General features: G+C 62.7%; 46 protein-coding genes, 1 tRNA gene and 1 pseudogene (1 of these 48 only partly in view). 25 read left to right on the top strand and 23 right to left on the bottom strand.

What is annotated here, in order from left to right; genetic code table 11:
- The 6 genes in view from ATF69_RS16775 to ATF69_RS16750 are tightly spaced (at most 59 nt apart) and all read right to left on the bottom strand, a layout consistent with a single transcriptional unit that may run on beyond the window.
- Positions 1-4,142, bottom strand: the 5' portion of a protein-coding gene (locus tag ATF69_RS16775) for an Hpt domain-containing protein (RefSeq protein ID WP_146871683.1). The gene continues 2,095 nt to the left of window position 1, outside the view; the window shows 4,142 of its 6,237 coding nt (coding positions 1-4,142); it begins with the start codon at positions 4,140-4,142; its stop codon lies beyond the left edge, outside the window.
- 51 nt (positions 4,143-4,193) lie between these two features.
- Positions 4,194-6,482 carry a methyl-accepting chemotaxis protein gene (locus ATF69_RS16770; protein WP_056746880.1) on the bottom strand — a complete coding sequence of 763 codons (2,289 nt, stop codon included), beginning with the start codon at positions 6,480-6,482 and terminating at the stop codon, positions 4,194-4,196.
- Positions 6,483-6,503: 21 nt separating this feature from the next.
- Positions 6,504-7,031 carry a chemotaxis protein CheW gene (locus ATF69_RS16765; protein ID WP_056066233.1) on the bottom strand — a complete coding sequence of 176 codons (528 nt, stop codon included), beginning with the start codon at positions 7,029-7,031 and terminating at the stop codon, positions 6,504-6,506.
- Between the two features lie 15 nt (positions 7,032-7,046).
- The gene (locus tag ATF69_RS16760) at positions 7,047-7,412 is read right to left on the bottom strand and encodes a response regulator (RefSeq protein ID WP_005796104.1); all 366 of its coding nucleotides are present in this window, start codon (positions 7,410-7,412) and stop codon (positions 7,047-7,049) included.
- Positions 7,412-7,810 carry a response regulator gene (locus tag ATF69_RS16755; RefSeq protein WP_005796099.1) on the bottom strand — a complete coding sequence of 133 codons (399 nt, stop codon included), beginning with the start codon at positions 7,808-7,810 and terminating at the stop codon, positions 7,412-7,414. Before ATF69_RS16755 ends, ATF69_RS16760 begins: the two co-directional genes overlap by 1 nt.
- 59 nt (positions 7,811-7,869) lie before the next feature.
- A complete protein-coding gene (locus ATF69_RS16750; protein WP_165836572.1) occupies positions 7,870-8,022 on the bottom strand; it encodes a rubredoxin in 153 nt (50 codons plus the stop codon).
- 115 nt (positions 8,023-8,137) lie between these two features.
- Between ATF69_RS16750 and thiD the strand changes: the two genes are divergently transcribed.
- Both thiD and hemL read left to right on the top strand, forming a co-directional pair.
- Complete coding sequence (thiD, locus tag ATF69_RS16745; protein ID WP_056746881.1) at positions 8,138-9,097, top strand: bifunctional hydroxymethylpyrimidine kinase/phosphomethylpyrimidine kinase; 960 nt, start codon at positions 8,138-8,140, stop codon at positions 9,095-9,097.
- A complete protein-coding gene (gene hemL, locus ATF69_RS16740; RefSeq protein WP_146871682.1) occupies positions 9,081-10,391 on the top strand; it encodes a glutamate-1-semialdehyde 2,1-aminomutase in 1,311 nt (436 codons plus the stop codon). Before thiD ends, hemL begins: the two co-directional genes overlap by 17 nt.
- Positions 10,392-10,490: 99 nt before the next feature.
- Here hemL and ATF69_RS16735 read toward each other — a convergent pair whose 3' ends face one another.
- Positions 10,491-11,270 carry an IclR family transcriptional regulator domain-containing protein gene (locus tag ATF69_RS16735; RefSeq protein ID WP_056066242.1) on the bottom strand — a complete coding sequence of 260 codons (780 nt, stop codon included), beginning with the start codon at positions 11,268-11,270 and terminating at the stop codon, positions 10,491-10,493.
- Positions 11,271-11,530: 260 nt separating this feature from the next.
- Here ATF69_RS16735 and pobA point away from each other — a divergent pair, with 260 nt between their 5' ends.
- Positions 11,531-12,715, top strand: coding sequence for a 4-hydroxybenzoate 3-monooxygenase (pobA, locus tag ATF69_RS16730; RefSeq protein WP_121942078.1), 1,185 nt, complete (start codon positions 11,531-11,533; stop codon positions 12,713-12,715).
- A 37-nt stretch (positions 12,716-12,752) separates the two neighbouring features.
- On the opposite strand, the gene ATF69_RS16725 is transcribed toward pobA, so the two are convergent.
- From ATF69_RS16725 to ATF69_RS16705, 5 genes are all read right to left on the bottom strand, one after another.
- Positions 12,753-13,262 (bottom strand): c-type cytochrome, encoded by a 510-nt coding sequence (locus tag ATF69_RS16725; protein ID WP_146871681.1) that lies wholly within the window; start codon positions 13,260-13,262, stop codon positions 12,753-12,755.
- A 41-nt stretch (positions 13,263-13,303) separates the two neighbouring features.
- On the bottom strand, positions 13,304-14,905 hold the full coding sequence (gene purH, locus ATF69_RS16720) for a bifunctional phosphoribosylaminoimidazolecarboxamide formyltransferase/IMP cyclohydrolase (protein WP_108497556.1): 1,602 nt from the start codon (positions 14,903-14,905) through the stop codon (positions 13,304-13,306).
- 95 nt (positions 14,906-15,000) lie between these two features.
- On the bottom strand, positions 15,001-15,234 hold the full coding sequence (locus tag ATF69_RS16715; RefSeq protein WP_015015597.1) for a Fis family transcriptional regulator: 234 nt from the start codon (positions 15,232-15,234) through the stop codon (positions 15,001-15,003).
- A complete protein-coding gene (dusB, locus tag ATF69_RS16710; protein ID WP_146871680.1) occupies positions 15,231-16,277 on the bottom strand; it encodes a tRNA dihydrouridine synthase DusB in 1,047 nt (348 codons plus the stop codon). The genes ATF69_RS16715 and dusB overlap by 4 nt, the downstream gene beginning before the upstream one ends.
- Before the next feature lie 211 nt (positions 16,278-16,488).
- Positions 16,489-17,073, bottom strand: a complete 585-nt coding sequence (locus ATF69_RS16705; RefSeq protein WP_146871679.1) for a M15 family metallopeptidase — start codon at positions 17,071-17,073, stop codon at positions 16,489-16,491.
- 151 nt (positions 17,074-17,224) lie between these two features.
- On the opposite strand from ATF69_RS16705, the gene ATF69_RS16700 reads away from it, so the two are divergent.
- On the top strand, positions 17,225-17,707 hold the full coding sequence (locus ATF69_RS16700; RefSeq protein ID WP_108499043.1) for a YqaA family protein: 483 nt from the start codon (positions 17,225-17,227) through the stop codon (positions 17,705-17,707).
- Between the two features lie 22 nt (positions 17,708-17,729).
- Here ATF69_RS16700 and ATF69_RS16695 read toward each other — a convergent pair whose 3' ends face one another.
- The 3 genes from ATF69_RS16695 to rarD all read right to left on the bottom strand — a co-directional run bounded on the left by ATF69_RS16695 (position 17,730) and on the right by rarD (position 21,833).
- A complete protein-coding gene (locus ATF69_RS16695; protein WP_146871678.1) occupies positions 17,730-19,370 on the bottom strand; it encodes a bifunctional aminoglycoside phosphotransferase/ATP-binding protein in 1,641 nt (546 codons plus the stop codon).
- A 189-nt stretch (positions 19,371-19,559) separates the two neighbouring features.
- Positions 19,560-20,801, bottom strand: coding sequence for a GGDEF domain-containing protein (locus ATF69_RS16690; RefSeq protein WP_146871677.1), 1,242 nt, complete (start codon positions 20,799-20,801; stop codon positions 19,560-19,562).
- Positions 20,802-20,954: 153 nt separating this feature from the next.
- Entirely contained in the window at positions 20,955-21,833 is an 879-nt protein-coding gene (gene rarD / locus ATF69_RS16685; protein WP_146871676.1) for an EamA family transporter RarD, read from the bottom strand.
- A 569-nt stretch (positions 21,834-22,402) separates the two neighbouring features.
- Between rarD and ATF69_RS16680 the strand changes: the two genes are divergently transcribed.
- Positions 22,403-23,959 carry an SIR2 family protein gene (locus ATF69_RS16680; RefSeq protein ID WP_146871675.1) on the top strand — a complete coding sequence of 519 codons (1,557 nt, stop codon included), beginning with the start codon at positions 22,403-22,405 and terminating at the stop codon, positions 23,957-23,959.
- 82 nt (positions 23,960-24,041) lie between these two features.
- On the opposite strand, the gene ATF69_RS16675 is transcribed toward ATF69_RS16680, so the two are convergent.
- Positions 24,042-24,953, bottom strand: coding sequence for a PGN_0703 family putative restriction endonuclease (locus ATF69_RS16675; protein WP_342212252.1), 912 nt, complete (start codon positions 24,951-24,953; stop codon positions 24,042-24,044).
- 221 nt (positions 24,954-25,174) lie between these two features.
- Here ATF69_RS16675 and ATF69_RS16670 point away from each other — a divergent pair, with 221 nt between their 5' ends.
- Positions 25,175-26,347 (top strand): hypothetical protein, encoded by a 1,173-nt coding sequence (locus tag ATF69_RS16670; RefSeq protein WP_146871673.1) that lies wholly within the window; start codon positions 25,175-25,177, stop codon positions 26,345-26,347.
- A gap of 508 nt (positions 26,348-26,855) precedes the next feature.
- Here ATF69_RS16670 and ATF69_RS23500 read toward each other — a convergent pair.
- The 6 genes from ATF69_RS23500 to ATF69_RS16640 form a co-directional block, all read right to left on the bottom strand.
- On the bottom strand, positions 26,856-27,029 hold the full coding sequence (locus tag ATF69_RS23500) for a helix-turn-helix domain-containing protein (RefSeq protein ID WP_425291789.1): 174 nt from the start codon (positions 27,027-27,029) through the stop codon (positions 26,856-26,858).
- Between the two features lie 123 nt (positions 27,030-27,152).
- Positions 27,153-27,980 carry a hypothetical protein gene (locus ATF69_RS16660; RefSeq protein WP_146871671.1) on the bottom strand — a complete coding sequence of 276 codons (828 nt, stop codon included), beginning with the start codon at positions 27,978-27,980 and terminating at the stop codon, positions 27,153-27,155.
- A 48-nt stretch (positions 27,981-28,028) separates the two neighbouring features.
- Complete coding sequence (locus ATF69_RS16655) at positions 28,029-28,301, bottom strand: helix-turn-helix domain-containing protein (RefSeq protein ID WP_146871670.1); 273 nt, start codon at positions 28,299-28,301, stop codon at positions 28,029-28,031.
- Positions 28,302-28,340: 39 nt separating this feature from the next.
- On the bottom strand, positions 28,341-29,621 hold the full coding sequence (locus ATF69_RS16650; RefSeq protein ID WP_244303751.1) for a tyrosine-type recombinase/integrase: 1,281 nt from the start codon (positions 29,619-29,621) through the stop codon (positions 28,341-28,343).
- A 171-nt stretch (positions 29,622-29,792) separates the two neighbouring features.
- The gene (ychF, locus tag ATF69_RS16645) at positions 29,793-30,887 is read right to left on the bottom strand and encodes a redox-regulated ATPase YchF (protein ID WP_116747898.1); all 1,095 of its coding nucleotides are present in this window, start codon (positions 30,885-30,887) and stop codon (positions 29,793-29,795) included.
- An 85-nt stretch (positions 30,888-30,972) separates the two neighbouring features.
- The gene (locus ATF69_RS16640; RefSeq protein WP_108499683.1) at positions 30,973-31,845 is read right to left on the bottom strand and encodes an MOSC domain-containing protein; all 873 of its coding nucleotides are present in this window, start codon (positions 31,843-31,845) and stop codon (positions 30,973-30,975) included.
- Between the two features lie 92 nt (positions 31,846-31,937).
- On the opposite strand from ATF69_RS16640, the gene ATF69_RS16635 reads away from it, so the two are divergent.
- From ATF69_RS16635 to mdoH, 12 genes are all read left to right on the top strand, one after another.
- Positions 31,938-33,080 (top strand): FAD-dependent monooxygenase, encoded by a 1,143-nt coding sequence (locus tag ATF69_RS16635; protein WP_208758741.1) that lies wholly within the window; start codon positions 31,938-31,940, stop codon positions 33,078-33,080.
- A gap of 28 nt (positions 33,081-33,108) precedes the next feature.
- The gene (locus ATF69_RS16630) at positions 33,109-33,837 is read left to right on the top strand and encodes a DsbC family protein (RefSeq protein ID WP_146871668.1); all 729 of its coding nucleotides are present in this window, start codon (positions 33,109-33,111) and stop codon (positions 33,835-33,837) included.
- A 56-nt stretch (positions 33,838-33,893) separates the two neighbouring features.
- Positions 33,894-35,705, top strand: a complete 1,812-nt coding sequence (locus tag ATF69_RS16625; protein ID WP_146871667.1) for a M61 family metallopeptidase — start codon at positions 33,894-33,896, stop codon at positions 35,703-35,705.
- A 73-nt stretch (positions 35,706-35,778) separates the two neighbouring features.
- The gene (locus tag ATF69_RS16620; protein ID WP_056066293.1) at positions 35,779-36,558 is read left to right on the top strand and encodes an enoyl-CoA hydratase; all 780 of its coding nucleotides are present in this window, start codon (positions 35,779-35,781) and stop codon (positions 36,556-36,558) included.
- Positions 36,559-36,583: 25 nt separating this feature from the next.
- Positions 36,584-36,660, top strand: a tRNA-Met gene (locus tag ATF69_RS16615).
- Positions 36,661-36,828: 168 nt separating this feature from the next.
- Positions 36,829-37,284, top strand: a complete 456-nt coding sequence (locus ATF69_RS16610) for a hypothetical protein (protein ID WP_167514363.1) — start codon at positions 36,829-36,831, stop codon at positions 37,282-37,284.
- A 101-nt stretch (positions 37,285-37,385) separates the two neighbouring features.
- Positions 37,386-38,732 (top strand): tRNA (N6-isopentenyl adenosine(37)-C2)-methylthiotransferase MiaB, encoded by a 1,347-nt coding sequence (miaB, locus tag ATF69_RS16605; RefSeq protein WP_146871666.1) that lies wholly within the window; start codon positions 37,386-37,388, stop codon positions 38,730-38,732.
- A 43-nt stretch (positions 38,733-38,775) separates the two neighbouring features.
- The gene (locus ATF69_RS16600) at positions 38,776-40,239 is read left to right on the top strand and encodes a sensor histidine kinase (protein ID WP_146871665.1); all 1,464 of its coding nucleotides are present in this window, start codon (positions 38,776-38,778) and stop codon (positions 40,237-40,239) included.
- Positions 40,229-40,900 carry a hypothetical protein gene (locus tag ATF69_RS16595; protein WP_244303750.1) on the top strand — a complete coding sequence of 224 codons (672 nt, stop codon included), beginning with the start codon at positions 40,229-40,231 and terminating at the stop codon, positions 40,898-40,900. The genes ATF69_RS16600 and ATF69_RS16595 overlap by 11 nt, the downstream gene beginning before the upstream one ends.
- A gap of 14 nt (positions 40,901-40,914) precedes the next feature.
- The gene (locus ATF69_RS16590) at positions 40,915-42,327 is read left to right on the top strand and encodes a sigma 54-interacting transcriptional regulator (protein WP_146871664.1); all 1,413 of its coding nucleotides are present in this window, start codon (positions 40,915-40,917) and stop codon (positions 42,325-42,327) included.
- 239 nt (positions 42,328-42,566) lie between these two features.
- Positions 42,567-44,081, top strand: coding sequence for a glucan biosynthesis protein G (locus ATF69_RS16585; protein WP_146871663.1), 1,515 nt, complete (start codon positions 42,567-42,569; stop codon positions 44,079-44,081).
- Positions 44,054-46,141, top strand: a complete 2,088-nt coding sequence (gene mdoH / locus ATF69_RS16580) for a glucans biosynthesis glucosyltransferase MdoH (protein WP_244303749.1) — start codon at positions 44,054-44,056, stop codon at positions 46,139-46,141. Before ATF69_RS16585 ends, mdoH begins: the two co-directional genes overlap by 28 nt.
- A 134-nt stretch (positions 46,142-46,275) precedes the next feature.
- On the opposite strand, the gene ffh is transcribed toward mdoH, so the two are convergent.
- Positions 46,276-47,655, bottom strand: coding sequence for a signal recognition particle protein (gene ffh / locus ATF69_RS16575; RefSeq protein WP_108500153.1), 1,380 nt, complete (start codon positions 47,653-47,655; stop codon positions 46,276-46,278).
- Positions 47,656-47,753: 98 nt separating this feature from the next.
- Between ffh and ATF69_RS16570 the strand changes: the two genes are divergently transcribed.
- The 7 genes and pseudogenes from ATF69_RS16570 to ATF69_RS16540 all read left to right on the top strand — a co-directional run bounded on the left by ATF69_RS16570 (position 47,754) and on the right by ATF69_RS16540 (position 57,341).
- The gene (locus ATF69_RS16570) at positions 47,754-48,551 is read left to right on the top strand and encodes a cytochrome C assembly family protein (RefSeq protein ID WP_146871662.1); all 798 of its coding nucleotides are present in this window, start codon (positions 47,754-47,756) and stop codon (positions 48,549-48,551) included.
- Entirely contained in the window at positions 48,548-48,775 is a 228-nt protein-coding gene (locus ATF69_RS16565) for a PP0621 family protein (RefSeq protein WP_146871661.1), read from the top strand. The genes ATF69_RS16570 and ATF69_RS16565 overlap by 4 nt, the downstream gene beginning before the upstream one ends.
- A 22-nt stretch (positions 48,776-48,797) precedes the next feature.
- Positions 48,798-50,502: pseudogene (locus ATF69_RS16560) on the top strand (two-component system sensor histidine kinase NtrB).
- 11 nt (positions 50,503-50,513) lie between these two features.
- Positions 50,514-52,079: a sigma-54-dependent transcriptional regulator gene (locus ATF69_RS16555; RefSeq protein ID WP_146871660.1), complete on the top strand. Its 1,566-nt coding sequence runs from the start codon at positions 50,514-50,516 to the stop codon at positions 52,077-52,079.
- Positions 52,063-52,692 (top strand): 1,6-anhydro-N-acetylmuramyl-L-alanine amidase AmpD, encoded by a 630-nt coding sequence (ampD, locus tag ATF69_RS16550; protein WP_056746905.1) that lies wholly within the window; start codon positions 52,063-52,065, stop codon positions 52,690-52,692. Before ATF69_RS16555 ends, ampD begins: the two co-directional genes overlap by 17 nt.
- Positions 52,693-53,069: 377 nt before the next feature.
- Entirely contained in the window at positions 53,070-56,009 is a 2,940-nt protein-coding gene (locus ATF69_RS16545; RefSeq protein WP_146871659.1) for a ribonucleoside-diphosphate reductase subunit alpha, read from the top strand.
- 135 nt (positions 56,010-56,144) lie between these two features.
- On the top strand, positions 56,145-57,341 hold the full coding sequence (locus ATF69_RS16540) for a ribonucleotide-diphosphate reductase subunit beta (RefSeq protein WP_056066330.1): 1,197 nt from the start codon (positions 56,145-56,147) through the stop codon (positions 57,339-57,341).
- Positions 57,342-57,671 lie beyond the last annotated feature (330 nt).

Here is a 57,671-nt window from a genome sequence, read left to right as displayed (position 1 = left end):
TGCAGTCCATCGAAACTGCCTTGCAACGGCTCGATCTGGTCGGCCGTGACGGTTTCTGCGTCCAGCTGCTCGATCGCAGATTCCAGCCGGTGGGCCATTTCGCCCAGGCGCATCGCCCCGGCCAGTCGCGAACTGCCCTTGAGCGTGTGCAGGGCTCGCAATACTTCGCTGCGGGCGCTGAGGTTGTCGGGGCGCGACGCCCATTGGCGCAACGCACCACCAAGCTGGGGCAGCAACTCGGCCGCCTCTTCCTCGAAGATGGGGAACAGGTCGGGGTCGATGACGTCGATCGCATCGATGTCATCGTCCGCGTCCGGGATCGAGGCAATGGCGTGCGCAATGGCATCGTCAATGTGCTGGTCGTGGTCGTGGATGACTGCAGACAGCGCAGGCGCCACATGGCCCACCACGGGGGCAGGCACAGCCGATGCAACAGCCTCAGGCTCTGCATCCACCACAGGCACCTCCACCACCGGCTCAGGTGCCAACTCGGCCGCAGCAATTTCGGACGCTTCCTGCTCTGCGGCGTCGAGGTAGGCCTGCGCATCTTCCTCGGGTGGAGACTGGGTGCTGACCACCTCGGTTTCCAGAATCTGGCGCAGCTGGGCCAGCACTTCCGGGCTGGGCTCTTTGAGGAACCCGGCAGCAAACTGGTGCAACAGGCGACGGATGTCTTCCGCTGCTGCCATGAACGCCGCCGCCTGCTCCTCGGTGCCACCCGACTGCAGCTGCACATGCTGCAGCGTGTGCTCCAGCACGCGGGCCATTTCGGACAGCGCGGTGAAGCCCACCGTGGCCGAACTGCCGGCGAGCGAGTGCGACAGGGCCACGGCCGTGTCAGGCAGTGGCTCATGCAGCTCCAGCGCCCATTCCTGCAAACAGGTCACCAAGCGACGAGACCATTCATCGGCCTCATTCAGGTACACGTTGTACAGCGGGATACCGATGCGCAGCGTGTCGATGACCTTCACCGCATCGTCGCTGCCGCCTTCTTCCTGCGGCAGGGCATCGAGCAGATGCGCCACTTCTTGCGCGGGCTCCACTTCAGCGATCAGGTCGTCTGGCGACGCTTCGGAACCGGCCACAGCCACGTCCTCGGGGCCAGGTGCAAGCAGTTCGGCAGCCTCGGCCGACTCGGCCTCCAGCAGCTTCTCCAGCTCAGCCACGTCCAGGGCTTCCAACCCATCCGAAGGAATGGGGGCCTCTATATCCACCACGTTTTGCGGTTCGGCGGCATCGAGCACCAGGTCTTCTGGCAGCAATAGTTCGTCGCCCAGGGCGCCTGCGGGCGCTTGCAGCGGCGCATCGACAGCTTCTGCGTGATCCACTGCAGGCACAGGCGCTTCCGCAGACACAGGTTCCAGGTCAGGCAGCTCCAGGTCGAGGACAAAGTCCACGCTGGACGGATCGACCACAGGTGCAGGTTCGTGGGCAGACTCGTTCAAAGCTGCAGTGAACACCGAGAAGTCGATCTCCTCGGCCACTTCCGGGGCACCGTTGGCACTCTCGACGGGCTGTTCGGGCACATGTTCGGAGATCTCGGTAGCCTGGAAATCCGGCACCGTCAGTTCTTCGCTGAGCACTTCGGCGGAGAGGGCATCCACCGGCTCTGGCGCGGCCTCGGCAAGCTCCGGTACGGCCTGTGGGGCTGTAGGTTCGGACGCCATACCGCCACCCGACGGCATCGCCAGCGGTACCAGCGTGCCATCCAGGCGCATGGCGTCTGCCGACCGCCGGAAGGACTCAGGGTCCCAGCCCGTCGCGCGGCCTGCGGCGATGTCGTCTGCCCAGCTGCTGAAAGCATGCAGTGCGTCGGTGGACAACTGCAACAAGCTCGGCTGCATGGGCTTTTGTTCGGCCAGCCAGACGTTGAGCACCTGCTCCATCGACCAGGCTGCTTCGCCAAAGTCGTTCAGCCCCACCATGCGCGAGCTGCCCTTGAGCGTATGGAACGCACGGCGCAGTGTGGTCTGCTCGCTCAGGTCACCAGGTTCGCCCCGCAGCTGCTCAATGGCAGCCAGGCCGTTGACCACCACTTCGCGTGCCTCTTCGAGGAACACGTCGAGCAATTCATCTTCGACATCGGGCACTGGAGCGGGCGCAGCCGCCGGAGAAGCTGCTTCCAGCGGTACGGGCGCGGCAACGGCGGGAACGTCAAAGGAGATATCCGGGGCCAGGCCTGCGGGCTCTGCCGCCACGCTGGCATCGGCTGCGGGGGCCGACTCAAAATCAGGGAACGGTGCAAAGTCCGTGGGCTCGCTGACAGGCTCCTGCACCGGAAAGCGGGGAATCACGTCTGGCACCAAGGTGGCAGAACGCTCTTCCAGCTTGGCAGGCGCTTCTTCCACAGCATCAGAGGCGCGCGCACGGGTTTTACCCATGAGGATGCGCAGTTCGCCCAGTTCTTCGTCGTACACAAAGAGCTTGCGCGCCATGGTGCGCTGATAGCTCAGCATGTCGATCAGGAAACCCAATGCGCCCAGGCTGTTGCCCAGCTTTTCAAACGCGCTTTGGCGTTCTTCTTCGGGCACCTCGTTGATCAGCAGACGCTCCACCGTGTCGCGCATGCGGACCACCGCCAGTGATGCCTGATCCAGCCCCAGCACCGACAGCACGCCGCGCATCTGCGCAAGATGCCCTGGCACGGTCGCCAGCACACCAGTGTCCTTCGGGTTGCGGAAAAACTGGTCCATGGCCTTTTCAGCCTCGCCCAGGGTCACCCGGAGCTCATCGACCACGCTGCCCATGGTCTGGTTGTCGCTGACCCGGCGGTACAGCTCTTCCATCCATTGTTCAAGGGGTTCGGGTTCGGCACCCGCCGTGACCGCATCCAGACGCTCTGCAAGACGGCTGGCGCGGGCTTCCATCTGTTCGTCTGCCGTGTCCAGCTCTTCAAAAGCTGCCTGCAGGTACAGCACGGAGGTAGCCACTTCCATCGCCAATGCGGGCGACGGGGGTTCGCCCGACCGGGTGGTTGAATCCAGGGCACGCGTCAGCGCCTGCGCCAGGTTCTCACTGCCCGGATGGAGCTTGCGCAGCGAATCACACACCAGGCTGAACTGGTCTGCCGCTGGCTTGAGTTTGTTGCGGTCGCCACCCGCCAGGGCAGACCAGGTTTCCGTGGCCGACGCAATGCGCTTGCGCGCCTGCGTCAACACCGCCGGGTCAAAACGTCCGAAGCGGGCAGTCTCGTAGTCCACCGGCTTGAAGCGGTCCAGCGCAAAGGCCTGACGGACAGCACGCAATGAGGGCGCTGCGTCCTCTGCCAGATCGGCTACCTTGGCCTGCGAGCAGAAGAACAGCAGGTCCTGCACCAGCCGGTCGGCGATCGTCGGATCGCCCTTGGCCAACGTGGCGTACTGCATGAGCACACGGGATGCCACGCGCTTGACGTACACATCTGGCGGCAAAAGGCCAGAGCCAAACGCATCGAAGAAACCCGCGCAAATTTTCCAGAACGCACGCGCCTGCCGATCTGTTTGTGCGGCCACAAAGCCCAGGCAGGTGTCGCGCAGGCTCAGGGCGGCCTTCAGGTCCCCCGACTTGACGATGCGCAGCACAGCTGCATCCAGCCGCGCCCGCGCCTCGGGACCGTAGGGCAGAGGTGGGCGCGACACCGCACCTTCGGGTTCACGGAAACGGCGCTCTACCGGCCACAAGTCAGCGGGATGAACACGGTCAGCGCCTGCCAATGCCTGGGCATCGCGGTACTGCGGAAACAGGGCCACGGGCGATACGGCTTTGCCCGCCAGCACGGTTTCCAGATATTCGATCAGCGCAAAGCTGGCGCGCTCGATCACGGCGGCAGCGTCATCGCTGCAGGTTTCGGGGCGCTGAACAAACTTCTGCACCGCCGATTCCATGGACCGCAACACCAGCGCCGGAGGACCCATGCCCACCATTTCCAGCGCACCACAGGCTTGGTGCAGTTGCTGGCGCGCAATGCGCAGGGGGCCAGCGTCCAGCGCCGCCAGATCGGACTCGCGTGCTACCTCGGCATCACGCACAAAGCGCCGCATCGCCTTGACAGCACCGTCCAGCGATTTGCGCAGCTCGTCAAGCACCCAAGCCAAAGGACCCAGGTCCTGATCTCCCTGGGTCCCGTCGGCGGCCGGTGCATTGTTGACATCAATAGATGACATGGATTCGTCCCCGGCTGCAATGAGCCAGCTGGTTGATGACTAACTGCTGCGTCAGGCGATCTTGAAACGTGCCACCGATTGGCGCAGTTCCTCGGCCATGTGCGAGAGCTCGCGCACCTGTTGCGCTGTGGTGCGGGTACCTTCACCCGTCTGCTCGGTCACCGCAAAAATGTGCTGGATGTTGTCGGCCACTTCGTTGGCCAGAACAGCTTCCCGGGAAGTCGAAGACGAAATCTGCTCAATCAGTTCGGCCAAACGGCGCGACACGCGGTCAATCTCGGTCAGCGCAGTACCAGCGCTGTCGGACAGGCGTGCCCCTTCCACCACACCCTGCGTGGAGCGCTCCATAGCAGCCACGGCATCCTGGGTATCGGTTTGAATGGCTTTCACCAGGGCAGAAATCTGGCGCGTCGCATCGGCCGAACGTTCAGCCAGACGCTGCACTTCTTCCGCCACCACCGAGAAGCCGCGACCGGCTTCACCGGCGGATGCAGCCTGGATGGCAGCGTTCAGAGCCAGCACGTTCGTCTGTTCGGTAATGTCAGAAATCAGCTCGGTGATTTCACCGATCTCCTGCGACGATTCACCCAGGCGCTTGATCCGCTTGGAGGTGTCCTGGATCTGGTCACGGATGGAGTTCATACCGCCGATAGCGTTCTGCACGGCCTGCAGACCCGAGTCCGCGGCTTGCAGCGACTGACGGGCCACCGTGGCGGACTCTTGCGCTTGTGTAGACACCTCGTTAATGCGGGTCGCCATGTCCAGAACGGAGCGGCCGGTTTCGCGGATTTCACGCAGCTGCTCGGTCGATGCCGCCAGCAGTTCGGTCGAGGTGTTGTCCACCTGGGCAGTCGTCTGCGCCACGCGAGTCGCCGTGTTCTGCACGCTGCCCACCAGTTGACGCAGCTCTTCCACCGTGTAGTTCACCGAGTCGGCAATGGCGCCGGTGATGTCTTCCGTCACGGTGGCTTCTTGCGTCAGGTCACCTTCAGCGACCGACTGCAGTTCGTTCATCAAACGCAAAATGGCGGCCTGGTTGGCGTCGTTGACGCGCTTGGCTTCCTGCTCCTGGCGCTTGGCGTCGCGTTGCTGATTTTCAGCAGCTGCCTGACGGCCACGGCTGTCCAGCAGCTGGACGCGCGAAATGCCGATACCGCACAGCAGCACGAACAAGCCTGCCAGCGCCAGAGCGGCGAACTGGCCGGCGCCCAGACCGGTCTGGGCGGACAGCTTGCTCTGCAGACCTTCCAGCTGGCGGCGCAGTGGCTCGCTGTCGGCAATGATGGCGGACTGCGCTTCGCGGGCAGACACCAGACCTTGCAGGTTGCCCAGAATCGCGCTGGCCTGGGTCCGGGTCTGTTCGTACAGCTTGATCAGCGCTTCCAGTTGTTCGCGGGTCTGCGCGTCCTTGGTGGCCGAAAGGCGCAGCTCGGGGCTGCCTTCCAGCAGGCCCTGCGCGATTTCCTTGAAGGAGTTCAAGTCCTTGCCCAACAGGAACACGGCCTCAGGGCTCACGCCTTCCATCGTCTGGAACTCGTTGGCCGACTTGCCGATACGCTGGGTCAACATCACCAGCTGGCCTGCGGCGGAGATTTCGGCAGCGGGCGCATTTTGTTGCAGCTTGAGCGAGGAGACCGTTTCAGCGATTTCCAGCAGGTCGGACGACTGGCGGTTGATGGTGCGCAGAGCGTCACCCACCTGCGTCAGGATCTTTTGCTGACCCATCACCACGCTGGCGTTGCGCTCGGCGCGCTCCATCAGGGGGTTGACGGCGTCCAGATCGGGCTTGAAGGGTTCACCCAGCGACTGCACACCCAGCTCGTTGTCACCGGCATTCAGGGCGCGCACGTTGCGGGCCAGCACGCCAGAGCTTTCCACCACGTCCGGGAAGGCCTGTGGGCTACCCACCAGCGCCTGCGACACCGACTTGGCAAGACGTTGCGACTGCATCAGCGACTGACCGGTAGCGGCCAATTGCTGTGCGGAACGGTCGGCCTGCTGCAGCACCCAACCGGCGATCAGCGCCAGCACCACCACACCCACGGCCAGCAAGGCCAGCAGTCGGCGCTGATGGCCGGCAGCGGTCGAGCGGCCCAGCAGGGGCAGGCTGATGAGGTCTTCTTCGGCCTCGGGCGCGGTCAACTCGGGCGTGTAGCCGTCGGGATCGCCCTGGACGCTGTTCATGGCTTCGGCCTGGTAGGAGTCGCGCAGTTGCGAACCATCCAGAGCCCCCGTGGCCAGGAGATCCTGCCCATCGTCGGTCGCGCCGGTGGCTGCGCCTGTGTCAGGCGTGGCGGGTTTCCGGTTGAACAGTTTTCCAAATTGATTGACGACGGACATGGTGCAGCCTTACAGAAAAACTCAAGCACTGATGCTCAGGAAAGCGGGATGTTGGGACAGGATCTGCAAGTTCAGCTCCTGCCAGCGTGTGCCACTGGAATCGATATAGGTGGTGCCGAAGAAGCTGGGTGAATCCTCGGCGGGCGGCTCGGACGACACAAACGCATCCGTGCCGCGCAGACCGGCGAGGCGGTCCACCAGCAAGGCAGCATTAACGTCGAGCGCCGCATTGAATGCCAGCAGGCTGGCCTCGGACAGGGCTTGCTCGGTGCGTGCTGCGGTGGACCCCAGCAACCCGGCCAGATCCACCACCCCCACCAAGCCGCCGCGCAGGTTGGCCACCCCCAGAAACCAGCTCTGGGTGTAAGGCACGGCCTGCACCGATACCCAAGGGAAGATTTCCCCGGACTGCCCCAGGGGCAGCAAATAGAAATTCCCGGCGGACTCTACAGCCAGCCAGGAGGACACGGACGTACCTTCGGACCTTGCAGCCTGCAAGCGGCTGGCAAGTCGGGTCTGGAGCTCCCGTAGGGCTTCGCGGTTTGCCATGAGCGCGCCGCTGCCTCAGTTCAGAGCGTCAATTTTGGCCTGCAGCTCTGCGGGATCCACCGGCTTGGTGATGTAGCCGCGCGCACCCTGGCGCATACCCCAGACACGGTCGGTTTCCTGGTTCTTGCTGGTGCACATGATGATGGGCACATCAGCGTAAAGGGGGTCACGGGTAATGGCACGCGTGAGCTGAAACCCGTTTTGGCCTGGCATCACCACATCCATCAGGATGAGGTCAGGCTTTTCTTCGGCCAGACGACGAAACGCCTCTTCGGCATTTTCTGCGGTACGGACTTGCATGCCTTTTTTCTGAAGCAGGTCCGTCAAAAACATCAACTCGGTCTTCGAGTCGTCGACGACCAATACTTTCTGAATGGGCATTACATGGCTCCTTGTTGGGAATTGCCAAACTGCTGCACTGCCTGCAACAGCTGGTCTTTGGTAAACGGCTTGGTGAGATATTCCTGGCAGCCGACCATGCGCCCACGCGCCTTGTCGAACACGCCGTCCTTGGAGGACAGCATCACCACCGGGGTATCTGCGAAACGGGCGTTGCGCTTGATGATGGCGCAGGTCTGGTACCCGTCGAGCTTGGGCATGAGGATGTCGCAGAAAATCAGCTGAGGCTGGTAATCGTTGACTTTGGCCAAAGCATCAAAGCCGTCGTCGGCCAACAAGACTTCGTGCCCCCCCTGCTTGAGAAAAATCTCGGCGCTTCGACGGATGGTGTTGCTGTCATCCACCACGAGCACTTTGAAAGATGCGCCTGTTGTAGTCAATTGTCACTGCTCCCGATGGAGAAAATAAACAACGCAGCAGCGATTGGTGCTGGAGCGCCTCAGATCTGGACCATCTCGAAATCTTCCTTGCGGGCACCACATTCTGGGCAGGTCCAGTTCATCGGGACCTGATCCCAGGGGGTGTTGGGTGGAATGCCGTGTTCGGGAGACCCCTCAGCCTCGTCATAAATCCAGCCGCAAATCAAACACATCCAAGTTTTAAAGTCGGTCACAGCTTAAAGGGCCTTCACATAGAATGCAACGATTGTATCTAGTGATCTCCGCGGCCTGCAGCTTCCGTGCCACCCCTCCAGCAGGATCTGGTCCATGACCATCAAAGCCTCCCTTCCCCCCCCAGAAATCCCAGATATTGACGACGATGACGCGGAGGAAGCGAGCCCGGCCTGTGTGCTGGTGTTCAATGCCAGCGACCCCAGCGGAGCCGGCGGGCTGACCGCCGACATCACCACCATCGCCTCGGTCGGCGGGCATCCGATCGCTGTGGTCACCGGGGCCTATGCCCGCGACACCGCTCAGATTTTTGACCACTTCAGCTTCGACGACGAGGCTGTGTCCGAGCAGGCGCGGGCCGTGCTGGAAGACCTGCCCGTACAGGCCATCAAAGTCGGCTTTGTGGGCAGCCCCGAGAACATCAGCACCATTGCCGAGATCACGACCGACTATGACGAAGTCCCCGTGATCGCCTACATGCCCAACCTGTCCTGGTGGCGTGACGAGCTGATCGACGAGTACCTCGACGCCTTCCGCGAGCTGCTGCTGCCCCAGACCTCGGTGTTGGTTGGAAACCACAGCACCCTGTGGCGCTGGCTGCTGCCGGACTGGACGGGCGAGCGCAGCCCCACCGCCCGGGACATTGCCCGCGCAGCGTCCGAGATGGGCGTGCCCTACACATTGGTCACTGGCATCCCCTTGCCCGAGCAGTTCGTCGAGAACGTACTGGCCTCGCCGCAGACCGTGCTGGGCAGTGGCAAGTTCGAGCTGTTTGACGCCACCTTCTCGGGCGCGGGCGATACGCTCTCGGCCGCACTCACTGCCCTGGTGGCCAGCGGCAACGACTTGGGCGAAGCGACCAGCGAAGCGCTGGGTTACCTCGACCGCTGCCTGGACGCAGGCTTTCGCCCCGGCATGGGGCACATCGTGCCCGACCGCATGTTCTGGGCACAGCCTGAGGACGACGAGACCGACGGCGACGAAGAAGAAACCACGATTGATGAAACACAGGCCCTGGAGGGTTTTGTGATGCCACCCCATGACACCAAGCACTGATCTCAATATTCCCCTGTTCGAACGCGCCAAGGCGCTGATCCCCGGAGGCGTGAACTCGCCCGTGCGGGCCTTCAAGGCGGTCGGAGGCACACCCCGCTTCGTCAAGCGCGCGCAAGGCGCCTACTTCTGGGATGCGAACGACCAGCGCTTCATTGATTACATCGGCTCCTGGGGCCCGATGATCCTCGGCCACGGCCACCCCGCCGTGCTCGACGCGGCGCAGAAGGCGGCGCTCGAAGGCTTCAGCTTTGGCGCCCCCACCGAGCGCGAAGTCGAGCTGGCCGAGGAGATCCTGAGCCTGGTGCCGTCCATGGAGATGATTCGTCTGGTCAGCTCGGGCACCGAAGCGGGCATGAGCGCCATCCGCCTGGCCCGTGGCGCCACGGGCCGCAGCAAGTTCATCAAGTTCGAAGGCTGCTACCACGGCCATGCCGACTCGCTGCTGGTCAAGGCCGGCTCGGGCCTGGCCACGTTTGGCAATGCCACCAGCGCGGGTGTGCCGCCCGAAGTGGTGCAGCACACCCTGGTGCTTGAATACAACAACGTCGCCCAGCTGGAAGAAGCCTTTGCCCTGCACGGCAAGGAGCTGGCCTGCGTGATGATCGAGCCTATCGCGGGCAACATGAACCTGGTGCGCGCGAGCGTGCCGTTCATGCAGCGCTGCCGCGAGCTGTGCACCGAATACGGTGCGCTGCTGGTGCTGGATGAAGTGATGACCGGTTTCCGCGTGGCCCTGGGCAGCGCGCAAAGCGTGTACGCCAAGAGCATCCCCGGCTTCCAACCCGACATCACCGTGCTGGGCAAGGTGATTGGCGGCGGGATGCCGCTGGCGGCCTTTGGTGGCCCGCGCGCCATCATGGAACACCTCGCGCCGCTGGGCGGCGTGTACCAGGCGGGCACGCTGTCGGGCAACCCGGTGGCCACGGCCTGTGGCCTGGCCACGCTGCGCGAGATCCAAAAGCCCGGCTTCTTCGATGCGCTGTCGGCCCGCACCCGCTCGCTGGTCGATGGACTGCAAGCGGCCGCCGATGCTGAAGGCGTGCCGTTCTGCGGCGACTGCGAAGGCGGCATGTTCGGCTTTTTCCTGCTGCCCGAGCTGCCGCAGAACTACGCCCAGGTGCTGAAAACCGACAGTGCGCGCTTCAACCAGCTGTTCCACGGTCTGCTGGACCGAGGCATCTACATTGCACCTGCCTTGTATGAAGCGGGCTTCGTGAGCGCCGCCCACACCGCCGACGACGTGGCAGCCACCGTGGCTGCTGCGCGTGAAGTGTTCAAGACGCTCTCAAAATAATAGCTAGCAGCGCATATTGCACTAGCGCTTCCTGCCAATTTGGCACCGAATGGCACTCACAAGGGCCATTTTCATGGCGACGAGGCTTGTGGCGGACAGTCACAGGAGTCCGCGCAGTTCGCGGGCGGCCTCCTGCAGCAGCGGCAGCATGTCGCGCTGCAGGCTGCCCTCATCCATCTGCTTGGGCGACGCCACCACGTTGAGCGCCGCCACCGTATGGCCCTGCAGGTTGCGCAGCGGCACAGCCAGCGCGTGCACGCCCAGCTCATGCTCCTCCACGGCCAGGCAATAGTCGTCCCGCCGCACCTTGGTGATCACCTGCCGCAGCGGGCCTACCTGCGTAATGGTTTGGGGCGTGAGGCGGTGCAAGGGCCGGTTCTTGAGCCAGGCGGTCAACTCCGCCGGGGGCAGCGCCGCCAGCAACACGCGGCCGGTGGACGTAGGGTGGGCCGGCAGTCGCGCGCCCAGGTGCAAGCCATAGGCCAGCACCCGCGACGGCGCGCCATACACGCCGCTGCGCGCCACGATCACCACCTCATCACCATCCAGCACCACCGCCGAGAATGACTGCTGGGTCTGGGCTGCCAGCCGGTTCAGCGTGGGTTGCAGCACGCGCGGCAGCCGGGCAGACGCGAGGTAGCTGCCCGAAAACCGAAGCACCTTGGGCGCCAGCCAGAAATAGCTGCCATCCGTCTCCAGATACCCCAGGTGCGCCAGGGTCAACAGGTGCCGCCGCGCCGCCGCCCGCGTGAGGCCGGTGCGCTGCGCCGCCAGTGTGGCGTTCAGGCGCTGGCGCTCGGTGTCGAAACTCTCCAGCACGGCCATGCCTTTGGCCATGCCTTCGATGAAGTCTGCCTTGGCAATGGGGGTGGAAGCCATGGGGGTGACGGGTTGGGGACCGGGGAATTGAGCGGGGTTCGAACGCCGGGGCTACCGGGGCCCTGCAGCGACTCGGTGCACTCACCACCGGGCCTGACCACCCGCATCACCCCGGACACTGCGCGATCATCGCACAAAGCATCGATTGATCGCACGCAATCGGCAACGCTGGATATCGCTTTGATCTGGATCAACCTACGCTCAAGGCCATTGGTTTTCGGTATCTCCCCAGCTTCCCACCCCATTCCCAGAGGTTTCCCATGCGCACCCAGGTTGCCATCGTTGGTGCCGGCCCCGCCGGCCTGCTGCTCGGTCAGTTGCTTCACAAGTCCGGCGTTGACGCCGTCATCATCGAGCAGCGCAGCCCCGACTACGTGCTCGGCCGCATCCGCGCCGGGGTGCTGGAGAAGGTCTGCATGGACCTGCTGGACCAGGCGGGCGTGAGTGCCCGCGCCCACGCCGAGGGCCTGCCCCACGACGGCATCGAGCTGCTGTTCAAGGGCCAGCGCCACCGCATCGATCTGCACGAGCTGACCGGCGGCAGCCGCGTGACGGTGTACGGCCAGACCGAAGTCACGCGCGACCTGATGGATGCGCGCGCAGCGGCCGGCCTCACCACCGTGTACGACGCACAGAACGTGCAAGTGCACGACTTTGACGGCCAGCACCCACGCGTGACGTACGAAAAGGATGGCCAGACCCACGAGCTGGCGTGTGACTTCATCGCGGGCTGCGACGGCTACCACGGCGTGTGCCGCGCCAGCGCACCGGCCGACCTGCTCAAGACCTATGAGCGCGTGTACCCCTTTGGCTGGCTGGGTGTGCTGGCCGATGTGCCACCGGTGTCGCACGAACTCATCTATGCCAACACCGAACGCGGGTTTGCGCTGTGCAGCATGCGCAGCGCCACGCGCAGCCGCTACTACGTGCAGGTGCCTACGACTGACAAGGTCGAGAACTGGACCATCGACCAGTTCTGGACCGAGCTGGGCAACCGCCTGGACCCCGAGGCCCGCGCCAATCTGGTGACCGGCCCCGCTCTGGAGATGAGCATCGCCCCGCTGCGCAGCTTTGTGGCCGAGCCCATGCGCTTTGGCCGCATGTTCCTGGCCGGTGATGCTGCCCACATCGTGCCACCCACGGGCGCCAAGGGCCTGAACCTGGCCGCCAGCGACGTGGGTTATCTGTGGACCGCGCTGACCGAGTTCTACAAAGAAAAGTCAGCCGTTGGCATCGACACCTACTCCGACCGCTGCCTGCGCCGTGTGTGGCGTGCCGAGCGCTTCTCCTGGTGGTTCACTTCGCTGATGCACCGCTTTCCGGAAACCGGCGAGTTCGGCCAGAAGATCCAGGAAGCGGAGCTGGACTACCTGGTGCACTCCCGTGCGGCCTCGGTGTCGCTGGCGGAAAACTATGTGGGCCTGCCGATGAACTTTGGGGCCTGAGCCCCAGCAGGCCTCCAGACCCGGCCGCCATCGCCATTCAGCGGGCGGCGGATGCGGGCTCTGCGGCCGACGCGCCCTGTGCCGCGGCGGACGGCACCGGCAGCGACACCAGCCACTGCGCCATCTCGCGCGCCTGGGCTTCCGTGACTTGCAGGTGGCGCGGCATCAAGGTGCGGCCCCACTCGCCCACACTGCCGTTGCGGATCTTGCCGGCCAGGTAATCGACTGAGTCGGCGCGGTCACGGTACCGCGCAGCTATCTGCTGGAACGACGGGCCTACGTAGTAGCGCTCCATGCCATGGCAGCGCAGGCAATCGGATGCCTCCACCAGGCGAAGTCCGGCCGGTGCGGAGGGCGGTGAGGCGGCGCTGCCTTCTAACCCTCCAGCACCCGACGCGCCCCGAGCGGCACTCACAGCGCCCGGCCCCGGCTGCAGCATGCGCCAGCCCAGGTTGAGCATGCCCAGCACCACCAGTGCCATGAACACCATCAGGGCCCACCCCAGCCAGCGGGGCCGGGGGGGCGGGGTCTCATCGTCGCGGTGCATGCGCGCGCACCGCCGCGAGCCCCATCGCGATACCCATCATCTCAGTGGCGGAAGTGGCGCACACCGCTGAAGACCATGGCCACGCCACGCTCGTTGGCGGCGTCGATCACTTCGTTGTCGCGCATCGAACCACCGGGCTGGATCACGCAGGTAGCGCCCGCATCGACCACCACGTCCAGGCCGTCGCGGAAGGGGAAGAAGGCGTCACTGGCTACGACCGTGCCTTGCAAGGTCAGGCCTGCGTGGCCCGCCTTGATGCTGGCGATGCGGGCCGAGTCCAGGCGGCTCATCTGGCCCGCACCCACGCCCATGGTCATGCCGCCCTTGCAGAACACGATGGCGTTGCTCTTGACGTACTTGGCGACCTTCCAGGCAAACAGCAGGTCTTCCATTTCTTCCAGCGTGGGCTGCTTCTTCGTCACGACCTTGAGGTCGATGAGCGACAGCTCGTGGTTGTCAGCGGTCTGCAGCAGCAGGCCCGAGCCAATGCGCTTGGCATCCATGGCGTTACGGCCGCGTTCCCAGTCGGTCTTGCCACCGTGTGCGGGCAGCGCGATCTTGAGCAGACGCACATTGGCTTTGGCCTTGAAGATCTCCAGCGCCTCGGCGGTGAAGTCAGGGGCCATCAACACCTCGACAAACTGTTTGCTCACCTGGGCTGCCGCCTGGCCGTCCACCACGCGGTTGAAGGCGATGATGCCGCCGAAGGCGCTGGTGGGGTCGGTCTGGAAGGCCTTGCTGTAGGCGCTCAGCGCGTCCAGGCCCACGGCCACGCCGCAGGGGTTGGCGTGCTTGACGATCACGCAGGCGGCCGCTTCAAAGCTCTTTACGCATTCCCAGGCGGCATCGGCGTCGGCGATGTTGTTGTACGAAAGCTCCTTGCCCTGCAGCTGCACGCCGGTGACCAGGGAGCCGGGCGCGGGGTGCAGGTCGCGGTACAGCGCGGCCTGCTGGTGGCTGTTTTCGCCGTAGCGCAGGTCCTGCACCTTGGTGAAGATGCCGTTGCTCTGGCCGGGGAACTGGGTGCGCGTGGGCACATAGGTTTCCGACAGCTTTTCTTCTTCGAACGTGACGGACGAGAGGTAGTCGCTGATGGCGCCGTCGTACTGCGCGATGCGGTTGAACGCAGCCACCGACAGCGCAAAGCGCAGCTTGTCGCTCAACTTGCCACCGGCCTTGAGTTCAGCCAGCACGGCGTCGTACTGGTCGGCCGAGGTGATCACGCCCACGTCCTTCCAGTTCTTGGCGGCGCTGCGCACCATGGCGGGGCCGCCGATGTCGATGTTCTCGATGGCGTCGGCCAGCGTGCAACCGGCCTTGGCCACGGTGGCTTCAAAGGGGTACAGGTTCACCACCAGCAGGTCGATGGTGTCGATGCCGTGTTCCTTCAATGCCGCCATGTGTTCGGGCAGCTCGCGGCGGGCCAGCAGGCCGCCGTGCACCTTGGGGTGCAGCGTCTTCACGCGGCCGTCCAGCATCTCGGGGAACTGGGTGACTTCGGCCACCTCGGTCACGGGCAGGCCCTTGTCGGCCAGCAGCTTGGCCGTGCCGCCGGTGGACAGCAGCTTGATGCCCAGCGCGTGCAGCGCTTGCGCGAATTCGACGATGCCGGTCTTGTCAGAGACGGAGAGAAGTGCGTTCATGGTGGTGGTGCGGAGGTTTTGAATAAAAACGGGCTGTAGCGCTAGTGCATCATGCGCAAGCAGCTACAAAATATATAGCAATCAGACAGACTTGGTCAGAGCAGCTTGTGCTCGACCAGCTTCTTGCGCAGGGTGTTGCGGTTCAGGCCCAGCCATTCGGCGGCGCGCGACTGGTTGTTGTCGGCCTGCTGCATCACGACTTCCAGCAGCGGCCTTTCGACCACACGCACCAGCATGTCGTACATGCCATCGGGCGTCTCGCCGCCCAGGTCGCGAAAGTAGCCCTGCAGGCTTTCGCGCACGCATTCTTCGATGTGTTTCTTGCTCATGCAGCCAATCCCTCTTGTTCTTCTGTGTCGGCATCCACGTCGGTGGCGGCAGGCAGCCGGTCCATCTGCTGGCCCAGGGCGTCCAGGTAGTCAGCCACGGCCTGCCACTGCGTGGTGCAGTCTTCGATCGTATTGATATGTGCCCGCAAGGCCTCGCCGCCGGGCAGCGCGCGCAGGTACCAGGCAATGTGCTTGCGCGCACTGCGCACGCCGGTCAGCTCGCCATACAGGCGGTAGTGGTCTTGCAGGTGGTCCAGCAGCAGGCGCCGCACCTCGGCCACCAGCGGTGGTGCCAGGTGTTCGCCCGTGGTCAGAAAGTGGCCGATCTCGCGAAAGATCCATGGCCGGCCCTGTGCGGCACGGCCGATCATGATCGCGTCGGCCCCGGTGACGGCGAGCACGTCGCGCGCCTTCTCGGGCGAGGTGATGTCGCCGTTGGCCACCACGGGCACCTTCACCGCCGCCTTGACGGCGGCAATGGTGTCGTACTCCGCATGGCCTTTGTAACCCTGCTCGCGCGTGCGGCCGTGCACGGTGAGCATCTGGATGCCCACGCTTTCAAACTGCCGCGCCAATGCCACGGCGTTCTTGTGCTCCTGGCACCAGCCGGTGCGCATCTTCAGCGTGACAGGCACGTTGAAGGGAGCGCAGGCCTCGACCACCGCAGCGGCGATCTCCACCGCCAGCGCCTCGTTCTGCATCAGGGCGGAGCCCGCCCATTTGTTGCAGACCTTCTTGGCCGGGCAGCCCATGTTGATATCGATGATCTGCGCGCCGCGTTCCACGTTGTAGACCGCAGCCTCGGCCATCATCGGCGCATCGGTGCCGGCGATCTGCACGGCAATGGGCCCCGGCTCCCCTTCATGGTTGGCCCGGCGCGAGGTCTTGAGGCTGTTCCACAAATCCTTGCGCGAGGTCACCATCTCGCTCACCGCATAGCCCGCACCCAGCGCCTTGCACAGCTGGCGGAACGGCCGGTCCGTGACGCCCGCCATCGGGGCGACGAACAACCGGTTCGCCAAAGGAATGTGGCCAATTTGCATGGGCGGGGATAGGGGAGGGGGAGGCAGCAACAGATGCTGAAAAAGGAGGCGGGATTGTACCTGCTCAAAATTTCAGCAACTGAAATGGAGCACACACCGTATCTATCTGACTGTCGGGCTCCATTGAGTCAACCCACTGGACGCTTCCCTCGCCCCCCACTCGGGCCCTGTGGCGCAAGCACCGCAGCGTCTCAACGCGCTGAGTGCAGGTTCACCGTGCGGCGAGATCGGTGTCTGCAGCCTGTGCGGGCGGCACACCCCGCTGCGCGAAATGCCACCAGGCATCCGGCAGGTTGTCGAACTGGTGGCGCGCCATGAGCGCCCGCAGCCACTGGCGGTTGTGCAGCACGTCCGGGGAGAAACCGCTGGCGCCCGCCGCCGCCTCCGAGCGCGCAGCGCCCGCCGGAGTGCCCATGTCCACGGCCTGCCCATCGGCCAGCGGCCCGCGCACCACCTTGTGGGCCTTGGTGCCATCCACCACCTGCACCTGCACCACCCAGCCACCGCTGACGGTGTTGCAGGTGGCCTGCAGCGCCATGCCCTGGGATTGCAGCTCGCGGCCAATGCGCTCCAGCGCCGGCCGTGCGGTGGGCGCCCTGTCGCAAGGCGCTATCGGCGTGTGCTCCCAAAGCGTTGGACCGCCTTGCAGTCCAGGGCTGGGTACGGCAGCCTGCGGGCTGTGCACGCAGGCCGCCAGCAACAGGGCCATGGCGGCCGAAGACCAGCGGGTCGCGGGCGGCAAAGCAACCGAGGGGTTCAAGCGGCGCGGTTGGGACGTTGTGGGCAATACCGGCATGGGCGACCTCCTGGGGTTGTCATTCAGGGCCAATGTGTTTTCACGATACAAAAGACGCTGCAACCCAGCCATGCGCCGATGGCGCGCTCCCCTGTAGGACAGATCCCCCTGGGGCACATGGAGCCCCACCCGCCCCCTACACTCGGCGGCTATGGAAATCTGGATGCACCAGCTGCTCGAATGGCTGGCCCTGCCGCAATTCGGACTCAGCACAGTCTTTGTGGTGTCTTTTGTCTCGGCCACGCTGCTGCCGCTGGGCTCTGAGCCAGCTGTGTTCGGTCTCATCAAGCTCAACCCCGACCTGTTCTGGCCCGCCATCGTCGTGGCCACCCTCGGCAACACCCTGGGCGGCGGCGTGAGCTGGTGGATGGGCCTGGGTGCGCACAAGGCGGTGGACAAGGCGCGCGGCAATGCCACCGAGGTGCGGGCACTGAGCTGGCTCAAGCGCTTTGGCGCGCGGGCCTGCCTCTTGAGCTGGCTGCCGGTCGTGGGCGACCCGCTGTGCGCGGTGGCCGGCTGGCTCAAGCTGCCGTTCTGGCAATGTCTGGCCTATATGGCCGTGGGCAAGTTCCTGCGCTACCTCGTGATGACGAGCGTGCTGCTGTACTTCATGCCCGGCCACCTGGCCCCGTAGCGCCCCGCCGGTGCCACCGGGGTCAGTGTGACAGCAGACGGTCCCAGTCCACGGGCACCGTGGTGTCCACGTGCAGCGTGATGGCCTCTTCGTGAGGCTGCAGGGGGTGGGCGCGGGCCCACTGGGCGTCCAGCACCGCCACGTCCGCCTCTGACGCACCGCCTCCGGCCAGCGCGCGCTGGCGGACGCGCTCGCGCAGCACCGGCAGGGGGGCCTCGAACGACAGAATGTGGCAGGGCACTTGCGCGGCAGCGGCCAGCTCCAGGAAAAGTGCACGGGCATCACGGTCCAGCAAGGTGGCATCCACAATCACGGAGTAGCCTGCCGCCAGCACCTCGCGCGCCACTTGCGCCAGCCGCTGGTGCGTGCGCAGTGTGGCCTCTGCGGTGTAGATGCCGCCCGGTATCCCGTCGCTGGCAGCATCCGGCGCCAGGCCAAACAGGCGCTTGCGCTCCACATCGGCCCGCATACGCACCATGCCACGCTGGCACGCCAAGGCCAGCGCATGGGTGCTCTTGCCCGCGCCCGAAAAGCCATGGGCCAGCCACAAGGTGGCAGGGCACGGCGTGGACCAGCGTGCAGGCCGTTGTCCGGCAAAGCCCGCCGCCAGCTCCAGATACCCCTCCACGGTTTGCGCAGCGTGCCCGCTGCCACTACCGTCACCGGTGGGGTCCATCCGCAGGGCTGCAACCCGCGCCCGCACCAGGGCACGGTAACAGCCGTAGTAACGCAACACCGCCAGGCCTGCGTAGTCCCCGGTGTGTTCGAGCCACCGGTTCAAGAACCGCCAGGCCAGATCCGCCCGACCATGGGCCGCGAGGTCCATCACCACAAAGGCGATGTCAGCCACGCAGTCGATCCAGCGCAAGGCGGGGCTGAACTCCAAGGCGTCGAACAGCTGGGCCTCGCCATCGATGAGCGCAATGTTGGCCAGGTGCAAATCGCCATGGCACTCGCGCACCCATCCGGCTGCCCGGCGCGCCTCGAACGTGGGGGCCAGGGCTTGCCCCTCATGCTGGCACCAGCTGGTCACCTGCGCCAGCAATGGCTCCTGACCAGGCAGTGCGCCTGCCACGGGCGTGTGCAGAGCAGCCAGGCAATCGTCCACCGGCGCTTGCACCGCTGCTGCTGAGCCCCAGCTGTTTGCACCTGCGGCGACGGCGGCTGCGGCGTGGAACTGCGCCACATGGCGCGCCAGCTGGTCGATCTGCGCAGGCGACACGCGCTGCTCATCCAGTGCGGTGGCGAGCAGTGCCGCCTGGGCAAAACGCCGCATCCACACAGCGGGCTCGGCGCCTGGCGGAGCGTCTTGCCATTGCACCAGCCGAAGGGTGGCAGGAGCATCTTCTGCAGCACCGGCCACCAAGCCGACAAGGCCCAGGTAAAGGCCCGGCGCCGTGCGGCGGTTGATGCGCAGCTCTTCCTCGCAGGCCACATGCCGCAGCGCCTGGGTGCTGAAGTCCAGAAAGTCCAGCTGCAATGGCTTTTTGAACTTGTAGGCAAAGTCACCGGCCAGCAGCACCCAGGAGATGTGGGTCTCGATGCATTCCACCGGCCCCATCAGGTCTGCAGGATAGGAAAAAGCCTGCGGTTGCTGCAGCAGCATGCGCACGCGCTGCTCGGCGGTGGCAAATTGTGCCGACAGATCGGCGGATGGAGGCATGGAACGGATGAGAGGCTGGTGCATCGGCACCCAAGCGCAGGTGCAAAAAGGTGCGATGCCACCCAGCGGGTGGCGGGGAACTGGCCCTCAGTGTGGGCGCTGCTGGCCGCTTGTCAACCCGGCCAGCGCAAACGATAGCCAGCAAACCGCCAGCACCCCGCAAGCGGATGGCCAGCAGATGGCGGGCAACTATAGAAAAGCGTGACTGCTGGGGACTGACAGGTCCGACAGCTGCGAATCGCCTTTGGCAATGGGCTCCTCGACCACCACCTGGTTGCGCCCGCCCTCCTTGGCCATGTACATGGCAGTATCCGCCCGCGAGAAGAACTCCAGCACCGACTCGCCCAGCACATACTGGGTCACACCGATGGACACCGTCACGCGGCCTTTGAGCAGGCCCGTCCAGGCGTGCGACTCGACCTGGGCCCGAATGCGTTCGCAGGTGTTGAGCGAGGGCAACAACGAAGTCGCCGGGAAGATCAGCAAGAACTCCTCGCCACCGTAGCGCCCAAACACGTCGCCCCCGCGCACGCCCTGCTGCGCAATGCGCGCAAAGGTGCGCAACACCTCGTCGCCCCCCAGGTGACCCAGCTCGTCGTTGATGCGTTTGAAATGGTCAATGTCCAGCACGGCCAGGCACAGCGGAATCCCGCTTTCGTCGGCCAGCTGCTTTTGCTCTTCAAGCGCCGCCAAGATGTAGCGGCGGTTGAAACAGCCCAGCAAAGTGTCGCGCTGCGCATCTTCCTGGATGTTCTTGATCTTGCGGCTGGCCTGGTAGAGGCTGCGGTACAGCCGCTGCACGCGGCCCATGAGCACGATGAACGCAGGTACCGATACAGCCAGCGCCAGCAGGTGCATCAGCTCCAGCCGCAGCAGGGCGTCGTTGCCCTGCTCTGCGTAGTGCGCGGCTGCCACTGCCGCATAAGCGCACAACACCCCGGCCGTCAGCACCAGCAACGTGCGCCGGGGTACGGTAAAGATGCCGTAAGCCACTGCCACAAACATGAAGGGGGCCAACAGAATCTGCGTGACAGGCTCCAGGTAGAACAACCCCAGCATGCCGCAGATGGAAGCCACCACGATGCCCAGCTTGAGATGGCGCAGCCGCAGTTTGTGGTGCAGGCCCAAACGGAACGAGGCACCAAACACCGCGAAGCCCGCCGTCGTCAGACCGGCCAGCACCCACAGCACCTGGACCCCCACCACGCCCAACGCATAGAACCCCAGCAGGGCCAGGGCGTACAGGCCAATGAGCCCCGCCACAGCCCACCACTTGGACTGCGCACTGCGCTCTCCCCGGGGGCCAAAGCCATCCAGCGCGCGCCGTCCAGGTCGCACGGCGACTGAAGACGAATCGTCGAACTCCAGCACGGCATCGGTCAACGGGAAGGCATCCGTCGCCAAAAACAGGTTTTTGCGTCCAAAAAGCATGTGGTGGCGGGCTCTGGCCTGGATATGTGGGTGGGCGGTGCAGCAACACACGCGCAGCACCCGTCAGACAAATCGCAGGATCTTACGCGTGGCTGACAGAATCGAACTGCGCGTTTTCCAGTAGCCCAGGCGACAGGGACCGCCCCCGGCGATTCAGGCCACCGCCATCCGCTGACGCGTCCACCAGCCCTCCACGCTGTACACCAGCAGCGCGGCCCAGATCAAAACAAAACCCACCAGCCGCGCGGGCTGAAAGGCCTCGTGGTACACCCACAACCCCAGCGCAAACTGGAGGCTGGGCGAGATGTATTGCAGGATGCCCAGCGTGGACATGGGAATGCGCCGCGCGCCAGCGGCAAACAGCAGCAAAGGTACGGCCGTCATGGGCCCGGCCAACAGCAACCAACCCACAGTAGACGCATCGCCCTGCACCAGAGCGCCCTGTCCTTGCCAGCTCCACCAGGCCAGCACCACTGCCGCCACCGGCGCCAGCATCAGGGTCTCCAAGGTAAGCCCCTCCAGCGCGCCCAGCACTGCTACCTTGCGCAGCAGGCCATAGAAGCCAAAGGTCAGTGCCAGCACCAGCGCGATCCAGGGCAGGCGCCCTGCCTGCACGGCCAGCCACAGCACACCGGCCGCAGCCACCGCCACGGCCAGCCACTGCCCGGGCCGGGGGCGCTCGCGCAGGAACACGAAGCCCAGCGCCACATTCACCAGTGGCAAGATGAAATACCCCAGGCTGGCATCGACCACATGGTGGTTCTGCACCGCCCACACGTAGGTCAGCCAGTTGCCCGACAACAGCACGGCCGACAATGCAAATGCGCCGAGCACCCGCGGCTGGCGCACCACAGACGCCATCCACGCCCATTGCCTGCGCACGGCCAGCAGCCCCAGCACCACGGCCAGCGACCACAGCGTGCGGTGCATCACCACCTCCAGCGAGGGCACATCGGCCACCTGCTTGAAGTACAGCGGGAACAGCCCCCAGGCGACATAGGCCAGGGCAGCGTAGAGGATTCCTGTATTCATGCGTGAGAAACCATCAAAGAGTGAACGAAGGCATGGCCTTGCCCGGGTTGCTCTGGAGCGGGAAGCCGCCAGAAAAAATCCCTGCCCGCCCGGGGGCAGACAGGGATGACGGGCAACACAGCGCACGCAGGCCCCGAGGAGCCTGCAGCAGGGTCAGACGTTGAACAGGAATTGACGCTGTAAGGGCATGATTTGATTGATAAACGTCTCTGCTCTACTCGCTTGGTGCCCCCTGCCATGCCCCCAAATCCATCGGATGCGGGTGAACAGTGGCGAACACGGGGACTCCCTGCTTCGGTTCAGTCTAGCTGAGTTTGACCTCCTTGATCTCTATTCGATCTTGGCGGTCAGTTGTTAAGCTTGACTCGGTTCACTCATCAGTTGATGAACTGATGAATAGTCGCTATCAACCTACGCACCGCAAGACTTGGCCCGCCTCTGCCCACCATTGGCAACCTGAGCGGCCAATGTACAACAGATGCTGTCATGAACGGCACACGATGACACCATGTCAGCAATCCCCTGCCATCTTGATAAAGTCGAGCGAACGATAAAGGCCTCTTACTCCTATGTCCATCAAAGAAGATCTCGTCACCCATTTTTCTGGCGCACCCTCTGCACCATTTCTTTTTGTTGGATCTGGGTTCTCTAGGAGGTATCTAGGACTAGAAGACTGGAGCTCTTTACTTCAACGCTTTTCAGAAGGTTTAAAACCCTATGAATACTACCTAACAAGTGCCGATGGCAAGTTACCGCGCGTAGCATCATTGTTGGCAGCAGATTTCCACCGACTCTGGTGGGAGTCTGACGCGTACAAAGAAAGTAGGGAAAAGAACAAATCCAAAGCAAGGGATGCGACTTCAGCATTGCGCATCGAGATATGTAGTTATATTCAGAACACAACCAAGGCCGGACCATTGAGAGATCACGCCGATGAGATCGCGTTACTTTCTCAGTTAAATGTGGACGGAATAATTACAACAAACTGGGATACTTTGCTTGAAAGTCTTTTCCCAGATTACAGAGTGTTCGTCGGCCAAAGCGAACTGCTCTTCTCCAACACCCAAGCGATTGGTGAAATCTACAAAATTCATGGCTCCACCGCGAGACCAAACTCGCTAGTTCTTACAGAAGAAGACTACAAAGGATTTCACTTTGCCAACCCATATTTAGCAGCCAAGCTAATAACAATTTTTGTAGAGCACCCCGTAGTCTTCATTGGATACTCGTTGACAGATCCAAACATTCTAGATCTTCTTCGTGATATCTCTCGCGCTCTAGGCCAAGAGAATTTAGTTAAGCTTCAGAACAATCTCATTTTTGTGCAAAGAGCACACGGCCAAGAGGCGCAATACAGCAAGACTTTCATCGCAATTGATGGAGGACAAATTCCTATCACTATTGTTAAAAGTGATAGCTTTGTGCCTATATATGAGGCCCTAGACTCGATAAAACGGAAAATTCCGGCTCGAGTTCTTCGCTACTGCAAAGAGCAGTTGTATGAAATGGTACGCAGTACAGCCACGTCAGAAAAACTGTGCGTCGTTGATGTTGACGATATAGACAAAAAAGACGACATTGAATTTGTTATAGGCGTAGGCGTGGCAAGCGAAAGAGCTTCCCAAGTCGGCTACCACGGAATCAGCATACTGGATCTATTCAGAGACTTCCTATCAGACAAGAGCATTTACGACGCCAATGCCATTTTGCAAAAAACCATTCCAGATATCGGCAAAGGAGCAACATACATACCAGTTTACAGGTACCTTAGAGAAATCAATATAAACTCTAAAGATGCTTACAAAGCATCAGGCATTGACATAAAAAAACATCTAGCCTCAAATGGTGTTGAGCACTACAGATCACGTGCGTACGCAAAACCATTTCTCAAAACAGAGAAAGATAAAAATGCAAACGACGTTATCAAAACCAATTCGCCAGAGAAGGCAGCCATGTTTTTACCATATGTCTCAAAAGAGCGATTCGACGTGGCAATTGTGCGGGAGTTTTTACTCCAAAACATTCATCGCTTCGACAGCAGCTTTGCATACTCGACATTCTTCAGAAAACTTGCCTGCCTATGCGATTACTATCAGTTTGGATGGCCAGAGAAAGCAAAGGGCTAATTCCTAGCCCAATGGGTTCACGATATTAGAGAGATACTTATAAAGCATCATTGAAATATGATGCCTATTTCAAGATCAAACGCTACCCAAAAATAGCCTCCTCGATCTTTCTAAAATTGAGGTATCTAGAGCGCAAGGCTTGTGCTGTCTCTTCGTCTCCGATTGCCTCGTATGCCGTTAGACAAGCTTCCAAGGTCACGGCCTGGAAACCGGACACAGCAGGGTCAGGACTTATGCACTCTCGTTGATAAAGCTTGGCTGCGCTATCGCAATGGTGGTTCTGCTTGGGGTATATGAGGACGAATCGACCCGACTCATAAAGCCCATTGACTACCATGGCGCGGCTGAGCATGTGCTCCCGCCATAGCTGCTGAAGTGGATTCCCCCTGAGTGACTGGGACTCCGGCTCACGATAAATGCCAACAGCTCGGGAGAGTTCGTCATAGCGTGGGCGCAGCGTTGCCAGGGGCTCGGCCATGGCCTCGGAATACTTCACCTCAATGGCAATAAAGCCTTGCTTGCCCTCGAGGGTGCGGCAGGTCACGAACACGTCAAAGGCCGTGTTGTCTGCAGTGAAGGATGCATCCCCTCGCCCTGGTGAATGCTCGAAGTAGATTTCCTCCACCTCTGCAACGTAGTCGGGGAAAAGCTGCTGAAAGAACTTGTTGCCCTTGTCGGGATTGAGCGTCAGGTCACCAAACAGGTTGAAGCAAAGGGGCTGGCTGGACAGCATGTTGGTCCATAGGCGCTCTTGCTCGATGACTGCACCAATCTCCCGATAAACGGACTCGCGGAAAGCCAGCTTTGCGATGGCCGGGGAGAGGAAGTTTGCCCCCTGCTTGGCATAGCTAGCTTCAATGCGGCTACCCAGCTTGCGGGGCTCTCCATTGGCTGGGGCGTGGGTGCCCATGGGAATGCCTCGCTCTGCCCGCCATAAAGCCTGCAAGAGCCTCGCTGCGGCTTTGAAGCGGGTGTCTCCAGGCTCATGCACCATGTGTGCCTGGAGGATGTCTGGGGGAACTAGCGGAAGTCGGTCTTGATACATGGATGCCCTTGAAAGGAGGAACGCTTGGTTCCTCAGATTCCAAGGATGATCGACTTTGTTTAGCCGACATCAGCCATAAGGCGACGCCACCTAAGCACATTTAGACATAACGTGTACTTTTCAAGTTCTAAAAGCCATATTGGGCTCCATTAACTTTTGAAGGAACACGTATGCGTAAGCACCATCACAATGAGACATTCCGAGCCAGAAGCCTTCTGGAGAGAGGCGATGGCGGATACAGACCAGAAGACCGATACCCTACTCTATCCGAAGGGTCATTCTACGATGAAGTTTTCGCTGCAGCTTTTGGGAGAAGCAAGAAAGAGCACGATGAAGCCATGGAGTATCAAGCGCGACAATTCGCGAGGGACTCAAGAAAATACTCTCTCACATCAAAGAAGCTGAGGGGCGATAAAAAGCAAGCCTATAAAGAAGATGTCATGCGCCGATCAGGGGAGCTGGAATTCTCCATAGACAATAAATTCATCTTGCCAAGAGAGATCAGCGCAGAAGAGTTCATAGATGCTTACAGCGCTGTCGCCTTTATAAATGCAAAAGGGATCGCGCTAAATTCTCATATCACGATAAGCAGCGAGTTACTTGGCATAACACCCAAGAATTCGAAACAAGGACTCTCACATCTCCACGACCAAATCCTCCACCCTCTGAGAAATTGGTACAAACAGAGAGGAGTGGAATTCTTTTGGCTCTACATCAATGAATATTCTACAAAATCTGGATTTCACACTCATTTACTTACCCACATCCCGCCGGAGCATTCAGAGGAGCTTGCAACATATCTCCTCAAAAGAGCGAAAAAGATCAATACCCTACCCCAGTTCAATGAGAGATCTGTACAAGTAAACATAGATAACGGCATGGACCTATTCAAGCAATGGTCATTGTTCCAGTACATCTGCAAAGGAATCAACCGAAATCACTGGATAGAAAACGCACATAGTGGCGAAAGAGTCTACTTGGAAGAATTGATCTGGGCACACTATGAAAATCCGGGAAATTTCCATCACATAAAGAAGATGGCGCATTCTCAGAACGTCAACAAAGCAGCCCGGCAGCAGTCCGACTTCACGTCGTTCTTGGAGCAAGGCATCACTGACAAGAACTGGCTCTACTCCCAGGGCAAGCCCACGCGAAGCTTGGCACTAGAGCAGAACGCAAGCCATGACTCTCACAAGGTGAAAAACCTCCCTCTTGGCCCAAGCATCTTTGACTCAATCTTTGACACTCAGCCCCGCAAAACCGAAGATTTCAAACCAGACTGGAGATTAAATCCTTTTGAAATCAATGACTTGAGGAAGACTCCACCGAAAAATTCACCCTAGAAGCGCTCTGCAGTAGCGGCCCTATGAAGAGCGTCTGACTGGGTAACGTCCTTGGAGCTCTCGCAAGACGAGTTCCAAGCCCTGAAGACCTAGGTGTGGGCGCTTGCCGGGTTCATTGTCTATCGTGATGGTCCCGGTAGAAGGCCAGTAGTTGATGGGGCCGATCTTCAGTTGTGAAGGTGGGAGATGCCTGTAATAAACACCTTTGGTGTCCAGCCACTCTGTTGCCTGGATCAATGATTCACGGGCCATCTCAGCTCTATTCAGCGCTAGCTTCATCGACATAGAAATTTCCTTTACATCACTATTGCCATCACTCACTCTCGCAGAGAGCATCCAATCCAACACCAAAGACAGATAGATAGAGGGAGAGGAATGCAGAGGGGAAAGCGGGGGGGGGGCGTTTTATGTAGCGTTTGACAAGGAAAACTTCTATCTTTTTATGAAAATTTTTCTGAAAAACAAAAAAGCCGATCAAATGATCGGCTTTTTTGTTGGAGTGCTGGCTTCAATGCCTCGTAGGTAGCTGCTCCATCCACTTTTTAGCCTCGGTCCTTGGGATCAAGGTTCGACTACCAAACTTCTTTGCCATGAGCCTACCGGCATTCATCTCTGCATAAAGCTTGGTGCGGCCAATGCTCGCCCACTTGCAAAACTCATTGACGGTAAGCAAGCCGCCCATTTCGGCAAAGGGTTCATCAACTCTCATCATGCGACCTCACAGTGGTTTTAACACTGTATATAAAGCCGCGACTCAAATGCAACTATTTAATCAATCTAAAAATCTTAGAAAATCTAAAGAATCTTAGTTGGAGGTTGCAGCCTTAAAGGGCTCTGTCGACAACTCTTTATAAGGGAAAGCGTTTAAATCTGAACCTATCAGGACTAAAATTTGCTTTTTGGAGGGCTCTGGCAGATAACACAAAGGGTCTGAAGACATTCTTTCCCAACGTCCCTGAAGCATACCGCCCAACTCCACAGTCCCTGCTCGCCAATTGGAGGGATTGTGCCCATTTTGTTGTAATTTCTTAGCAAGCTTAAAATTAATTTCAGCACAGGACGTTCTATGGAGAAACGTGTAAGAAGCCCCCAGATCCATTTCTGGCAGTTTTGGTATATATGCAAAAGCATCCTGATTGGCAGGATCAATGCTGCCAGAGAACACTTGAGAAAATATTTTCCCAGTGGATTTTGATTCTTCTGCTATAGCAGAAGAGGATTGGGGGATACCTGCCTTAGTAAATTCAGAGAATTCAAGAACAGTGTCAACCTTACCTGGTTCCGTTGAAACTGCGACCTCATTTGTCTTATCAAGCTTTAGCCAGCAGCCCTCTTTCTCCCAGCCATCTCCATAAAGGGTCATAGCCTTGACTTGATCCCGCGTCTTGCCGAATTGCTCACTCATGGATTTCAGAATTTCAACTGAATATCCGCACTGAGCTGCCCGAAGAACAACTTTGGTTCCGCTTTTATCTTGGTAGACATACTCTGATGAGTTGTCTTTTTTGGTGTAAATCTGGGTTGCCGCATAAACAGCAGCAACCACAAGAACAAGACTCGAAATCAAAAGTAAAACAACGTACTTCTTCAGAAAAACTATTGCAGACTGAGGGGAATTTTTTGCAGTTGACATTCTTAATGTATTAGTGAGTGGGCATCAAGTCGACCGAAATGAAATGCTTCACTCACTACCTCCCGGATGAAAAATCTTATCAAAATTCTCAAATAAAGGCCCACAGGCCAGTTCTGCGCACAACTGAGCGGGATCAACACTCAAGACCTTCGCTACGGCAATCAACTCCACGATGTCCAGGCGTCGTTCCCCGCGCTCATACTTCGAGACGTAGCTTTGCGGCTTGCCCAACTGAAGGGCAATGTCCGTCTGGGTCAGGCCTTTGGCCTCTCGTAATTCAACTAAGCGTGCTCGCAAGATGCCATAGCGAGACGCGTGCATGGGATTCGACATTCCGCGTACTGTCTAGCCTGAATTGGGTTATCCCAAAACGGGTTTCATAGCGTCTGCTGTCTTCTTTTTCCACTCGTCCAGCAGGTCGGCCCATCGCTGCATCATGGTGGCCCGATCCTTCAGGTAGTCCGCGTGGTTGTAGGTGCGGCGTACGGCATTGGGCTCATCGTGGGCCAGTTGGCGTTCTATCCAATCTGGGGAGAAGCCCATCTCGTTAAGCCGTGTGCTGCCGGTGGTGCGCGTGGCATGCGGACTGAACTTGCCTGCCCAACCCAAGGCCTTCAGCATCTGACGGAACGATGCTGTCACCATGGGTTTTCTTCTGTCGTCCCGATGGGGGAAGAGATGGCTTCGGCTGCCGGTGAGCATGCGTAGACTGCGCAGCAATGCAACGGCCTGGGCCGGTAAGGGGATCAAGTGTTCCTTGCGCTTCTTCATCCTCTGCGCGGGGATGCGCCATAAGGCTTGATCCAAGTCGAACTCGCACCATTCAGCCTCGATCACTTCGGATGGGCGGGCCAGGGTCAACCACATGAGGAAGAACGCGGCCTGGATTTGGTAGTACCCGCCATGGCCTTCCACCGCGTTGAGCAGTGCTCCAACCTCCTCAAAAGATAAAGGCCGCTTGTGCTGGGTCTTGTTCGCCACCAGTGCCTTGCGTACTGGGTAAACCGGGTCTGAGTCGGCCCGGAGTGTGGACACAGCGAACTCAAACACAGAGGACATGGTTCGCTTGGCTTCGCAGGCCACGCTATTGCCATTGCGGGAATCAGCCCGCTTCAGGATGTCAAGAATATGCACAGGCTGAACCTGCCGGATTGGCAGTGCTCCCACATGAGGGAATACCACGCGCTGCAGCATGTTTAAGCGCCGCGCTTTGGTGACCTCTTGCCAGTCTCGCAGGGCCACCCACTCACGGGCAACCGCTTCAAAGGTGTTAGCGTGGTCTACGCCAGTTTTGAGGCGTTCGAGCTTCTTTTGTTGGGCTGGGTGAACGCCTTGGGCAACCAGCTTGCGAGCGGCTTCCATGGCCTCTCTCGCTTCACGAAGGGACAGCTTCGGATAGCTCCCCAGAGCTACGCGGCTCTCCTTGCCAAGAAGACGGTACTTCCAGCGCCAAAGCTTGGCCCCGTTGGGCTTGACCTCCAGATAAAGCGCGTTGCCTGCAGAGAGTTTGTAGGGCGTGCTCTTGGGCTTGGCGGCGCGAAGGGCTGCATCACTGATGCCACGCCGGGCCTGACTTTTGGGGGCATCGGAAACGGCTGCAAAGCCAGTATCCATGCGGGTTTCGAGGTAGTTTGGGGGCATGATTTCTCCTGGGGAGGGGGCATGCACCGTGCGTGCCCCCTGTCATGCCCCCATATATGGAAAATGCCCCCGAACGATCTAGTTCACCGGCGAACAACTTTCCCTATATCTATCAATGGGTTAGCCAACACCTTCGAACATTGGCGAACCCTGAAGAACAGCTCTTCCTGTTCAGACGTTGAACAGGAAGTTCAGCACGTCGCCATCCTTGACCACGTACTCCTTGCCTTCGGCACGCATCTTGCCGGCATCCTTGGCGCCCTGCTCGCCCTTGTAGGCAATGAAGTCCTCGAAGGCGATCGTCTGCGCACGGATGAAGCCGCGCTCGAAGTCGCCGTGGATCACCCCAGCAGCCTGGGGCGCGGTGTCGCCAATGTGGATGGTCCAGGCGCGCACCTCCTTCACGCCAGCGGTGAAATAGGTCTGCAGGCCCAGCAGCTTGAAGGCGCCACGGATCAGGCGCGCCAGGCCTGGTTCTGTCTGCCCCATTTCGGCCAGGAACATGTCGCGGTCTTCGTCGCTCATCTCGGCCATCTCGGCCTCCATCTTGGCGCAGATGGCAACCACGGGCGCATTCTGGCTGGCAGCATAGTCCTTGAGGCGGTCCAGGAACGGGTTGTTCTCGAAGCCGTCTTCACTCACGTTGCCCACGAACATCGCGGGCTTGGCCGTGATCAGGCACAGGGACTTGAGCAGCGGCTGCTCTTCCTTGGTGATTTCGACCGAGCGGGCAGGCTTGCCTTCGTTGAGTGCGGCCTGGATGCGGGTGAGCAGCGCCACCAGCTTGGCGGCATCCTTGTCGTTACCCGACTTGGCAGCCTTGGTGTATCGGTTCAGGGCTTTCTCGACCGTGCCCAGGTCAGCCAGGCACAGCTCGGTCTGGATCACTTCGATGTCGGAGATCGGGTCCACGCGGCCCGCCACGTGGATCACGTTGTCGTCTTCAAAGCAGCGCACCACGTTGACGATGGCGTCGGTTTCACGGATGTGGGCCAGGAACTGGTTGCCCAGGCCTTCACCCTGGCTGGCGCCAGCCACCAGGCCGGCAATGTCCACAAACTCGACGATGGCGGGAACGATGCGCTCGGGCGAGATGATCTGGGCCAGCTGCTGGAGGCGGGGGTCAGGCACCTCCACCACGCCCACGTTGGGCTCGATGGTGCAGAAGGGATAGTTCTCGGCGGCAATACCAGCCTTGGTCAGCGCGTTGAAAAGGGTGGACTTGCCGACGTTGGGCAGGCCCACGATGCCGCATTGGAGGCTCATGGCAGGGCTTTCTGGTGTTCTGGAGACAAACCGCCGATTTTACGGGCGCGCCCAGTGCCCAGTGCTGATGGCCCAAATCAGACGGTCATTCAAACCGGAAATCGGCAGCAATGCGTTGCCCCACACGCAGCCACTGCCCTGCGCCGCTTCGCACGATGGCGTTCATGCCGAACGTGATGGCGCCGTCCAGCCGCTTATCCTGGCGGTAGGTGCGCAGGGTGTCGCCCACCGACGGATGGCTCTCGGCCGTGGCCGGGTCGATGTCGGGGATGGGGCATCGCGCGCAGGGCTTCACCGGTTGCATGTGGACGTCGGCGGTGCCATCACTCTCCACATGGATCAGATCCACGCGGTCCTCGTCGTGGGCATCCACCCCCGCCAACACCACGTTGGGCCGGAACCGCTCCATACCCACCGCGCCGTGGCCGCCGGCCGTGAGCCGTGCGTTGAGATCCTTCAGGGATGCCTCACTGGTCACCAGCAGCGGAAACCCGTCAGCAAACTGGTTGGGAGCCTCCATGCCATCCGTCCACTCCAGGCTGGACAGGCGCCGATGCTCTGGGTCAAACCGCACCAGGCGGCAAGGCTGCCCCAGAAAATCGCTGAACCACTGCGCCGCCACAGGCCCCATGTCCCAAGCAGGGACCGTGTCGCGCCAGACAGTCACCGTGGCAGGTGCCTCCACTGCGTCGATCGCCACATGCAGCGCCAGCATGCCCGGAGCCCGCAGCACCATTTCGTCACTCTTGAGCTGGGGCCGGATCAGCGCCATGCGGGGCAGGCTGCGCTGGGTGAGGAACATGCCCTGTGCGTCCACCACCATCCAGGCGCGGTCCAGATCCAGCCCGGTCTCGGTAAGCAGCGCCTGCTGCACCTCGATGCCCGCACAGGATTTGACGGGATACACAAACAGCCGCGCAATGGTGCCGGACAGATCAGACTCGGAAGGGAAACTCACGCCGGGTGCTCCTGAAGAAGGGTGCCAGAAAGGCCAGACTGCAATTCTGCCCTGTCATTACAGGGGGTAAGACCCCTCCTACAATGCCTGTCATGGCCCCAACCTTTGATATCTGTATTCGTGGCACCGGCATCGTGGGCCGAACCCTGGCCTTGTTGCTGGCACGGGAACGACTGAGGGTGGCCCTGGTACCAGACCCGGCTCCACGCAGCGCGGTGGCCACCGATGTACGGGCCTATGCCCTGAATGCAGCGTCCCGTAGCCTGCTCGAATCGCTGCGCAGCTGGCCCGACGCCGAACACGCCACCGCCGTCAAGCACATGCAGGTGCAGGGCGATCAGGATGGCTGCGTGCATTTCGATGCCGCCCCCCAGGGGGTAGAAGCCCTCGCCTGGATGGTGGATGTGCCGGCCTTGGAAGAGCGACTGGCACAGGCTGTGCGGTTTCAGCCATTGGTAGAGGTGGTGGATATCCCGGTGGCTGCGCCCCTGACCGTCGTGTGCGAAGGACGCGCCAGCACCACCCGGTCCGAGTTTGGCGTGCACTTTGACGTGACGCCCTACGCCCAGTACGCCATTGCCACGCGGGTGCGCTGCGAACATCCGCACGCACAGGTCGCACGCCAGTGGTTTTTGCCACAAGGCATTCTGGCTTTTTTGCCGCTGGAGGGAGCCCAGGGGAACTCTGTGGCCGTGGTGTGGTCCGTCCCTGAGGAGCGGGTGTCCGCGCTGATGGCATTGCCTGCCGACACCTTTGCGCACGAGTTGCAGACTGCGAGCCAGCTGGCGCTCGGCAACATTGAGCTCATTGCCGAGCGTGCCACTTGGCCGCTGCAGCTCGCCAAGGCGGACCGCTGGTGCGGTGCTGCATCGACCAATGCGACCAATGGCCCAGCTGCGCGCAGCTGGGTACTCGCAGGCGACGCGGCCCACAACGTGCATCCGCTGGCAGGGCAAGGGCTGAACCTGGGCTTGGCCGATGTGGCAGCCTTGGCCGATGTGCTGCGCACCCGCGACTACTGGCGCAGCGTCGCCGACCTGCGGCTGCTGCGGCGCTACGAACGCCAGCGAAAAGCGGCTCTGATAGCGATGGGCCTGGCCACCGATGGGTTGCAGCAACTGTTTGCACGTCCGGAGGCGCCCTGGCAGGCGCTGCGCAACTGGGGCATGAAGGGCTTTGAACACAGCGGCCTGCTGAAGGATTTTGTGGCCCGCCAAGCCATGGGAATGCGCTGAACGCGCGAGTTTGATAGACAGGAATACGATGAAACTGACCACTGCTTTGCTGACCGTTGCGGCAGCCACCCTGAGCCTGAGCGCCACGGCGCAAGAGGACGCCATCCGCAAGGCATTGGCCCAGCGTATTCCTCAGATGGACAAGATCGACGAAGTGCGCTCCACTCCCATGAAGGGTCTGTACGAAGTGCGCATCGGTACCGACCTGTTCTACACAGACGCCAAGGGCGACTATGTGATCCAGGGCGAGCTCATCGACTCCAAGGCGCGCCGCAATCTGACCGAAGACCGCATCAGCAAACTCACAGCTGTCAACTTCTCGGCTCTGCCCCTGAAAGATGCCGTAACCATTGTGCGCGGCGACGGCAAGCGCAAGGTGGCCGTGTTCGAGGACCCCAACTGCGGCTACTGCAAGCGCTTTGAGCGCGACTTGCAGCAGATCAACAACGTGACGGTGTACCTGTTCCTGTACCCCATCCTGAGCCCGGATTCGGCCGAAAAGTCGCGCAACATCTGGTGTTCAAAGGACCAGGCCACGGCGTGGCAAGACCAGATGGTGCGTGACAAGCCCGCACCGGCGGCTAGCTGTGACACCAGCGCGCTGCAGCGCAACCTGGCCTTTGGCAAGAAGTACAAGATCACCGGCACCCCCACATTGATTTTTGCCAACGGCACGCGTGTGCCAGGTGCGATCGGCGCCCAGGAAGTGGAAAAGCGCCTGGCCGAGGCCGCCAGCGATGCACCCTCCGCCAATTAATAGCCGCTGAAAGCCCCCGACCGACGACTCCGCGCGGCCCTTGCGCGGCACATGCCATGCCCCTCTCCCGCTCAGCCTCCGTCGCAGACATTCACTACCGCGTCGAACCCACAGACCTGAATGCGCATATGTTCACCGTGACGCTGACGGTGCAGCGGCCCGCGGCATCGCAAGAGCTGTCTCTGCCGGTCTGGATTCCAGGCAGCTACCTGGTGCGGGAGTTCTCCAAGAATCTGCAGGTTCTAACGGCTCGGCAAGGCCAACGCGCTTTGCAACCGGCCCAGCTGGACAAGCACCGCTGGCAAGTGCAATGCACGGAGCGCAAGCCCCTGGTGCTGACCTATCAGGTGTGCGCCTACGACAGCTCCGTACGCACCGCCTGGCTGGACACCTCGCGCGGCTTTTTCAACGGCACCAGTCTGTGCCTGCGCGTGCATGACCAGGAGAAACAGCCCCACACACTGGAACTGGCACGCACGGCGGCCACGGCGACCTGGGCTGCTGCCACCGGTCTACGGCCCCTGGATGCCGACAAACAAGGGTTTGGCCTGTACGCGGCGGCCGACTACGATGAACTGGTCGATTGCCCGGTGGAGTTGGGTAACTTCTGGGTGGGGCGCTTCAAGGCCTGCGGCATTGCCCACCAGTTTGTGGTGGCAGGTGCGGCTCCGTCGTTCGATGGCAAGCGCCTGCTGGCCGACACGCAGAAAATTTGTGAAACCGCCATCCGTTTCTGGCACCGCGAAGGCAAGGCGCCGTTCAAAAGCTACGTCTTCATGCTCAACGCCGTGGGAGATGGTTATGGGGGACTGGAACACCGCAACTCCACGGCGCTGATCTGCGGGCGGCGTGATCTGCCCCGCCAGGGCGATGTGCGAGCCAGTGAGGGCTACACCACACTGCTGGGCCTCATCAGCCACGAATACTTTCACACCTGGAACGTCAAACGCCTGCGGCCTGCCGAGTTCACTAGCTACGACTATGCGCGAGAGAACTACACCGAGTTGCTGTGGTTCTTCGAGGGCTTCACGAGCTACTACGACGACCTGCTGCTGCGCCGCGCCGGGCTGCTGGACGACGCAACCTACCTCAAGCTCATCACCAAAACCATCAACCAGGTGCTGCAAACACCCGGCCGGTCGGTACAAACCGTGGCCGAGGCCAGTTTTGACGCGTGGGTGAAGTACTACCGACAGGACGAGAACACACCCAACACCACCGTCAGCTACTACACCAAGGGCTCTCTGGTGGCCCTGTGCCTTGACCTGGCCCTGCGGCGCGAGGGCACAGCCACGCTGGACGATGTGATGCGCGCACTATGGGAGCGCTGCGCGGGCGGCCCGATGACCGAAGCGGATCTGCGCGCCGTGCTCCACGACCTGGCCGGCCGCCCATTCGACAAGGAACTGGCCCATTGGGTGCACAGCACCGCTGATCTGCCATTGGAAGAGCTGCTGGCCGCCCACGGCGTGGCGCTCAAGGCCGACCGGCCGCAGCTGGCCCAGCGCCTGGGCCTGCGTGTGGCCGAGAACCACAGTGTGCAGATCAAGACCGTGCTGCGTGGCGGAGCCGCAGAGAAGGCAGGAATGTCTGCAGGCGACGAGTGGCTGGGCGTGGAAGTGCAGGGCCAGGGCTGGCGCATCAGCAAGCTCGACGACGTCACTTTCTACGCGGGCACCCACACCACCCTGCAGGCACTGGTGGCCCGCGACGGGCGACTCCTGCGCCTGTCCTTGGAGATACCACCGGTCCAGGCAGCTGGAGCCCCTGCCAAGGGCCGGCGCAACGCGACCGCCACAGCCATGGCGCCAGACACGATCAGCCTGACGGTGACAGACGCCGCTGCAGTGGGACGCTGGCTGGCCTGACGGCAGCAAAGCCCTACTGCCTTGGGTATATTGCTGCAGCTTTCATAACCAACCATAACCCCCAGGAGATTTCATGGCTTACGAAACCATCGAGGTGCGCATTGAAGCGGACAAGGTCGGCATCATCACCCTCAACCGGCCCAAACAGCTTAACGCGCTGAACGACCAACTCATGAATGAACTGGGCGCTGCCCTCAAGGCGTTCGACGCTGACGAGAAAATCGGCTGCATGATCGTCACCGGCAGCGAAAAGGCTTTTGCGGCGGGCGCGGACATTGGCGCCATGGCCAAATACAGCTTCGCTGACACCTACAAGGGCGACTACATCACCCGCAACTGGGAGACCATCCGCTCCATTCGCAAGCCCGTCATCGCCGCCGTCAGCGGCTTTGCATTGGGCGGCGGCTGCGAACTGGCCATGATGTGCGACTTCATCATCGCAGCCGACAATGCCAAATTCGGTCAGCCCGAGATCAAGCTGGGCGTGATCCCTGGTGCCGGTGGCACGCAGCGCCTGCCCCGCGCCGTGGGCAAGTCCAAGGCCATGGACATGGCGTTGACAGGCCGCATGATGGACGCGACCGAAGCCGAGCGCGCCGGACTGGTCAGCCGCGTGGTGGCTTACGACAAGCTCATGGACGAAGCACTGGGCGCCGCCATCATGATTGCCGGCTTCTCGCAGATCGCTGTCATGGCAGCCAAGGAATCGGTCAACCGCGCCTTCGAGGGCACGCTCGCCGATGGCGTGATGTTTGAGCGCCGCCTGTTCCACGCGCTGTTTGCGACGCAAGACCAAAAAGAAGGCATGGACGCCTTCATGAACAAACGCGCCGCTAACTTCACACACCAATAATTTTTGTTCTATAATTCTGGTTTCCGGTCGTATAGCTCAGTTGGTTAGAGCGCAGCATTCATAATGCTGATGTCGGTGGTTCAAGTCCACCTACGACCACCAAATACAAAAACCCACAGTGCGGCAACCCACTGTGGGTTTTTTCTTTCAGGCGAGCCTCAGAACCTGTTCCTGTGCCCATCGAAGCACAGAGCCGCTTGACTTGTCAGAGGGATATGCCACGCTGGCAACCCCTTCTAAAATTGTGCCTTCAGCCCCTGGATGTAAACCATGAACCGCTGCACCACACCCTCTTCCAGCCGCTACCCCGCCCAGCGGGTGCCCCGCTTTTTCCATGCCGCATGGATGGCCGTGGTGACCTGTGCGGCCCTCTGCGCCGTGGCACCGGCCTCGGCTCAAGTCCAGCCAGGCCTGGGCCTTTCACGCCCCTTCCCCGAAGCCGCACTGCGGGGCACGCTGAGCATCAACACCGCATCCGAAGCCACACTCAACGGCAAGACCATCCGCATGGCCCCCGGCATGCGGCTGTTCAGCCCCCAGAACACCTTGGTCATGGCACACACGGTGCTGGGCCAGACCTTCAAGGTCAACTACGTGCTGGAGAACAGCACCGGCATGCTGCATTCCGCATGGATCCTGACCGAAAGCGAGGCCGCACAGCCCCGCAAGGGCAGCGACGCCATCGTCACCAACATCACGACCGGCTCGGGCGCCGCTCTGAAGTAACTCCTGTCCGGTGCGGCTGCACAGCCACCGCGCCGTTGTGACATTCACAGTTTCCGCACCATGCCGGGCGCGGTGTTTGCTTGCTCTTTTGCGAAATTGCCATGGCCAAAAAAGTCTTTATCAAAACCTTCGGCTGCCAGATGAACGAGTACGACTCGGACAAGATGGCCGACGTGCTGAACGCCGCCCAAGGCTACGAGCCCACGCAGAACGTGGACGAAGCCGACCTCATCCTCTTCAACACCTGCTCGGTGCGTGAGAAGGCGCAAGAAAAGGTTTTCAGCGACCTGGGCCGCATCAAGCACCTGAAGGCGCGCGGCGTGAAGATCGGCGTGGGCGGGTGCGTGGCCAGCCAGGAGGGCGCCGAGATCATCAAGCGCGCGCCCTACGTGGACGTGGTGTTCGGCCCCCAGACCCTGCACCGCCTGCCCGAGATGCTCAACCAGCGTGAACGGCTGGACAAGCCCCAGGTGGACATCAGCTTTCCCGAAATCGAGAAGTTCGACCACCTGCCGCCCGCGCGGGTGGAAGGCGCGTCGGCCTTTGTGTCGATCATGGAAGGCTGCAGCAAATATTGCAGCTACTGCGTGGTGCCCTACACCCGTGGCGAAGAGGTGAGCCGCCCATTCGACGACGTGCTGGTCGAAGTGGCGGGCCTGGCCGACCAGGGCGTGAAGGAAATCACCCTGCTGGGCCAGAACGTGAATGCCTACCTGGGCAAGATGGGTGGCACGGCAGAGATTGCCGACTTTGCGCTGCTGCTCGAATACGTGTCGGACATCCCTGGCATTGAGCGCATCCGCTACACCACCAGCCACCCCAACGAATTCACGCCCCGGCTGATCGAGGCCTATGCCAAGCTGCCTAAGCTGGCCAGCCACCTGCACCTGCCCGTGCAGCACGGCAGCGACCGCATCCTGATGGCCATGAAGCGCGGCTACACCGCCATGGAATACAAGAGCACGGTGCGCAAGCTGCGCGCCATCCGCCCCGACCTGGCCATGAGCAGCGACTTCATCGTAGGCTTCCCCGGCGAGACGGAAGACGACTTCAACAAGATGATGAAGCTCATCGACGATATCCACTTTGACAACAGCTTCAGCTTCATCTTCAGCCCCCGCCCCGGCACGCCCGCAGCAGGCCTGCACGACGACACGCCGCACGACGTGAAGCTGCGCCGCCTGCAGCACCTGCAGGGCGTCATCAACGCCAACATCAAGTCCATCAGCGAAAGCCGCGTGGGCACGGTACAACGCATACTGGTGGAAGGTGCCTCCAAGCGCGACGCCACCGAGCTGATGGGCCGCACCGAGTGCAACCGCGTGGTCAACTTTGTAGGCCAGCCCCGCCTGGTGGGTCAGATGGTGGATGTGACCGTCACCGAGGCCAAGGCCTATACCTTGCGCGGCGAGGTGCTGACGCACGAAACCGCCGCACTGGCCGGCTGACGCGCAGGCACAGACGCCGCGCACGCCGACCCACCTGGCTGCAATGCCCACCCAGAGCCCCCCACCCACGGCACCGCCACCCGCCGAAGGCCTGCTGCATGGCCTCTCCTTCCAACAACTGTTGCTGCTGGCATTCGTGCTGATTGCAGGCTTGCTGGGGGTCAGCTCACTGAGGGCCTTGCACACGTTGGAGCAGCTCATGGTGCTCAGCCGCCATGGCACGGCCGAGGCCACTGCACTGGCCACGGCCGCACAAGGCCTGAACCAGCGCGGGCAAGCCCTGGAACGTGCGGCGCGGCAGTCCCTGGTGCTGCGTGATGCGCCGCTGCGCCGCAGCTTCGACGACATGGCGGTCGATGCGCTCACCGTAGTGGACCACCTGCAGGCCGCAGGGTTGCCGTCCGCGCAGACGCAAGCGTGGCGCACCCACCTGGAGGCCGTCAAAACCTTGCTGGACGCACCGCCAGACCGTGCGCTCGACAACGAACGCCTGGTCGCCGAGGAATTCATGGCCCTGGAAACCCTGCACGGCACCATGGTGCAGTCGGTGCAGGACATCAACACCCAACGCAACCAGGCGCTGCAGGACCAGGTGGAGAACAGCCGCCGCAACGTGACGCACCAGGTAGTGGGCGCCATTGTGCTGGCGTTGGTGCTGGCACTGTCTCTGGGCATCTGGCTGGCGCGACCGTTCAAGCGGCTTGAAGGCGCCATCCGGCAGCTGGGTGAAAACCAGCTGGACGAGCCGGTGCTGATCTCCGGCCCGGACGACGTGCGCCGGCTGGGCCAGCGGCTGGAATGGCTGCGGCTGCGACTTCTGGAGCTGGATGCCGACAAGGCGCGGTTCCTGCGCCATGTCTCCCACGAACTCAAGACCCCTCTGGCCGCGCTGCGCGAGGGCGTGGCGCTGCTGCAGGACGGCGTGACGGGCGAACTCACCGCCGGCCAGCGCGAGGTCGCTCAGATCCTGCACCACAACACGCTGCAGCTGCAGGGCGAGATCGAGGCCCTGCTGCGCTTCAACGCCGCCGCCTTCGAGGCACGGCAACTGCAGCGGCGCGACACCGATCTGCTGGCCCTGCTGGAGGCCCAGGTCGAGACACAGCGGCTGCAGTGGCAGGCCAAGGGCCTGACCGTGCGGGTAGAGGGGCAGCCCTTGCGCATGCTGGTCGATGCCGACAAGATCACCTCCGCCGTCAGTAATCTGCTGTCCAACGCCATCCGCTTTTCACCTCCCCAGGGCACGGTCCGGCTGGTGCTCTCGCAACCTCCCGGCCAGGTGCGCCTGGATGTCTTTGACCAGGGGCCCGGCGTGGACCGGGTGGACCGCGACCGCGTGTTTGAACCCTTTTACCGGGGTGTTCACCAACCGGACGATGCCGTGCGCGGCACCGGCATCGGGTTGTCCATCGTGCAGGAATATGTGCAGGCCCATGGCGGCAGCGTGCGCCTGGTGGACGAAGGCGCACACTCCTTCTTTCGCATCGAACTTCCCCATGCCGCCTAGCACTCCCCCTCTGTCCTCCCACGCGCTGCGATGGCCGCTGCTTGCCCTGGGCACCATGCTGGCAGGCTGCGCCACCACCGCGCCCCCACTTGCCCCCTCCAAGCCGCCCCCGGTGGCCATGATCATTGCCGTGCCTGTAGCCCCGGCGATCGAAGTCGGCGCCACCGAAGCACGCGGTACGGAGACCGATAACAACGCCCCCACTGCCCTGCTACTGGCCCAGACAGACCGTGTGCTCAAGCTGCCCCCGGCCGAACTCGCCAGGGAAATTGCCCGTCTGAGCGAAGCGGAGGACGCCACGGCCGACACGCCGTTGCTATTGGCCACGGCCCTCGCACAAACGCGCCAGGCCGTGGACACCGCCCGTGCGCTGGGCCTGGTGCAGCGCGTACTGGGCAACACCGGCGCTGCAGCGCAACCCTTGCACCCGCTGGCCCGGCTGCTGGAGGCTCGGCTGCTGCAACAACGCCGGCTGGAGGATCAGCTCGACCGCCAGGCCCAGCAGTTGCGCGACAGCCAACGCCGCAATGACCAGCTCAGCGAACGCCTGGAGGCCGTGCGCGCCATCGAGCGCAGCCTGAGCACGCGCCCAGCACCGCCACCCTCAGCCCCCGCCGCGCCAGCAGCGAGCAATGGCGCGGCGCCACGGCCCGCCCCCTGACCGACCTATCCGCCATGCCGTCTTCCGCCCCCACCCGCGCCGCCCCACCTGCCCGCATCCTGGTGGTGGACGACGACGCCGACATGCTGCGGCTGCTGTCGCTGCGCCTGAAAGCCGCCGGGCACGACGTGGTGGCCGTGGGCTCGGCCGAAGCGGCACTGGCGCAGCTGGACATTGCCCGCCCGCAGCTCGTGCTGAGCGATGTGCGCCTGCCTGGGCGCGACGGCCTGGCCCTGTTTGACGAAGTGCGCGCCCGCCACCCCTCACTGCCCGTGATCCTGCTGACCGCACACGGCACCATTCCCGATGCGGTGGAGGCCACGTCGCGCGGGGTGTTTACCTACCTCACCAAGCCCTACGACGGCAAGGAGCTGCTGGAGAAGATTGCGCAGGCGCTGGCGCTCAGCGCCCCTGCCGTTGCGCAGCCGCATGCCGACGAGGACTGGCGGACCGAGATCGTGAGCCGGTCGCACCGCATGACGGACCTGCTGTCCGAGGCATACATGGTCGCTCAGTCTGACGCCAGCGTGCTGCTGCGCGGCGACAGCGGCTCGGGCAAGGAGCTGCTGGCGCGTGCCATCCACCGCGCGAGCCCGCGTGCGGCCCGCCCGTTTGTGGCCGTCAACTGCGGCGCCATCCCCGAGGCGCTGCTGGAGTCCGAGTTGTTCGGCCACGTCAAGGGCGCCTTCACCGATGCGGTGAGCAACCACAAGGGGCTGTTCCAGGCGGCGGATGGCGGCACCCTGCTGCTGGACGAGATTGGCGACATGCCCCCGGCCCTGCAAGTCAAGCTGCTGCGGGTGTTGCAGGAGCGCGCCGTGCGCCCCGTGGGCGCCAGCCAGGCCACGCCCATCGACGTGCGCATCATCTCGGCCACGCACCGGGACCTGGAGGCCGCCATGGCCAGCGCGCAGTTCCGCGAGGACCTGTACTACCGGCTGAACGTGGTGTCGCTGGTGCTGCCCACCCTGGCCGAGCGGCGCGAGGACATTGCGCTGCTGGCCAACCACTTTCTGGACCGCCTGTCCCGCAAATACGACAAGCGCCTGTCCGGCTTTGCGCCTGAGGCGCTCAAGGCACTGACCACCGCCGCCTGGCCAGGCAACGTGCGCCAGCTCTACAACGTGGTCGAGCAGGTGTGCGCCCTGTCCACCACCCCCCTGGTGCCCCTGACGCTGGTGCAGCGCGCGCTGCGCACCCCGTCCACCCAGGTGCTGAGCTTTGCAGAGGCCCGCCAGCGTTTCGAGCGCGAGTACCTGGTGGGACTGCTCAAGATGACCGACGGCAATGTGGCCGATGCAGCGCGGCTGGCGCAACGCAACCGCACCGAGTTCTACCGCCTGCTGCAAAAGCACGCGCTGACGCCTGGACAGTTCAAGCAGGATGCAGGCGATGCGGACGATGTCGTGGATGAGCGACACGAGTAAGTCATTGATTTACAGGGTGTTTTGATCAAAGCACCCACCCCTTGTCGCCATCCGGCGACAAAAAGCGGGGGCTGATAGGCGCCCACAGGCCATTGCACAACTGCTTACACGCAGAGACCACTCCAACCCGTTGATTTCAAAGCGTTTTTTGCAGCTGGCACAGGGTTTGCCCTACGCTTGGCATGCACGCAGTTTTTCCCTCCTTTTTTCGCCAGATCGGCAGGCGCGCAGGGCCCGCAATGGCCCTGGCCACCGCCCTGCTGGCCAGCGGCGCGCACGCACAGGGCTTTGACTTCGAGAGCGTGACCCGCCTCGCACGCGACCGCGCCAGCCAACCCTACCGGCCGGTGAGCGACAAGCTCCCGGCCGACCTCGCACAGCTCAATTACGACCAGGTGCGCGACATCCGCTGGCGCCCCGATCGCGCCCTGTGGCGGGCCGACAAGCTGCCCTTTGAGGCCATGTTCTTCCATCTGGGGCTGTACCAGAAAGAGCCGGTGCTGATCAACGAGGTGACGCCGCAGGGCGTGCGCCACATCCCCTACAGCCGCGCGGACTTTGACTACGGCAAGAACCAGCTGCGGCCCGAGGCCTGGGGCGACCTGGGCTTTGCAGGCTTTCGGCTGCACAACCACCTGAACTCCAGCGCCTACAAGGACGAACTGGTGGTCTTTCAGGGCGCCAGCTACTTCCGCGCTCTGGGCAAGGGCCAGCAGTACGGCCTGTCGGCGCGCGGGCTGGCCATCGACACCGTGGGCGGCCGGGGCGAGGAGTTCCCCCGCTTCACCGCGTTCTGGCTGGTGCGGCCCGATCCGCTGTCCACCCAGGTCACGGTGTACGCACTGCTCGACTCGCCACGCGCCACGGGCGCCTACCGCTTTGACATCCAGCCCGGCGCGCAGACCACCACCACCGTGCGCAGCCGCATTTTTGTGCGTGCCGCCTCCGGCAACCCATCCATCGCCACGCTGGGCGTTGCGCCGCTGACCAGCATGTTCTTCTTCGGCGAGAACCAGCCACGCAAGGAAGACTTCCGCCCCGAAGTGCATGACTCCGACGGCCTCATGGTCGCCACGGGCGAGGGCGAATGGCTGTGGCGCCCGCTGCAGAACCCCCGGCAGACGCTGGTCACCTCGTTCGCCACCAGGAACCCCAAGGGCTTTGGCCTGATGCAGCGCGACCGCCAGTGGAGCAGCTACGAGGATGTGGAAGCCCGCTACGAACGCCGCCCCAGCGCCTGGGTGCGCCCGCTGCATGACTGGGGCGCAGGCCGCGTGGAGCTGGTGCAGCTGAACACCCCGGACGAGACCCACGACAACGTCGTGGCGTATTGGGTGCCCGCCCAGATGCCAGCTCCCGGCCAGCCGCTGGAATTTGCCTATGAGCTGAGCTGGCAGGGCGATGAGCAGCAGCGCCCACCCAGCGCCTGGGCCACCCAGTCGCGCCGCGGCATGGGCTACACCAAGTTGTCGGCCCAGGAACTGCGCCAGCAGGTGCAGTACGTGGTCGATTTCGAGGGCCCTGCCCTCAAGGCCCTGCCTGCCGAAGCCACTGTGAAGGCCGTAGTGACCAGCGATGCCAACGGCAAGGTGCTGGAAAACATTGCCTACCGCAACCCCGCCACCGGCGGGTGGCGCATGACCGTTCGCATCCAGCGCCTGCAGGCCGACCGGCCGGTCGAGCTGCGCGCTTTTCTCCAACACGACAACCACGCTGTGAGTGAAACATGGACGCACATCAGTCTTCCCGAGTAAGCCCTCATGACCCCCACGGCACCCACGCATCCACGGGCCCTGCCGTGGTCGCGCGGCGTGGTGTGGCCTACCCCCGCCAAGCCCCGAGCCGACGCAGCACACTGCGCGAGGAGCGCCACCCCAATGCGGTGACGGCACCGCCTCTGCACCGCGGCTCCATGGTGCCCCTGCCCTGGCGCGGCTTTTGGAACAGCGTAGGCACCGCCGTGCTGCTGCGCCTGACGGGCCGTACGTCTCCGCAACCCGTATCGACTACGGTGGCACAAGCTCCCGCTGAATCCACCGCCGCTTGGCAAGGCGCAGCGCAGCGCCGCCGCTGGACGTTTGCGCTGCTCACCGTGCTGGCCACCGCACTGGCCAGCACCCTGTTTGCCAGCGTGCAGCCCGACTATGAAAACGCGTGGCTGGGCCACGGCCAGATTGCGTTGTTTGCGCTGCTGTCCGCCTGGGTGGTGACCGGCTTTTTGACCGGGCTCATGGGCTTTTGGGTGATGTTGCGCGGCGACCGGCATGCGCTATCGGCACGCAGCGTGGTAGAGCAAGCGCTGGCTCCCGACGCCCGAACTGCCATCATCATGCCGATCTGCAACGAAGACGTGGCCACCGTGTTTGCCGGGCTGCGCGCCACCTGCGAGTCGGTGGCCGCCACCGGCCACGGCACCACGTTCGATGTGTTTGTGCTCTCCGACAGCAACGACCCCGCCATTGCCCGCGCCGAGCGCGCCGCCTGGGAAGAGCTGCGCAGCGCCCTGGCGCAGCACAGCCAGCAACCCCAGGTGCAGGTGTACTACCGCCTGCGCACGCGCCGCACCCACCGCAAGGCGGGCAACGTGGCTGACTTCTGTCGGCGCTGGGGCAAGGACTACCGCTACATGGTGGTGCTGGACGCCGACAGCGTGATGAGCGGCGACTGCATCGTCTCCATGGCCAAGCTGATGGAAGCCAACCCCACGGCCGGCATCATCCAGACCGCTACGCAGGCCATCGGCCATGTGACGCTGCACGCCCGCGCGCAGCAGTTTGCCTCGCGCGTCACGGGTCGCCTGTTCACTTTGGGCATGCAGTACTGGCAGCTGGGCGAATCGCACTACTGGGGCCACAACGCCATCATCCGCGTGGCACCGTTCATGCAGCACTGCGCGCTAGCGCCCATCCCCGGCAAGGGGGGCCTGGCTGGCGGCATCATGTCGCACGACTTTGTGGAAGCCGCCCTCATGCGCCGCGCGGGCTACCACGTGTGGCTGGTGGGCGACCTGATCGGTAGCTATGAGCAACAGCCGCCTGACCTGCTGGCCGAGCTGCAGCGCGACCGCCGCTGGTGCCAGGGCAACCTGCAAAACGCGCGCCTGATGGCCGAGCCCGGCATCCACGCGGTGCACCGGTCCATGTTCGTCACCGGTGCCATGGCCTATCTGTCGGCGCCGCTGTGGCTGGCCTTCATGACTCTCGGTACGGCGCTGTGGCTGTCGGGCGCCAAGCTGGTAGCGGACTGGCACATCCTGCCCGCCGAGCTGCTCGCCCTGTGGGTCTGGACCTTGTGCCTGCTGTTCTTGCCGCGCATCCTGGGCGTGGCCGCAGTGTTCATGCGCCGCGAGCAAAAGCAGTACGGCGGCGCTGTCAGCCTGCTCAAGAGCGCCGTGCTGGAGAGCGTGATGGCCATCCTGCAGGCGCCGGTGCGCATGCTGGCGCATTCGCTGTTTGTTCTGATCGCGTTGACCGGCCTGAAGCTGGAGTGGAAGTCGCCCCCGCGCGAAGCCCATGCCGTGCCCTGGCGCCACGCCGTGCGCCAGCTCGCTCCCATGAGCGCGGTGATCGCCCTGCTGGCTGCGGGCGTGGCGCTGATCGACAGCAGCGCGCTGTTGTGGCTGATGCCCGTGGGCCTGCCGCTGGCGCTGGCGATTCCGCTGGCGGTGTGGACAAGCCAGATCGCACTGGGCCGGGCGCTGCGTGCACAGAGACTGCTGCTGATTCCCGAGGAGTCGTGGTCCCCTCCAGTACTGCGCCGTGCCTGGTTGCACGCCAGCCGGCTGGCACGGCCCGTGGCGTTGCAAGCAGCCTGAGGCACCGCGCAGAGCCACCATCCACCGACCCACAAAAAAAGCCGACGCATGTCGGCTTTTTTATTCACTCATATTTTCATAGCATTCCAGGCATATGGTTGTAGCGCCTGGTGCCAAAAAGGCTTGAAAACCCTTCAGAAAGGCATCTTGGGCATGCCTCCGCCGCCCATGCCCTTCATGCCGCCCATCTTCTTCATCATCTTCATCAGGCCGCCGCCCTTCATCTTTTTCATCATGCCCTGCATCTGCTCAAACTCCTTGAGCAGGCGGTTGACCTCCTGCACATGCACACCCGCCCCGTTGGCGATGCGCTTCTTGCGAGTGGCCTTGATGAGTTCGGGCTTGCGGCGCTCCAGGGGCGTCATGCTCTGGATGATGCCTTCCTTGCGCTTGATGTCTTTTTCGGCCTTGTCCATGTCCAGCGAACCCGCCTTGGCGGTGAGCTGGGAGGGCAGCTTGTCCATCAGGCTCGACAGCCCGCCCATCTGCTTCATCTGCTGGATCTGCGAGAGAAAGTCGTTCAGGTCGAATCCGTCACCGCTCTTGACCTTGGCCGCCAGCTTTTGTGCGGCCTCCATGTCCACCCCGGCCGTCACCTGCTCCACCAGCGCCACGATGTCGCCCATGCCCAGGATGCGGCCCGCATGGCGCTCTGCATCGAACACTTCCAGGCCGTCGATCTTCTCCGAGACACCGGCAAACTTGATGGGTGCCCCCGTGATCTGGCGCACGGACAGCGCGGCACCGCCGCGCGAGTCGCCGTCCAGCTTGGTGAGCACGATGCCGGTGAGGGGCAGCGCCTCCTTGAAGGCCTTGGCGGTGTTGATGGCGTCCTGGCCCTGCATGGCATCGACCACGAACAAGGTTTCGACCGGGTTCAGCGCGGCGTGCAGGTCCTTGATTTCCTTCATCAAGGCTTCGTCGATGGCCAGGCGACCGGCCGTGTCGACCAGCAGCACGTCAAAGTAGTGCTTCTTGGCGTAGTCGAGTGCGGCGTGGGCAATGTCAAGCGGCTTCTGGTCGGGCGTGCTGGGAAACCATTCGGCACCGGCCTGCTTGGTCACTGTCTTGAGCTGCTCGATGGCGGCCGGGCGGTACACGTCGCCCGACACGGTCAGCACCTTCTTCTTGCGCTTTTCAATCAGGTGCTTGGCCAGCTTGGCCGTGGTGGTGGTCTTGCCCGCACCTTGCAGGCCGGCCATCAGGATCACGGCGGGCGGCTGGGCGGCCAGGTTGATATCAGCCACGCCCTCGCCCATGGTGGCGGCCAGTTCGCGGTTGACGATGCTGACCAGCGTCTGCCCGGGCTTGAGCGATCCCAGCACCTCCTGGCCCAGGGCCTTTTCCTTGACGCGGGCGATGAAGTCGCGCACCACGGGCAGGGCCACGTCGGCTTCGAGCAGCGCCATGCGCACTTCGCGCAGCATGTCCGTGACATTGGACTCGGTGATGCGGGCCTGGCCACGCATCTCCTTGACGAGGCGCGTGAGTTTGTCGGTAAGGGCGGAGGCCATAGGGGTGTTTCCGGTATTGGCTGCGCGCCGTCAACAACGGCGTTGTGCGCGCAGCCCCGCCAGGGCGCTGGCGGTGGGCGAAAGGCTAAACTGTGCCCATGATTTTAACGAGTAGCTCTCCGGTCAGTTGGCTGCTGGCCCTGGCCGCTGCCGTGGCTTATGCCGTGCCTGCCGCCGCAGCCTCCCGCCTGGGAGCGGCAGCGGCGCGCAATGCACTGCTGGTGGCGTGGTTGCTGCATGGCGCCGTGCTGGTGTGGGGCCTGTGGGGCGAAGCGCCCCGATTCGGTTTTGCGCCCGCGCTGTCGATGACTGCATGGCTGGTGCTCACGGTGTATGCCGTGGAGCGGCAGTTGTTTCCACAAATGCAGTCGCGCTGGGTGCTGGCAGGCCTGGGCGCGGCAGCCATTGTGCTGGCCATGTTGTTCCCGGGGCAGCCCCTGCACGTGTCTGCATCGGCCTGGCTCCCCTTGCACCTGGCGTTGGGCATTGCGTGTTATGGGCTGTTTGCAGCCGCCGTCGTGCACGCCTGGCTCATGACACGCGCCGAACGCCACATCCGACAGGCCGAAGACCCGCACAGCGGCATCCCGCTGCTCACCCTGGAGCGGCTGACCTTCCGGTTCGTGACGGCAGGGTTTGTGCTGCTCACCGCCACCTTGCTGGCCGGGTGGCTGTTTGGCGAGACGCTGTATGGCCGGGCCTGGCGGTGGGACCACAAGGCCGTGTTCTCGATGCTCTCGTGGCTGACCTTTGCCACGCTGCTGCTGGGCCGTGCCCGCTTTGGCTGGCGGGGCCGCAATGCGGTGCGTGTGTTGTATGCAGGCTCGGCCCTGCTGCTGCTGGCCTATGTGGGTTCGCGTTTTGTATTGGAAGTTGTTCTGGGCCGCAGCGCATGAAGTACCTGGTCTTGTTGGTCGTCATCGCGGTCGCGGTGGGTATCTGGCGCAGTCGCCGCGCTCCTGATGCCGCTGCGCCCAAGGCGCCCCCCGCCCCGCCGGCCCTGCCACAGGACATGCTGGCCTGCGCGCACTGCGGCGTGCACATCCCGCAGGCCGAGGCACTGATGCTGGGCAATCAGGCCTATTGCAGCGCCGAGCACCGGCGCATGGGCCCTGCCTGAGCGACGCCTTCCCGTTGTGACCATGCAAGCAGCGCCCGCCGGCCCACTGCCGCCTTCCGCAGAAGCCCCCTTCGCACGGCTGTGGCTCGGTTTTCTGACGGGCCGCGTGATGGTAGCCCTGGCACTTTTGGTGCTGCAGGGGGCCGGGCAGCTGATCAATCAAGCGGCGGCGCCTTCTGTGCTCGCGGTCTGCGTGGCCTACCTCGTAGCCACCGTGGTACTGCGGGTGCTGTCGCGCAAGGCCCCCCCCGTCGCCCAGCGCCGGCCCGCAATGGCTGCCTTCCATTGGCGTGGACCTGGCGGCGATCACTGCGCTGCAGTTGCTGCATGCGGGCACCATGAACTACACGCCCCTGTTCGGCCTGCCCATCCTGATCGCAGCGGTCATGGGCACGCTGACCCTGGCCCTGGGCACCACGGCCGCCGTCACGCTGCTGCTGCTGGGCTGGGCCTGGTGGGTGGGCCAGTACAGCACGGGCGACGAAGGCCAGCGCTACCTGCAAAGTGCACTGACCGGCACGGGCTACTTCATCGTGAGCTATCTGGTGCACCAGCTGGCCACCCGCCTGGCGCGCGAACAGGAAGTGGCACAACAAAGCCAGATCGCAGCGCGCGTGCAAACGCAGGTCAGTGCACTGGTCATCCAGAACCTGACCGACGGGGTGCTGGTGGTGGACGAGACCGACGTGGTGCGCATTGCCAACCCCGCAGGGCTGCAGCTGCTGGGCGGCATGGCGCTGACCGAGTTGCCGTTTGCCCTCACATCCACGGCTCCGTGGCACCCCTTGGTGATCCTGGCGCGGCGCACCTTCAGGCACGAACAACCCCAGACAGCCGACGTCGATCTCCTACACGAAGGCCAGAGCCCCACCGGTCTGCATGTGCGCACCTGGCTCACATCCACTCGCAACGCGGCCTTGCAAACGCGCTCCGAGCGGCTGTGCGTGATGTTCCTGCACGACCTGCGGGAAATGGAAGCGCGGCTGCGCACCGAAAAACTCGCGGCCATGGGCCGCATGTCCGCCGCAGTGGCCCATGAGATCCGCAACCCGCTGGCGGCCATCGTGCAGGCCAATGCCCTGCTGGAAGAAGACCTGCACGACCCCGCACAAAAACGGCTGGCGCACATGGTGCAGCAAAACGCCGACCGCCTGGCCCGCATCGCCGAAGAGGTGCTGGACATTGCCCGCGTACAGCACCAGATCAGCCATGCCCCTGCCTCGACCGTGGCGCTGGACGAGACAGTCGCCCAGATCTGGAACGACTGGCAGGCCCAGGACCCCGCCCGGCGGCGCGCCCTGGTGTCGCTGGACACGGGCGCCACCCAGGTGGAGTTTGACGCCGAGCACCTGCGTCGGGTGCTCGTCAACCTGCTGGACAACGCCCTGCGCTACATGGGCCCGGAGCCCGACTCACTGTCAGTGACCACGCGCAACACGCACGCTGGCCAGGTCAGCCTGCAGGTGTGGAGCGACGGTGCCCCGATGGACAAATCCGTGGAGCGGCATTTGTTCGAGCCCTTCTTCTCGTCGGAGAGCCGCTCCAGTGGTCTAGGCCTCTATATTTGCCGGGAGCTGTGCCAGCGCCATGGCGCCTCCATCAGCTACCAGCGCCTGAACCGCCACACCGCACGCGGTGACATCGGAGGCAACGCCTTTACTGTGGGCTTCCGCCGCACGACCCGCCCCGCCGACAATGCCACCTTGTTTGACACCATAGTGGTCTGACTGCCGCCTCCATGAACGCCCCTGCCGCCTCCATCCTTGTCGTTGACGACGAACCCGATCTGCGCACCCTGTACGAGCTCACCCTGCTGCGCGAGGGGTACCGGGTCGAGACCGCGTCGAGCGTCCAGGAGGCGCGTGATCAACTCAAGGCCCACCGCTTTGACGCCGTGATTACCGATATGCGGCTGCCCGACGGGTTTGGCATGGAGCTGCTGCAGGATCTGCGCGACCAGCAACGGCGCGAACGCTGCGTGGTCATGACCGCCTACGGCTCGGCAGAGAACGCGGTCGAGGCGCTGCGCGCAGGGGCCTTCGACTACCTCACCAAGCCCGTGGACCTCAAGCAGTTCCGCTCGGTGGTGGCCTCAGCCATCCAGGGCACGGGTGGGGTTCCACCGCCGCGTGCGTCACGCAGCAACGGCTTCAGCCGGTCTACCAATGCAGCGGCGGCGACCGGCGAATTCGGCAATGCCAACGCCGCCCTGGACCGCCTCGTGGGCGAGTCCGACGCCATCCGCAACGTCAAGCAGCGCGTGGCCAAGGTATCGCGTGGCATGGCGCCGGTACTGATCCATGGCGAGTCGGGCACGGGCAAGGAGCTGGTGGCCCAAGCCCTGCATGCCAGCAGCCAGCGTGCTGACGGGCCTCTGGTCGCCGTGAACTGCGGGGCCATCCCCGAGAACCTGCTGGAAGCTGAATTTTTTGGTGCCCGCAAGGGCTCCTACACCGGCGCGTCGCAAGACCGCGACGGCTACTTCCAGGCCGCACGCGGGGGCACATTGTTCCTCGACGAAATCGGCGACCTGCCGCTGGCCATGCAGTCCAAGCTGCTGCGCGCCATCCAGGAGCGCAGCGTGCGGCCACTCGGCTCCACCCAGGAAGAGACGGTGGATGTGCGCATTGTGAGCGCCACCCACCGCGATCTGGCGGCCGATGTGCAGGCCGGCCGGTTCCGCCAGGACCTGTACTACCGGCTTAATGTGATCGAGATCGTCATCCCGCCGCTGCGCGAGCGCCGCGAGGACCTGCCCGCACTGTGCGCAGCGCTGCTCACCCGCATTGCCCACGAGTCGGGCATGCCGGTGCCCCAACTCACCGACCGGGCACTGAACGCCATTGCCGCCCACCCGCTGACCGGAAATGTCCGCGAGCTGGAAAACCTGCTGCACCGCGCAGTGGCATTGAGCGACGGGGACGAGTTGCAGGTGGATGCGCCAAGCGGCGCGTCAGATGTGCAGATGGCACGCCTAGCACCGCCCACGCTTGTGCCCGCGCCAGAGGGATCGGCGGTGTCCGCCGCCTTCTCTGCCGGGCCCCACGCTTCGACGTCTGCAGACACAGGCCAGGGCCCTCAGCCCCTGGCCAACGGCTGCACGGTGCCACTGCCCAGCGACCTGCAGGCCTGGTTGGACCAGCAGGAGCGGGAGATCCTGATCCGCGCGCTGAAAGAAGCCGGGTTCAACCGTACCGCCACAGCCGCACGCCTGGGCATCAGCCTGCGCCAGATTCGCTACCGCATCGCCCGTCTGAACATCGCCGTGCCCAATGACCAGGACCCGCATGACGAACTGGGCTGACAGTGCACCAGCGGCAGACATGGCGCCCTGGGAGGGCGGCTGGTACAGGACCGCTCAGCGGCTCGCATCTCCAAACCACGGGCCGCGCCCGGTACAGACCTCGCAAGTCGATCTGATCGTGGTGCATTCCATCAGCCTGCCGCCGGGCGAATACGGCGGCGGTGCCGTGCAACAGCTGTTCACCAACACCCTGGACTGGGATGCGCACCCCTACTACCAGGGCATCCGCGGATTGCAGGTCTCCGCGCATTTTTTCATCGAGCGCACCGGGGTGCTGTGGCAGTTTGTGGATTGCGACTTGCGCGCCTGGCATGCCGGGCAATCGTTCTACCGGGGGAGGAGCCAGTGCAACGACGATTCCATCGGCATTGAACTGGAAGGCCTGGAGGGCCTGCACTTCGAGTCGGCACAGTACGAAACCCTGGCCAGGGTCTGCCAGGACATTGCGCTGCGCTATCCCATCGAGCACATCGCAGGGCATGAACACATTGCCCCGGGACGTAAGTTGGACCCAGGCCCGGGCTTTGACTGGCCACGACTGCAAGGGGCGTTGGACTGGCCCGCGCAGCGATTCCCGCTGAACACGCGGGCGGACCCCTTGCAGCTTCGCTGACGCCGCACTTTCACTGTCGTACGGGCGCATCAAGACATTTTTTTCTTTGTGCGCTTGCACATATTTTTGCAGCCAAGCGCTGCGCGGCCTGGCGCAGGAAATCCGCCGCCAAGGTACGCCACTGCACGGTTTTGCATCGCCCACATCGCATTCACAAGGGCTCGCCACAGGCACCGGTTGCGTACGCAACGGGGTTGAGAACATGCTGTTTCGGTTTTGGGGACTCATTCCGGCGGTACACTACCGGTAGTGTCTTGAACCGCCTCGACACACCATATATAGTGTGCACCAGACTGAAGTCCGGTGCAGCACCCACACACTGCGGCGGCACTCCAGGCCGCACGCCCACCCCAGACAGCCCACAGAAGAGGACCCCCATGCAAGCTGCTTTGAACACGCCTTCCCCATCGCCCACCGCCTCTACGGATGCCGCCACGCACGCTGCGGCGGCCGCAGCTTCCGGGCACCCGCTCACGCATTACCAGATCATTCGCCGCAACGGCGCGGTGGTGCCGTTCGAGCCCCAAAAAATTGCGGTGGCGATGATGAAGGCGTTTCTGGCAGTGCACGGCACGCAGGGCGCTGCCTCTGCCAGCGTGCGTGAGGTAGTGGACACGCTCACCCAGAACGTGGTCCGCGCCCTCATGCGCTCGCGTCCTGGCGGCGGCACCTTCCACATTGAAGATGTGCAGGACCAGGTCGAGCTGGGCCTGATGCGCGGCGAGCACCATGAAGTCGCCCGTGCCTACGTGCTGTACCGCGAGCGCCGCACGCAGGAGCGCGCTCACCACCTGGAACAGCTAGCGCCCGCCACCCCGGTGCTGCACGTGATCGACAACGGCCAACGCGTGCAGCTGGACATCCTGCGCCTGCACGCCTTGATCGAGTCGGCCTGCGCCAACCTGGGCGCCGACATCCAGGCAGCCCCCATCGTCGCAGAGACCATGCGCAACCTGTATGACGGCGTTCCCATGGACGAGGTCTACAAGGCGTCCATTCTGGCGGCCCGCACCCTGATCGAAAAAGATCCTGACTACACCTACGCCACGGCCCGCCTGCTGCTGCACACCATCGTGCGCGAGGTGCTGGGGCGTGACGTAGCCCAGAGCAACATGGGCCAGGCCTACAAGGACTATTTCCCCACCTTCATTCAGAAGGGGGTGGACAACGAGCTGCTGGACGAGCGCCTGCTCAAGCAATACGACCTGAACCGCCTGGGCGCCGCGCTCAAGGCCGAGCGCGACCTGCAGTTCGACTACCTGGGCCTGCAGACGCTGTACGACCGCTACTTCCTGCACGTCAAGAAGACCCGCATCGAGCTGCCCCAAGCCTTCTTCATGCGCGTGGCCATGGGCCTGGCGCTCAACGAAACCGACCGCGAAGCACGGGCCATCGAGTTCTATGAAGTGCTCTCGTCGTTCGATTTCATGTCGTCCACCCCCACGTTGTTCAACAGCGGCACGCTGCGCTCGCAGCTGTCGAGCTGCTACCTGACCACGGTGCCCGACGACCTCGATGGCATTTACGAGTCGATCAAGGAAAACGCCTTGTTGTCCAAGTTTGCCGGAGGCCTGGGCAACGACTGGACCCGCGTGCGCGCCCTGGGCTCGCACATCAAGGGCACCAACGGCGAATCGCAGGGCGTGGTGCCCTTCCTCAAGGTGGTCAACGACACGGCAGTGGCCGTGAACCAGGGCGGCAAGCGCAAGGGCGCCGTCTGCACCTACCTGGAAACCTGGCACCTGGACATCGAAGAGTTCCTGGAACTGCGCAAGAACACCGGCGACGACCGCCGCCGCACGCACGACATGAACACGGCCAACTGGATCCCTGACCTGTTCATGCGCCGCGTGATGGAAAAGGGCACCTGGACGCTGTTCTCCCCTTCTAACGTGCCCGACCTGCACGATCTGTTTGGCGCCGACTTTGAAAAGGCCTATGTGGCCTACGAAGAAAAGGCCGCACGCGGCGAGATCAAGCCCGCCAAGACCATCCAGGCCACGGACCTCTGGCGCAAGATTCTCACCATGCTGTTCGAGACCGGCCATCCCTGGATCACGTTCAAGGATGCCTGCAATGTGCGCTCGCCCCAACAGCACGCCGGTGTGGTGCATTCCTCTAATCTGTGCACCGAGATCACGCTCAACACCAGCGACACCGAAACTGCCGTGTGCAACCTCGGCTCGGTGAACCTGCTGCAGCACATCAAGAACGGCCAGATCGACCACGACAAGCTCAAGAAGACCATCACCGTGGCCATGCGCATGCTGGACAACGTGATCGACATCAACTACTACGCAGTCAACAAGGCCCGCGACTCCAACCTGCGCCACCGCCCCGTGGGTCTGGGCGTGATGGCCTTCCAGGACAGCCTGTATGCGCTGCGCATTCCTTACGCTTCGCAAGAGGCGGTGGAATTTGCCGACAAGTCGATGGAAGCCATCTGCTACTACGCCTATTGGGCGTCCACCGAGCTGGCCAAAGAGCGCGGCAAATACTCCAGCTACAAAGGCTCGCTGTGGGACCGCGGCATCCTGCCTTTCGACACGCTGGACATGCTCTCGCAGGCCCGTGGCGGGTATGTGGAAGTGGACCGCTCGTCCACGCTGGACTGGGATGCCCTGCGCAAGAAGATTGCACTGGACGGCATGCGCAACTCCAACTGCGTCGCCATTGCCCCCACGGCCACCATCTCGAACATCATTGGCGTCGATGCCTCGATCGAGCCTTCTTTCGGCAACCTGTCGGTCAAGTCCAACCTGTCGGGCGAGTTCACGGTGATCAACGGCGGCCTGGTGCGTGACCTCAAGCGCCTGGGCCTGTGGGATGACGTGATGATCATGGACCTCAAGCACTTCAAAGGTTCGCTGCACCCCATCGACCGCGTGCCCCAGGACATCAAGGCGCTCTACTCCACAGCCTTCGAAGTCGAACCCCAGTGGCTGGTGGAAGCCGCATCACGCCGCCAGAAGTGGATCGATCAGGCTCAGAGCCTCAACATCTACATGGCCGGCGCGTCGGGCAAGAAGCTCGACGACACCTACAAACTGGCGTGGGTGCGCGGCCTCAAGACCACCTACTACCTGCGCACCCAAAGCGCGACGCACGTCGAAATGAGCACCGTGAACACACGCCAGCTCAATGCAGTGTCATCGGGCAATGACAGCGGCGCATCGGCAGCTTCAGCCACCGCAGCGGCCAAGCAAAACCCGCTAGAAGCCGCTGCCGCAACGGCCTCTCAGCAGGCTGCAGCTGTGCCAGCCACGGACGTCAAGTTCTGCGCCATCGACGATCCTGGCTGCGAGGCCTGCCAGTAGGCACTTTGCCAGCAACGCCTCGGGCTCGCCCGAGGCGTTGCTCCGGTGCTGTGAAGCAACAAAACCTTGCTGCACAACGCTTCAGTGCTTTCCTTTTCGCAGCACTGCTTTCATAATCCGAACACTGGAAAATCTATGTTGACCTGGGACGAAGAAGTCAAGCCCTCATCGCAAAATCAACTGGACGGCGGTCTACCCAACAACCGCCAGGTGGGACAACCGCCTCTCGCTTTCCAGACGCCTTCGCTGCAGCCTTTGAGCACCTCGGCCCCAGCAGCAAGCGCCACCACCACACCCGTCGCCGCAGCAGCACACCGCCGTGTGAACGCTGCCGACAAGCGCATCATCAACGGCCAGACCGACGTCAACCAGCTGGTGCCTTTCAAGTACAAGTGGGCGTGGGAAAAATACCTCGCCACTTGCGCCAACCACTGGATGCCCCAAGAGGTGAACATGACGCGTGACATCGCGTTGTGGAAGGACCCCAACGGCCTGACCGAAGACGAGCGCCGCATCATCAAGCGCAACCTGGGCTTCTTCGTCACCGCCGATTCGCTGGCCGCCAACAACATCGTGCTGGGCACGTACCGCCACATCACGGCCCCTGAGTGCCGCCAGTTCCTGCTGCGCCAGGCGTTCGAAGAAGCGATCCACACCCACGCGTATCAGTACATCGTCGAATCGCTGGGTCTGGATGAAAGCGAAATCTTCAACGCCTACAACGAAGTCCAGTCGATCCGCGACAAGGACGAATTCCTGATCCCCTTCATCGAAGCGATCATGGATCCGTCTTTCAAAACCGGCACTCCCGAGACCGACCAGACCCTGCTCAAGTCGCTGATCGTTTTCGCGTGCCTGATGGAAGGCCTGTTCTTTTACGTGGGCTTCACGCAGATCCTGGCATTGGGTCGCCAGAACAAGATGACCGGCGCTGCTGAGCAGTACCAATACATTCTGCGCGATGAGTCGATGCACTGCAATTTCGGCATCGACTTGATCAATCAGCTCAAGCTCGAAAACCCCCACCTGTGGACCGCAGAGTTCAAGGCCGAGATCAAGGCACTGTTCCTCAAGGCCGTCGAGTTGGAGTACCGCTACGCCGAAGACACCATGCCCCGTGGCGTGCTGGGCATGAATGCTTCCATGTTCAAGGGCTACCTGCGCTACATCGCCAACCGCCGTGCCACGCAGATCGGGTTGGAGACGCTGTTCCCCAATGAAGAGAACCCGTTCCCGTGGATGAGCGAGATGATCGATCTCAAGAAGGAGCGCAACTTCTTCGAGACCCGGGTTATTGAATACCAGTCCGGTGGTGCGCTGTCCTGGGACTAGCGCCTTTTTTGCAGGCCACACCACCATGGATTTTTACACCACGCCCAGCAACGACAGCGCCGCAGAGCGCTGCCCTGCGGGGCGTTCCCGTGTTCATGGAGATGGAGTTTTCATCCATCTCCATGGATCGCTCTCTGTCCACTGCAGACAGGAAGTGCTCTTTGCAAATTGACCCAAGGAGAACATGATGGCAACTGCGAAAAAACCGGCCGCTAAGAAGGCTGCTCCCGCGAAAAAGGCTGCAACGGCCAAACCCGTAGCCGCCAAGAAGGCTGCACCTGCCAAGAAGGCAGCAGCACCGGCAAAGAAAGCCGCTCCTGCCAAGAAGGC

The organism is Acidovorax delafieldii (assembly GCF_007993815.1).
Classification (GTDB): Bacteria; Pseudomonadota; Gammaproteobacteria; order Burkholderiales; family Burkholderiaceae_C; genus Acidovorax; species Acidovorax delafieldii.
The sequence above is the reverse complement of the archived record's forward strand: the minus strand, read 5'-3'. Positions and strand labels throughout refer to the sequence as shown.

Bases quoted from the DNA above. Each gene is read 5' to 3' on its own strand.
- ATF69_RS16635 (WP_208758741.1), top strand. From the start codon at position 31,938: ATGGCCCCAACCTTTGATATCTGTATTCGTGGCACCGGCATCGTGGGC.
- ATF69_RS16760 (WP_005796104.1), bottom strand. From the start codon at position 7,412: ATGCCCATTCAGAAAGTATTGGTCGTCGACGACTCGAAGACCGAGTTG.
- ATF69_RS16765 (WP_056066233.1), bottom strand. From the start codon at position 7,031: ATGGCAAACCGCGAAGCCCTACGGGAGCTCCAGACCCGACTTGCCAGC.
- ATF69_RS16570 (WP_146871662.1), top strand. From the start codon at position 47,754: ATGATTTTAACGAGTAGCTCTCCGGTCAGTTGGCTGCTGGCCCTGGCC.
- ATF69_RS16695 (WP_146871678.1), bottom strand. From the start codon at position 19,370: ATGCCTCCATCCGCCGATCTGTCGGCACAATTTGCCACCGCCGAGCAG.
- ATF69_RS16715 (WP_015015597.1), bottom strand. From the start codon at position 15,234: ATGAGCAAGAAACACATCGAAGAATGCGTGCGCGAAAGCCTGCAGGGC.
- ATF69_RS16630 (WP_146871668.1), top strand. From the start codon at position 33,109: ATGAAACTGACCACTGCTTTGCTGACCGTTGCGGCAGCCACCCTGAGC.
- ATF69_RS16725 (WP_146871681.1), bottom strand. From the start codon at position 13,262: ATGCACCGCGACGATGAGACCCCGCCCCCCCGGCCCCGCTGGCTGGGG.
- ychF (WP_116747898.1), bottom strand. From the start codon at position 30,887: ATGAGCCTCCAATGCGGCATCGTGGGCCTGCCCAACGTCGGCAAGTCC.
- ampD (WP_056746905.1), top strand. From the start codon at position 52,063: ATGACGAACTGGGCTGACAGTGCACCAGCGGCAGACATGGCGCCCTGG.
- ATF69_RS16620 (WP_056066293.1), top strand. From the start codon at position 35,779: ATGGCTTACGAAACCATCGAGGTGCGCATTGAAGCGGACAAGGTCGGC.
- ATF69_RS16770 (WP_056746880.1), bottom strand. From the start codon at position 6,482: ATGTCCGTCGTCAATCAATTTGGAAAACTGTTCAACCGGAAACCCGCC.
- ATF69_RS23500 (WP_425291789.1), bottom strand. From the start codon at position 27,029: ATGGGCGGCTTGCTTACCGTCAATGAGTTTTGCAAGTGGGCGAGCATT.
- ATF69_RS16735 (WP_056066242.1), bottom strand. From the start codon at position 11,270: ATGGCTTCCACCCCCATTGCCAAGGCAGACTTCATCGAAGGCATGGCC.
- ATF69_RS16625 (WP_146871667.1), top strand. From the start codon at position 33,894: ATGCCCCTCTCCCGCTCAGCCTCCGTCGCAGACATTCACTACCGCGTC.
- ATF69_RS16705 (WP_146871679.1), bottom strand. From the start codon at position 17,073: ATGCCGGTATTGCCCACAACGTCCCAACCGCGCCGCTTGAACCCCTCG.
- ATF69_RS16690 (WP_146871677.1), bottom strand. From the start codon at position 20,801: ATGCTTTTTGGACGCAAAAACCTGTTTTTGGCGACGGATGCCTTCCCG.
- ATF69_RS16655 (WP_146871670.1), bottom strand. From the start codon at position 28,301: ATGCACGCGTCTCGCTATGGCATCTTGCGAGCACGCTTAGTTGAATTA.
- mdoH (WP_244303749.1), top strand. From the start codon at position 44,054: ATGGACGCACATCAGTCTTCCCGAGTAAGCCCTCATGACCCCCACGGC.
- ATF69_RS16680 (WP_146871675.1), top strand. From the start codon at position 22,403: ATGTCCATCAAAGAAGATCTCGTCACCCATTTTTCTGGCGCACCCTCT.
- ATF69_RS16595 (WP_244303750.1), top strand. From the start codon at position 40,229: ATGCCGCCTAGCACTCCCCCTCTGTCCTCCCACGCGCTGCGATGGCCG.
- rarD (WP_146871676.1), bottom strand. From the start codon at position 21,833: ATGAATACAGGAATCCTCTACGCTGCCCTGGCCTATGTCGCCTGGGGG.
- ATF69_RS16675 (WP_342212252.1), bottom strand. From the start codon at position 24,953: ATGGTGCATGAGCCTGGAGACACCCGCTTCAAAGCCGCAGCGAGGCTC.
- ATF69_RS16545 (WP_146871659.1), top strand. From the start codon at position 53,070: ATGCAAGCTGCTTTGAACACGCCTTCCCCATCGCCCACCGCCTCTACG.
- ATF69_RS16555 (WP_146871660.1), top strand. From the start codon at position 50,514: ATGAACGCCCCTGCCGCCTCCATCCTTGTCGTTGACGACGAACCCGAT.
- ATF69_RS16700 (WP_108499043.1), top strand. From the start codon at position 17,225: ATGGAAATCTGGATGCACCAGCTGCTCGAATGGCTGGCCCTGCCGCAA.
- pobA (WP_121942078.1), top strand. From the start codon at position 11,531: ATGCGCACCCAGGTTGCCATCGTTGGTGCCGGCCCCGCCGGCCTGCTG.
- ATF69_RS16565 (WP_146871661.1), top strand. From the start codon at position 48,548: ATGAAGTACCTGGTCTTGTTGGTCGTCATCGCGGTCGCGGTGGGTATC.
- purH (WP_108497556.1), bottom strand. From the start codon at position 14,905: ATGAACGCACTTCTCTCCGTCTCTGACAAGACCGGCATCGTCGAATTC.
- ATF69_RS16650 (WP_244303751.1), bottom strand. From the start codon at position 29,621: ATGCCCCCAAACTACCTCGAAACCCGCATGGATACTGGCTTTGCAGCC.
- ATF69_RS16540 (WP_056066330.1), top strand. From the start codon at position 56,145: ATGTTGACCTGGGACGAAGAAGTCAAGCCCTCATCGCAAAATCAACTG.
- ATF69_RS16590 (WP_146871664.1), top strand. From the start codon at position 40,915: ATGCCGTCTTCCGCCCCCACCCGCGCCGCCCCACCTGCCCGCATCCTG.
- ATF69_RS16670 (WP_146871673.1), top strand. From the start codon at position 25,175: ATGCGTAAGCACCATCACAATGAGACATTCCGAGCCAGAAGCCTTCTG.
- ATF69_RS16585 (WP_146871663.1), top strand. From the start codon at position 42,567: ATGGCCCTGGCCACCGCCCTGCTGGCCAGCGGCGCGCACGCACAGGGC.
- ATF69_RS16660 (WP_146871671.1), bottom strand. From the start codon at position 27,980: ATGTCAACTGCAAAAAATTCCCCTCAGTCTGCAATAGTTTTTCTGAAG.
- thiD (WP_056746881.1), top strand. From the start codon at position 8,138: ATGACCATCAAAGCCTCCCTTCCCCCCCCAGAAATCCCAGATATTGAC.
- ATF69_RS16750 (WP_165836572.1), bottom strand. From the start codon at position 8,022: ATGTGTTTGATTTGCGGCTGGATTTATGACGAGGCTGAGGGGTCTCCC.
- dusB (WP_146871680.1), bottom strand. From the start codon at position 16,277: ATGCAAATTGGCCACATTCCTTTGGCGAACCGGTTGTTCGTCGCCCCG.
- ATF69_RS16610 (WP_167514363.1), top strand. From the start codon at position 36,829: ATGAACCGCTGCACCACACCCTCTTCCAGCCGCTACCCCGCCCAGCGG.
- hemL (WP_146871682.1), top strand. From the start codon at position 9,081: ATGACACCAAGCACTGATCTCAATATTCCCCTGTTCGAACGCGCCAAG.
- ffh (WP_108500153.1), bottom strand. From the start codon at position 47,655: ATGGCCTCCGCCCTTACCGACAAACTCACGCGCCTCGTCAAGGAGATG.
- miaB (WP_146871666.1), top strand. From the start codon at position 37,386: ATGGCCAAAAAAGTCTTTATCAAAACCTTCGGCTGCCAGATGAACGAG.
- ATF69_RS16600 (WP_146871665.1), top strand. From the start codon at position 38,776: ATGCCCACCCAGAGCCCCCCACCCACGGCACCGCCACCCGCCGAAGGC.